At 57.4% G+C, this 57,097-nt stretch carries 53 protein-coding genes and 1 tRNA gene (1 of these 54 cut by a window edge); 26 read left to right on the forward strand and 28 right to left on the reverse strand.

Features of this window, described 5'->3' with window-relative positions:
* Positions 1 to 58: 58 nt before the first annotated feature.
* Entirely contained in the window at positions 59 to 1,468 is a 1,410-nt protein-coding gene (locus WFK85_RS09120; protein ID WP_166994756.1) for an aminotransferase class I/II-fold pyridoxal phosphate-dependent enzyme, read from the reverse strand.
* Positions 1,469 to 1,645: 177 nt separating this feature from the next.
* On the opposite strand from WFK85_RS09120, the gene WFK85_RS09125 reads away from it, so the two are divergent.
* The 3 genes from WFK85_RS09125 (at position 1,646) to WFK85_RS09135 (ending at position 2,770) form a co-directional block, all read left to right on the forward strand.
* On the forward strand, positions 1,646 to 1,819 hold the full coding sequence (locus tag WFK85_RS09125; protein ID WP_008458678.1) for a DUF1127 domain-containing protein: 174 nt from the start codon (positions 1,646 to 1,648) through the stop codon (positions 1,817 to 1,819).
* An 89-nt stretch (positions 1,820 to 1,908) separates the two neighbouring features.
* Positions 1,909 to 2,238 (forward strand): DHCW motif cupin fold protein, encoded by a 330-nt coding sequence (locus WFK85_RS09130; RefSeq protein WP_336706567.1) that lies wholly within the window; start codon positions 1,909 to 1,911, stop codon positions 2,236 to 2,238.
* Between the two features lie 4 nt (positions 2,239 to 2,242).
* Positions 2,243 to 2,770, forward strand: coding sequence for a GNAT family N-acetyltransferase (locus WFK85_RS09135; RefSeq protein ID WP_336706568.1), 528 nt, complete (start codon positions 2,243 to 2,245; stop codon positions 2,768 to 2,770).
* Positions 2,771 to 2,813: 43 nt separating this feature from the next.
* Here the strand turns inward: WFK85_RS09135 and WFK85_RS09140 are convergent, their stop codons facing one another.
* The 6 genes from WFK85_RS09140 to WFK85_RS09165 form a co-directional block, all read right to left on the reverse strand.
* Positions 2,814 to 3,059: a DUF1471 domain-containing protein gene (locus WFK85_RS09140; protein WP_008458685.1), complete on the reverse strand. Its 246-nt coding sequence runs from the start codon at positions 3,057 to 3,059 to the stop codon at positions 2,814 to 2,816.
* Between the two features lie 260 nt (positions 3,060 to 3,319).
* Positions 3,320 to 3,682 (reverse strand): YibL family ribosome-associated protein, encoded by a 363-nt coding sequence (locus WFK85_RS09145; RefSeq protein ID WP_008458687.1) that lies wholly within the window; start codon positions 3,680 to 3,682, stop codon positions 3,320 to 3,322.
* A 71-nt stretch (positions 3,683 to 3,753) separates the two neighbouring features.
* A complete protein-coding gene (gene mtlR / locus WFK85_RS09150; protein WP_008458691.1) occupies positions 3,754 to 4,293 on the reverse strand; it encodes a mannitol operon repressor MtlR in 540 nt (179 codons plus the stop codon).
* 45 nt (positions 4,294 to 4,338) lie between these two features.
* A complete protein-coding gene (gene mtlD / locus WFK85_RS09155) occupies positions 4,339 to 5,487 on the reverse strand; it encodes a mannitol-1-phosphate 5-dehydrogenase (protein ID WP_336706570.1) in 1,149 nt (382 codons plus the stop codon).
* A 144-nt stretch (positions 5,488 to 5,631) separates the two neighbouring features.
* A complete protein-coding gene (locus WFK85_RS09160; RefSeq protein ID WP_008458694.1) occupies positions 5,632 to 7,551 on the reverse strand; it encodes a PTS mannitol transporter subunit IICBA in 1,920 nt (639 codons plus the stop codon).
* Between the two features lie 470 nt (positions 7,552 to 8,021).
* Positions 8,022 to 8,618 carry an NAD(P)H oxidoreductase gene (locus tag WFK85_RS09165; protein ID WP_166994766.1) on the reverse strand — a complete coding sequence of 199 codons (597 nt, stop codon included), beginning with the start codon at positions 8,616 to 8,618 and terminating at the stop codon, positions 8,022 to 8,024.
* A gap of 100 nt (positions 8,619 to 8,718) precedes the next feature.
* On the opposite strand from WFK85_RS09165, the gene WFK85_RS09170 reads away from it, so the two are divergent.
* The 5 genes from WFK85_RS09170 (at position 8,719) to exaC (ending at position 15,247) form a co-directional block, all read left to right on the forward strand.
* Positions 8,719 to 9,609 carry a LysR substrate-binding domain-containing protein gene (locus WFK85_RS09170; protein WP_166994768.1) on the forward strand — a complete coding sequence of 297 codons (891 nt, stop codon included), beginning with the start codon at positions 8,719 to 8,721 and terminating at the stop codon, positions 9,607 to 9,609.
* Positions 9,610 to 9,674: 65 nt separating this feature from the next.
* Positions 9,675 to 10,283 (forward strand): glutathione S-transferase, encoded by a 609-nt coding sequence (locus tag WFK85_RS09175; RefSeq protein ID WP_166994769.1) that lies wholly within the window; start codon positions 9,675 to 9,677, stop codon positions 10,281 to 10,283.
* A 69-nt stretch (positions 10,284 to 10,352) separates the two neighbouring features.
* Positions 10,353 to 11,741, forward strand: coding sequence for an L-seryl-tRNA(Sec) selenium transferase (selA, locus tag WFK85_RS09180; RefSeq protein ID WP_336706574.1), 1,389 nt, complete (start codon positions 10,353 to 10,355; stop codon positions 11,739 to 11,741).
* The gene (gene selB / locus WFK85_RS09185; protein WP_336706577.1) at positions 11,738 to 13,573 is read left to right on the forward strand and encodes a selenocysteine-specific translation elongation factor; all 1,836 of its coding nucleotides are present in this window, start codon (positions 11,738 to 11,740) and stop codon (positions 13,571 to 13,573) included. The genes selA and selB overlap by 4 nt, the downstream gene beginning before the upstream one ends.
* 135 nt (positions 13,574 to 13,708) lie before the next feature.
* On the forward strand, positions 13,709 to 15,247 hold the full coding sequence (gene exaC / locus WFK85_RS09190) for an acetaldehyde dehydrogenase ExaC (protein WP_336706579.1): 1,539 nt from the start codon (positions 13,709 to 13,711) through the stop codon (positions 15,245 to 15,247).
* Between the two features lie 210 nt (positions 15,248 to 15,457).
* On the opposite strand, the gene fdhD is transcribed toward exaC, so the two are convergent.
* Positions 15,458 to 16,249, reverse strand: coding sequence for a formate dehydrogenase accessory sulfurtransferase FdhD (fdhD, locus tag WFK85_RS09195; protein ID WP_442892214.1), 792 nt, complete (start codon positions 16,247 to 16,249; stop codon positions 15,458 to 15,460).
* A 212-nt stretch (positions 16,250 to 16,461) separates the two neighbouring features.
* Here fdhD and fdnG point away from each other — a divergent pair, with 212 nt between their 5' ends.
* Genes fdnG through fdhE form a run of 4 tightly spaced genes read left to right on the forward strand, consistent with a single transcriptional unit; the run spans position 16,462 to position 21,985 of the window.
* Positions 16,462 to 19,512 carry a formate dehydrogenase-N subunit alpha gene (gene fdnG / locus WFK85_RS09200; protein WP_336706584.1) on the forward strand — a complete coding sequence of 1,017 codons (3,051 nt, stop codon included), beginning with the start codon at positions 16,462 to 16,464 and terminating at the stop codon, positions 19,510 to 19,512.
* A gap of 12 nt (positions 19,513 to 19,524) precedes the next feature.
* Positions 19,525 to 20,427 (forward strand): formate dehydrogenase subunit beta, encoded by a 903-nt coding sequence (gene fdxH, locus WFK85_RS09205; RefSeq protein WP_008458719.1) that lies wholly within the window; start codon positions 19,525 to 19,527, stop codon positions 20,425 to 20,427.
* Entirely contained in the window at positions 20,424 to 21,059 is a 636-nt protein-coding gene (fdoI, locus tag WFK85_RS09210; RefSeq protein ID WP_008458721.1) for a formate dehydrogenase cytochrome b556 subunit, read from the forward strand. The genes fdxH and fdoI overlap by 4 nt, the downstream gene beginning before the upstream one ends.
* A complete protein-coding gene (gene fdhE, locus WFK85_RS09215) occupies positions 21,056 to 21,985 on the forward strand; it encodes a formate dehydrogenase accessory protein FdhE (RefSeq protein WP_336706585.1) in 930 nt (309 codons plus the stop codon). The genes fdoI and fdhE overlap by 4 nt, the downstream gene beginning before the upstream one ends.
* Before the next feature lie 51 nt (positions 21,986 to 22,036).
* Here the strand turns inward: fdhE and WFK85_RS09220 are convergent, their stop codons facing one another.
* Positions 22,037 to 22,258 (reverse strand): YgdI/YgdR family lipoprotein, encoded by a 222-nt coding sequence (locus WFK85_RS09220; RefSeq protein ID WP_008458725.1) that lies wholly within the window; start codon positions 22,256 to 22,258, stop codon positions 22,037 to 22,039.
* A 203-nt stretch (positions 22,259 to 22,461) separates the two neighbouring features.
* Between WFK85_RS09220 and WFK85_RS09225 the strand changes: the two genes are divergently transcribed.
* The 3 genes from WFK85_RS09225 (at position 22,462) to WFK85_RS09235 (ending at position 24,018) form a co-directional block, all read left to right on the forward strand.
* Positions 22,462 to 22,797 (forward strand): nuclear transport factor 2 family protein, encoded by a 336-nt coding sequence (locus tag WFK85_RS09225; protein WP_008458728.1) that lies wholly within the window; start codon positions 22,462 to 22,464, stop codon positions 22,795 to 22,797.
* A gap of 83 nt (positions 22,798 to 22,880) precedes the next feature.
* A complete protein-coding gene (locus WFK85_RS09230; RefSeq protein WP_336706587.1) occupies positions 22,881 to 23,795 on the forward strand; it encodes an alpha/beta hydrolase in 915 nt (304 codons plus the stop codon).
* 128 nt (positions 23,796 to 23,923) lie between these two features.
* Positions 23,924 to 24,018: transfer RNA gene (locus WFK85_RS09235), tRNA-Sec, on the forward strand.
* A 421-nt stretch (positions 24,019 to 24,439) separates the two neighbouring features.
* Here WFK85_RS09235 and idnR read toward each other — a convergent pair.
* The 7 genes from idnR to WFK85_RS09270 form a co-directional block, all read right to left on the reverse strand.
* A complete protein-coding gene (gene idnR, locus WFK85_RS09240) occupies positions 24,440 to 25,438 on the reverse strand; it encodes a DNA-binding transcriptional regulator IdnR (protein WP_166878684.1) in 999 nt (332 codons plus the stop codon).
* 65 nt (positions 25,439 to 25,503) lie between these two features.
* Positions 25,504 to 26,823 carry a gluconate:H+ symporter gene (locus WFK85_RS09245; RefSeq protein WP_336706589.1) on the reverse strand — a complete coding sequence of 440 codons (1,320 nt, stop codon included), beginning with the start codon at positions 26,821 to 26,823 and terminating at the stop codon, positions 25,504 to 25,506.
* A gap of 194 nt (positions 26,824 to 27,017) precedes the next feature.
* Entirely contained in the window at positions 27,018 to 27,782 is a 765-nt protein-coding gene (gene idnO, locus WFK85_RS09250) for a gluconate 5-dehydrogenase (protein ID WP_008458735.1), read from the reverse strand.
* 24 nt (positions 27,783 to 27,806) lie between these two features.
* Positions 27,807 to 28,838: an L-idonate 5-dehydrogenase gene (gene idnD, locus WFK85_RS09255; RefSeq protein ID WP_166878693.1), complete on the reverse strand. Its 1,032-nt coding sequence runs from the start codon at positions 28,836 to 28,838 to the stop codon at positions 27,807 to 27,809.
* A gap of 419 nt (positions 28,839 to 29,257) precedes the next feature.
* Positions 29,258 to 29,938 carry an HAD-IA family hydrolase gene (locus WFK85_RS09260; RefSeq protein WP_336706591.1) on the reverse strand — a complete coding sequence of 227 codons (681 nt, stop codon included), beginning with the start codon at positions 29,936 to 29,938 and terminating at the stop codon, positions 29,258 to 29,260.
* A gap of 187 nt (positions 29,939 to 30,125) precedes the next feature.
* Complete coding sequence (locus tag WFK85_RS09265; protein ID WP_336706592.1) at positions 30,126 to 30,737, reverse strand: hypothetical protein; 612 nt, start codon at positions 30,735 to 30,737, stop codon at positions 30,126 to 30,128.
* Positions 30,738 to 30,822: 85 nt separating this feature from the next.
* Positions 30,823 to 31,716 (reverse strand): LysR family transcriptional regulator, encoded by an 894-nt coding sequence (locus WFK85_RS09270; RefSeq protein WP_336706593.1) that lies wholly within the window; start codon positions 31,714 to 31,716, stop codon positions 30,823 to 30,825.
* A 114-nt stretch (positions 31,717 to 31,830) separates the two neighbouring features.
* Between WFK85_RS09270 and WFK85_RS09275 the strand changes: the two genes are divergently transcribed.
* The 3 genes from WFK85_RS09275 (at position 31,831) to WFK85_RS09285 (ending at position 34,531) form a co-directional block, all read left to right on the forward strand.
* A complete protein-coding gene (locus WFK85_RS09275) occupies positions 31,831 to 33,369 on the forward strand; it encodes an MFS transporter (RefSeq protein WP_336706595.1) in 1,539 nt (512 codons plus the stop codon).
* Positions 33,359 to 34,141 (forward strand): metallophosphoesterase family protein, encoded by a 783-nt coding sequence (locus WFK85_RS09280; protein ID WP_336706596.1) that lies wholly within the window; start codon positions 33,359 to 33,361, stop codon positions 34,139 to 34,141. Before WFK85_RS09275 ends, WFK85_RS09280 begins: the two co-directional genes overlap by 11 nt.
* A gap of 111 nt (positions 34,142 to 34,252) precedes the next feature.
* On the forward strand, positions 34,253 to 34,531 hold the full coding sequence (locus WFK85_RS09285; RefSeq protein ID WP_154187416.1) for a hypothetical protein: 279 nt from the start codon (positions 34,253 to 34,255) through the stop codon (positions 34,529 to 34,531).
* Here WFK85_RS09285 and WFK85_RS09290 read toward each other — a convergent pair.
* A complete protein-coding gene (locus tag WFK85_RS09290; protein WP_166994797.1) occupies positions 34,528 to 35,307 on the reverse strand; it encodes an oxidoreductase in 780 nt (259 codons plus the stop codon). The genes WFK85_RS09285 and WFK85_RS09290 overlap by 4 nt on opposite strands.
* A 109-nt stretch (positions 35,308 to 35,416) precedes the next feature.
* On the opposite strand from WFK85_RS09290, the gene WFK85_RS09295 reads away from it, so the two are divergent.
* Positions 35,417 to 36,319, forward strand: a complete 903-nt coding sequence (locus tag WFK85_RS09295; protein ID WP_336706599.1) for a LysR family transcriptional regulator — start codon at positions 35,417 to 35,419, stop codon at positions 36,317 to 36,319.
* A 14-nt stretch (positions 36,320 to 36,333) separates the two neighbouring features.
* Here WFK85_RS09295 and fhuE read toward each other — a convergent pair whose 3' ends face one another.
* The gene (gene fhuE / locus WFK85_RS09300; protein ID WP_166994801.1) at positions 36,334 to 38,499 is read right to left on the reverse strand and encodes a ferric-rhodotorulic acid/ferric-coprogen receptor FhuE; all 2,166 of its coding nucleotides are present in this window, start codon (positions 38,497 to 38,499) and stop codon (positions 36,334 to 36,336) included.
* Positions 38,500 to 38,860: 361 nt separating this feature from the next.
* On the opposite strand from fhuE, the gene emrD reads away from it, so the two are divergent.
* On the forward strand, positions 38,861 to 40,045 hold the full coding sequence (emrD, locus tag WFK85_RS09305) for a multidrug efflux MFS transporter EmrD (RefSeq protein ID WP_166878713.1): 1,185 nt from the start codon (positions 38,861 to 38,863) through the stop codon (positions 40,043 to 40,045).
* Here emrD and dsdC read toward each other — a convergent pair whose 3' ends face one another.
* Positions 40,046 to 40,981 carry a DNA-binding transcriptional regulator DsdC gene (dsdC, locus tag WFK85_RS09310; RefSeq protein WP_336706601.1) on the reverse strand — a complete coding sequence of 312 codons (936 nt, stop codon included), beginning with the start codon at positions 40,979 to 40,981 and terminating at the stop codon, positions 40,046 to 40,048.
* Between the two features lie 224 nt (positions 40,982 to 41,205).
* On the opposite strand from dsdC, the gene dsdX reads away from it, so the two are divergent.
* The 5 genes from dsdX (at position 41,206) to WFK85_RS09335 (ending at position 47,712) form a co-directional block, all read left to right on the forward strand.
* The gene (dsdX, locus tag WFK85_RS09315) at positions 41,206 to 42,543 is read left to right on the forward strand and encodes a D-serine transporter DsdX (protein WP_008458762.1); all 1,338 of its coding nucleotides are present in this window, start codon (positions 41,206 to 41,208) and stop codon (positions 42,541 to 42,543) included.
* Positions 42,544 to 42,560: 17 nt separating this feature from the next.
* Entirely contained in the window at positions 42,561 to 43,889 is a 1,329-nt protein-coding gene (gene dsdA, locus WFK85_RS09320) for a D-serine ammonia-lyase (RefSeq protein ID WP_166994805.1), read from the forward strand.
* Between the two features lie 320 nt (positions 43,890 to 44,209).
* A complete protein-coding gene (locus WFK85_RS09325; RefSeq protein WP_166994807.1) occupies positions 44,210 to 45,604 on the forward strand; it encodes an MFS transporter in 1,395 nt (464 codons plus the stop codon).
* A gap of 91 nt (positions 45,605 to 45,695) precedes the next feature.
* The gene (locus WFK85_RS09330) at positions 45,696 to 46,727 is read left to right on the forward strand and encodes a LacI family DNA-binding transcriptional regulator (protein ID WP_008460682.1); all 1,032 of its coding nucleotides are present in this window, start codon (positions 45,696 to 45,698) and stop codon (positions 46,725 to 46,727) included.
* A 1-nt stretch (position 46,728) separates the two neighbouring features.
* Positions 46,729 to 47,712 (forward strand): nucleoside hydrolase, encoded by a 984-nt coding sequence (locus WFK85_RS09335; protein WP_166994809.1) that lies wholly within the window; start codon positions 46,729 to 46,731, stop codon positions 47,710 to 47,712.
* 187 nt (positions 47,713 to 47,899) lie between these two features.
* On the opposite strand, the gene WFK85_RS09340 is transcribed toward WFK85_RS09335, so the two are convergent.
* The 8 genes from WFK85_RS09340 to WFK85_RS09375 form a co-directional block, all read right to left on the reverse strand.
* Positions 47,900 to 48,622 carry an amino acid ABC transporter ATP-binding protein gene (locus WFK85_RS09340; RefSeq protein ID WP_008460680.1) on the reverse strand — a complete coding sequence of 241 codons (723 nt, stop codon included), beginning with the start codon at positions 48,620 to 48,622 and terminating at the stop codon, positions 47,900 to 47,902.
* Positions 48,609 to 49,373, reverse strand: coding sequence for an amino acid ABC transporter permease (locus WFK85_RS09345; protein ID WP_008460679.1), 765 nt, complete (start codon positions 49,371 to 49,373; stop codon positions 48,609 to 48,611). Before WFK85_RS09345 ends, WFK85_RS09340 begins: the two co-directional genes overlap by 14 nt.
* Positions 49,374 to 49,412: 39 nt before the next feature.
* A complete protein-coding gene (locus WFK85_RS09350; protein ID WP_085938922.1) occupies positions 49,413 to 50,177 on the reverse strand; it encodes a basic amino acid ABC transporter substrate-binding protein in 765 nt (254 codons plus the stop codon).
* A 113-nt stretch (positions 50,178 to 50,290) separates the two neighbouring features.
* Positions 50,291 to 51,259 (reverse strand): cellulase family glycosylhydrolase, encoded by a 969-nt coding sequence (locus WFK85_RS09355; protein ID WP_166994812.1) that lies wholly within the window; start codon positions 51,257 to 51,259, stop codon positions 50,291 to 50,293.
* A gap of 121 nt (positions 51,260 to 51,380) precedes the next feature.
* Positions 51,381 to 52,094 (reverse strand): RES family NAD+ phosphorylase, encoded by a 714-nt coding sequence (locus tag WFK85_RS09360; RefSeq protein ID WP_336706605.1) that lies wholly within the window; start codon positions 52,092 to 52,094, stop codon positions 51,381 to 51,383.
* Positions 52,078 to 52,887 carry a hypothetical protein gene (locus tag WFK85_RS09365; RefSeq protein WP_336706608.1) on the reverse strand — a complete coding sequence of 270 codons (810 nt, stop codon included), beginning with the start codon at positions 52,885 to 52,887 and terminating at the stop codon, positions 52,078 to 52,080. The genes WFK85_RS09360 and WFK85_RS09365 overlap by 17 nt, the downstream gene beginning before the upstream one ends.
* A gap of 162 nt (positions 52,888 to 53,049) precedes the next feature.
* Entirely contained in the window at positions 53,050 to 54,372 is a 1,323-nt protein-coding gene (locus WFK85_RS09370) for a 6-phospho-alpha-glucosidase (RefSeq protein ID WP_008460673.1), read from the reverse strand.
* On the reverse strand, positions 54,369 to 55,991 hold the full coding sequence (locus WFK85_RS09375) for an alpha-glucoside-specific PTS transporter subunit IIBC (protein WP_166994820.1): 1,623 nt from the start codon (positions 55,989 to 55,991) through the stop codon (positions 54,369 to 54,371). Before WFK85_RS09375 ends, WFK85_RS09370 begins: the two co-directional genes overlap by 4 nt.
* A 224-nt stretch (positions 55,992 to 56,215) precedes the next feature.
* Here WFK85_RS09375 and WFK85_RS09380 point away from each other — a divergent pair, with 224 nt between their 5' ends.
* Positions 56,216 to 56,959: a UTRA domain-containing protein gene (locus tag WFK85_RS09380; protein ID WP_166994822.1), complete on the forward strand. Its 744-nt coding sequence runs from the start codon at positions 56,216 to 56,218 to the stop codon at positions 56,957 to 56,959.
* Here the strand turns inward: WFK85_RS09380 and WFK85_RS09385 are convergent.
* Positions 56,954 to 57,097: the final stretch of a putative transporter gene (locus WFK85_RS09385; RefSeq protein WP_008460667.1), read on the reverse strand. It continues 1,515 nt past the right edge of the window; 144 of the gene's 1,659 nt are visible here — the last part of the coding sequence; its start codon lies off the right edge, out of view — the gene reads right to left on this strand; its stop codon occupies positions 56,954 to 56,956. The genes WFK85_RS09380 and WFK85_RS09385 overlap by 6 nt on opposite strands.

The following is a 57,097-nucleotide window of genomic DNA, read 5'->3' on the forward strand; positions in this document are numbered from 1 at the left end:
TGTAAAGCAGCCCGCCGGGAATCAATGGCGATAAAAAGAGCGATTTAGCCGGGCATTTTCAAATCTCACATTCGACGATTTCGCCCAATCTTTTCAGGGCCGCCTCGGTAACGGCGTTGAACGGCAAAGAATAGTTCAACCGCAGGCATTGGCGATATTTTCCAGAGGCTGAAAACAGCGAGCCGCTCGCAATATGGATTTTTGCCTCTTTCAATGCGCTGCCCAGCCGCACCGCATCGACTTCTTCCGGGAGTTCAATCCACATCAAAAAGCCCCCCTGAGGCCGGCTGACGCAAATCCCGCAGGGGAAATATTGCCGCACGCGGCAGGTAAACACCTCCAGATTGCGCTGGTAGTGCTGGCGCATACGCCGGATATGGCGATGGTAATGCCCGTTGCGAATAAAGGCCGCTACCGCCTGCTGGGTGAAGGTCGCGCTGCTGCCGGTGCCGATATACTTGGTGTGCAGCGTGCGGTCGAGGTAACGTCCCGGCACAATCCAGCCCACGCGCAGCCCCGGCGCCAGCGTTTTTGAAAACGAACTGCACAGCAGGACGCGGCCATCCACATCCAGGGATTTGATCGTCATAGGGCGCGGGTATTCATAGGCCAACTCACCGTAGACATCATCCTCGATGATGGCGATATCAAAGCGCCGGGCAAGGTTCATCACCGCTTTTTTACGCGCCTCCGGCATGATGAAGCCAAGAGGATTATTGCAATTGGCTACCAGAATCACGGCTTTGATGGGCCACTGCTCCAGCGCCAGCTCGAGTGCTTCCAGGCTAATACCGGTGACAGAATCAGTAGGAATTTCAACTACTTTGACACCGTAACCGCGCAGCATCTGCATGGTTCCGTGGAATGACGGCGACTCAACCGCCACTATGTCCCCCGGCTCACACACCGCGCGAATCGCAATCGACAGTGCTTCATGGCAGCCGTTGGTCACCACGATCTCATCGGCATTCACCACGCAGTTGCTGTCCAGCATCAGGCGGGCAATTTGCTCGCGCAGGGCTTTCACGCCGAACATACCGTCGTAGCCCAGCAGCTCAGGCTCCTGGTACTGCGCGAGCCGCCCCATTTCTCGCCACAGCGGTTTCATAGTCGACTGGGTGAGATCCGGCGATCCGCTGCCGAAGGCGATCACTTCGCAATCCTGCCGGGAGTTCACCAATTCCAGCACCGCATCCCACTGCGTCACTTCCACCGGGCGCTGTACGGGACGCGTTAAGCGCGGCACAGGCGGCACGGCTTTGCGCGGCGAAACAAAGTAGCCGGAACGTGGCTGAGGGGAAATCAGCTGCTGGTCTTCCAGGACGTGATACGCCTGTTGCACGGTACTGATACTGACGCCGTGTTCACTGCTCAGGCTCCGCACCGAAGGCAAGCGCTCCCCGCTTTGATAAAGCCCCTGCTCAATGCGCTCAGCCAGCAGCGTGGCGAGATGTTGGTAACGCGTCATGCTGTATCCTCACCGGAAGCCATACAGAAGGAAAAACCGATACAGAATGGCGCAAAAAATGCCATTCAGCTCATGTTTTAGCCCTTCTGTATGTTAAAGAAAAGTAATTTTTGAATCTGTCTGCTTTTGCCCGCTGGCCCCATGATTACCCCCAGGCAAACCGCGAGGAGTCACAGCATGGGCTTTGAAGAGAACCACCATCGCAGACCGTTTTATGGCCTGGTAATGCTTTACCAGTATTTTCGCCGCAGCCGCCAGCGCCGCCAGACTTTACGGGCGTTACGCGAACTTAGTCCGGAACAACTCAGGGATATGGGGCTGACGAGGGATGATTTATCCCGCTGGGAATAACGCTTAAGCGGTGCCACACGCTGGCACCGTTTTTTATTTACTGCTATCAAAAGGAGGACCAGACAACAACAACAATACTCAGGAGCCGCATGAACATCACCGACTTGCCTTTTAATACCACCGACTGGGCCACCCTAATCCCCACCGAACACCCCGGCATCACCGGCAAAGCGCTTTGGCGCACGCAGCAGTTTGGGCCCATCCGCGTGCGCATGGTGGAATACACCGCCGGCTATCTGGCCGATCACTGGTGCCAAAAAGGGCACGTTTTGCTGTGCCTGAAGGGCGAGCTGCAAACTGAGCTGGAAGATGGCCGCCAGTTTACGTTAACCCCGGGTATGAGTTACCAGGTGGCCGACGGCGCGGAGCCTCACCGTTCCTCAACGCCATCAGGTGCCGTCCTGTTTATTGTGGATTAACGCCATGCCGACGCTTTTGACGCCACGCCTGGCGCTCAGCCAAATCACCGAAGCCGACTGGTCACTTTTCCGCTACCTGCAGCAGCAGCCGGACGTCATGCGCTACGTGGCCGATAACCGACCGGAGACAGAGATCCGCCAGGCTTTTGACGCCCGTCTTCCCAACTGGCAGCCGGGCAGCCGCCACTGGCTCTGTATGGTGATGCGTCACCGCAAAACCGGCGTGCCGATTGGCGTCACCGGCTTCATTCTGCGTGAGGACGATATCGCGGAAGTCGGCTTTTTACTCGACCCGTCGTTTCACGGCCAGGGCTACGGGTACGAATCGCTGTACGAGGTGTGCGCCTTTGCATTTGCGGAGGTCGGCATCCGCAAGCTTGTGGCCACGGTCACCGCCGGAAATATTCCGTCGAAGAAAGTGCTGGAGAAAGTCGGGTTTCAGCCGGAAGGAACGCTGCGGGAGAACTACTGGCTGAGCGAACGCTGGCAGGATGACTGGATTTTTGGCCTGCTGGCCCGGGAGTTCAGATAAAACACGGGCCGCACAAGGCGGCCCATACTGCGTGATTCAAGACTTAGTTGTAGATTTCAGCCACGCCGTACATTTTGTTATCACCACCGGCGGAAACAATGCGGATAGACTTCGCGCCTGCCTGCTCGGCTTTCTGCTGCAGCTGGTGTTGCAGGCTGTCGAGGTTAGACGCGCCGCTGACCGATACGGTGCCCATTTTCTGGCTGACAGCTGGCTGAGTTTCCGCAGCGAAGCCGGAGAAGGAAGCAGCGAGAGTCATAACTACGGCAAAATATTTGATGCTTTTCATGATGGTTACCTTTGCATTTTGTTTAGTTGGAAGGCTGACTGCCTTCAATGAGATAAGAATAGCGCCGCCGTGCTTTGTTTGTTAGCGGAACAATTCGCTTATCTACTTCAAAAAAACTGAACACAAAATGATCATGAAAAAAGCGACAGAAACTGAGGGTTAAACCCCGCACCCGGCGCTTAACAACAAGGCCGGATGAGGATTTAATCGGAAAACGATGACGGGTTTTATTGGCTTATTTCACCGAAAAGAGAACGCGATCAGAATTCCGTGCGGGAGAAACCGGTCATCTCGGTCAGTTCCATCTCGCGACCCAGAGCGGTCATCGGATGGACAATTACCAGGCCACGCACGCTTTTCTTGAGCTTGCCCATATCGGCCTGCTCTTTTTTGGTAATCGCACGCTTGTACGGCAGCGCTACCAACTTCTGCGCTTCTTTGCTCAGCTTCTGGTTACGCACCGCCTGCAGGCGAGCGATTTCGATTTCCAGCTTCTGCCGCTCTTTTTCCAGCTCGGCATATTTTTCCGCTTCGTTGATCAGGTGCAGGCCTGGCATTTCGTGGCGGATAGCGTCCAGACGGTCGCTGAGGCGTTTAATTTCTGCTTTTTCGATTTCTTTCATTTTGACTTACCGTGAATAAAGATGGCTTGCTGGCAAGGATACACGATCCTGAGGGACAGGGCGAAAAGCGGCTATTTCTGGAAGGCTTTTTTTAAGCTGATCCGGGAGATCAGCTCGGTCAGGGAAAGGACCATCGTGGAACGAACGATTTGCATATATCGCTGACGCTGCATTGCCAACAACTCAGGATCGCTGCCGTCAACGAAAGTCGGCGTCGGCGGTAGTGCCGTCACGCAGTGCAGCTCGCCAAACGGGCCAAGCATTTCGTCATCGGTGAAGCTGTACTCGTTGCCGTCGTGGTTCAGTTCTTCCCGGAGCGCCATGAGCAGCTCGCAGTCTTCGTACTCGGCGCGGTTCAACACGCCCAGCCCGTAGATAAGCTTCAGGCGTACCGACAGGTCGCCCAGCGGGCCGTCGCCGTCCAGCAATGGCTCAACCGCATATTTCACCGCGTAGTCGTCCTTGCGGAACACCTGCAGCACCAGGATATTTACCGCTTCGGTTAACAGCTCGACGGCAGCAATCAGCAGGCTTCTTACGGTTTTGCCGGCATTCAGTCGCTCAAGCACGCGGTTTTCAAAGGCCTGGGTTTCTTCCATTTTTGCCTGCATCACTAAACATGTTTCAGGCGCGGTATCCACCGCGCCTGCATAGGGTTACGCTATGGCGTTATACGCCTTCACCGCCTCAGTCACGGCTTCGCTGTTTACATCCAGACCGGACACTTCCGCCAGCGCCGCCTGCGGGCCTTTATCTGCCAGAAGCTGCTTCAGCTCCTGCGCCTGCGGGTCCTGCTCGCTGTGGTAGTGCATTGCCGCCGCAATCCCTTTGATCAGGTGAGCGTGAGGCAAACCGTACTCAATCGTCCCCAGCAGCGGCTTAACCAGGCGGTCACCCGCGCTGAGTTTACGCAGCGGCTGGCGGCCAACGCGTTCCACGTCATCCTTCAGATACGGGTTTTCGAAACGACCGAGGATTTTCTTGATGTACGCGGCATGTTTGTCGGCTTCAAAGCCGTAGCGCTTAATCAGCACCGCACCGCTCTCTTCCATCGCCCCTTTCACTACGGCGCGCACTTTCTCATCAAGAATGGCATCGCGGATAGTCTGGTGCCCGGCCAGCTGACCGAGGTACGCGGTTATAGCATGCCCGGTATTCAGCGTGAAGAGCTTGCGCTCGACAAACGCCATAAGATTATCAGTAAGTTCCATGCCAGGAATGTTCGGCAGGTCACCTTTAAACTGGGTTTTATCGACAATCCACTCGCTAAAGGTCTCCACGGTCACTTCCAGCGGATCGTGAGTGGCGGATTCAGACGGCGGAACGATGCGGTCAACTGCAGAATCGACAAAGCCAACGTGCTGCTCTACCCACGCCCACGCGTCAGCAGACAGCGCTTTCTTGACGTGCTCTTTCAGCTGGCTGGTGCCACGCACCATGTTTTCACAGGCGATGATGTTCAGCGGCGTTTCGTTGCCGTTCGCACGGCGCAGTTCCAGGCCTTTGGCAAGCGTTGGTGCGATGCGCTCCAGCACAACCGGGCCGACGGCGGTGGTGATCAGATCAACCTGAGCGATAAGGGCCACAACGTCGTCGCCGATGCTGCTGACGGCATTCACGTTGGAGACGGTATCAATCTGCTGCTGCTCGCCGACTACGTGAACCTGGTAGCTGTGACGCGCGTTCAGGGCATCCAGAACCACCTGGTTTACGTCGGCAAAAGTCAGCTGCAGACCGGCGTCCGCCAGCAGTTTACCGATAAAGCCACGACCGATATTACCTGCACCAAAATGTAATGCTTTCATTGCGTTAACCTTCCTGATTATTTCACCCGTGAGGGCTGGGGTAAGGATACTGTATGCGAATCCCCTCACCCTAGCCCTCTCCCAAAAGGGGAGAGGGGGTAATGCTTTGCACCTGCTGCCCCTCAGGGGGTGAGGGGCAGGGTCTTATTTCTTACCGGCCAGCAAATCCAGCACTTCCTGGACGCTGGTGGTGTGCGCCAGGCGCTCAATCACCGACTCATCATCCAGCGCGTTGGTCAGGCTGGTGATGACCTGGATGTGTTCGTTATTGCGGGCTGCAATACCGATCACCAGGCGAGCCACGTCTTCCGGCTCTTCACCGAAGTGAACGCCTTCCGGGTACTGGCAGAACACCACGCCGGTTTTCAGCACGCGGTCTTTTGCTTCCACGGTGCCGTGAGGAACCGCGATACCTTCACCCAGGTAGGTCGGGGTCAGTTTCTCGCGCTCAAACATCGCGTCCACGTATTCCGGCTGCACGTAGCCGCCGTTCACCAGCTGTTCACCAGCGAAGCGAATCGCTTCTTCTTTGTTGCTGGCTTTCAGGCCGAGGAACACGTTACCCGCGCCCAGCTTGAACACCGCGTCTTCGCTGGAAACAAAGCTGTCTTCCAGGCTGTGCATGACTTTTTCTTCTTTCTGACTCAGATTCTGGGAAGCCACCAGACGCTCAACCAGGTTAGCGTACAGGCTGCTGTCGAGGAAGTTGGTCAGGGAGATATGCTGCGCCTGCGGCACCTGGCGCATCGCACGCTCGGTCAGGTCGCGGTGGGTAATCACCAGGTCAACGTCGTCCGGCAGGCTGTTGATCGCGCAGTTGGTCACGGAGATATTTTTCAGGCCAGCGTCGTTCACTTTCTTACGCAGCACGCCTGCGCCCATGGCGCTGGAGCCCATCCCTGCGTCGCAGGCAACGATGATTTTACGCACGTGGCTCAGGTCGTTAGACAGGCCAGCACCTACCGCCAGCGGCGCTGCGCCACCTTTGGATTCGGCTTTCATTTCCTGCATACGGCGAGCCGCAGCTTCGATGTCGTCTTCTTCTTTCACTTTGCTGGTTTTCAGCAAGATGGCGGAGACCACGAAGGAGACAACCATTGCCGCACAGATAGCCGCGATGTTAGCGAAGTACGCGCCTTTCGGCGTCATTGCCAGTACCGCCAGGATAGAACCCGGGGAAGCCGGAGACACCAGGCCGCCGTTCAGCACGGTCAGGGTGAACACGCCGGTCATACCGCCGAGGATAACGGCCAGGATCAGACGTGGGTTCATCAGCACGTACGGGAAGTAAATTTCGTGGATACCGCCCAGGAAGTGGATGATTGCCGCGCCGCCCGCAGACTGCTTAGCGTTACCGCGCCCAAAGAACATGTACGCCAGCAGAACACCCATACCCGGACCCGGGTTCGCTTCAATCAGGAAGAAGATGGATTTGCCCAGCTCGTGGGACTGCTGAATACCCAGCGGCGAGAAGATACCGTGGTTGATGGCGTTGTTCAGGAACAGGATTTTAGCTGGTTCTACAAAGATAGACGCCAGCGGCAGCATGTCGTGCACAACCATGAAGTTAACGCCTGCCGCCAGAACTTTGGACAGGACTTCAACCGCCGGGCCGATGCCGAGGAATGCCAGAATCGCCAGGATCATCCCGATGATACCGGCAGAGAAGTTGTTCACCAGCATTTCAAAGCCGGATTTGATTTTACCGTCGACCCATTTGTCGAAGTGCTTGATTGCCCAGCCGCCCAGAGGACCCGCAATCATTGCGCCGAGGAACATCGGCATATCTGCCCCGACGATAACGCCCATGGTAGTAATCGCACCCACCACGCCGCCGCGGTCACCGCCAATCAGGCGACCACCGGTAAAGCCGATCAGCAGCGGCAGCAGGTAAGTGATCATCGGGCCTACCAGCTTCGCCAGCGTTTCGTTTGGCAACCATCCGGTAGGAATAAATAAGGCCGTGATAATACCCCAGGCGATAAACGCCCCGATATTTGGCATAACCATATTGCTGAGGAAACGACCAAAGCTTTGCACTTTGATCTTGATATCGGATGACATACACATACCCCTTGTTGGTGTTCCGCGCTGAAAAGCAGCCCGAGGTTTATTGTTAACGTAGCGGCAGGGTCGCCGGCCTTATGCAGTAAAGTGACGCGAATCTGGCACTGAATCGTTAATCTGTCCAGCAACCGCCTAATTATGTGATTTAGATCACTAATACTCAGGGATCCACCTTCCACATTGAGTGATTAAGATCACATAATTGCAGTGTAAAAAAAGTACACCGTGGAATTTTTAACCCTGATTGACCTTTTAATGTGACTAAAATCACATTTTGTTATGACGTCTTTGTTATTCATTTGTGATCTACTTCACAAAGTATTTTGGGGCAGATTAATCCTAATGTGATCCAGTTAAAATCTGGGCGTTGACAACAAACGGCGGGCAAGAAAGGGATGAAAGTAAATTACAGCGAAGCGGCTGGCAGAAAGCGCGACGTTGAATGCCGCGCTGGAATGAAAAGTTAGTTACCCTAAGTCCGCGACAATGCCGCGCACCTGAGCAAACAGCTGCTGGTAATGGGCGTCGCTGTCGCCAATCCCCTCTTCCACGCCGATGGTGTTATAGAGGAACTCAATTTTTGCATCTTCCACGCCCAGATACCCCATTGAGCCGTGAATATAATCGGCCATGTTTTTTTCCCAGCCATATTTCACAAACCCGGCCTGCGAGCCGCCGACCAGCGCCACCCAGCGGATTTTCTTATTGCCCAGCGTGCTGCCTGGCCCGTAGCCCAGGCCGAAGTTCCACACGCGATCCAGATAGCCTTTGAGCATGGCCGGGAAGCTGTACCACCACACCGGGAACACGATCACCACGGTGTCTTTATCTTCTAACTCGCCAAACAAGCGATGAACTTCCGGGGAATACTGTTTCTGCGGGTTGTTCCAGTCCGGCTCATCTTCCATGCCCAGCGCCGGGTTAAAGCCGCTGCGGTACAGATCCAGGGAGGAGACGTTAATGCCGCGTTCGGCCGCCTCGCCCTGAATTTCCTGCACCACCTGCGCGGTTAGCGACTCACTGCGCGGGTGCGCCCAAACAATATACATATTCTCTGATTTCATGGAGTTATCTCAGCCAGTGGGGATGTACGTTCACTTTACGACCGCTGGATAATTCTGTAAAACGTAGTATTTGAGATAGGTTAATGAAGGATTTTCACTAATGGCGCTGAATTTTACCGACTTTGCGACCTTTATCGCCGTGGCGCGGCACAAAAGCTTTCGCGCCGCCGGGGACGAGCTGGGGCTGTCTCCTTCGGCGATCAGCCACGGCATCAAACAGCTCGAGCAGCGCCTGAAAATTCGGCTGTTCAACCGCACCACCCGCAGCGTCTCGCTGACCGAGGCTGGCAACAACCTCTACGAGCGCCTGCGCCCGGCCTGCGACGAGATTCATACTATTCTCGATGAGGTGAACTCGTTTCGGGACACGCCGATGGGTACCCTCAAAATCAACAGTTCGCGGCTGGCATCACGCCTTGTGCTGATGCCGCTGGTCGCCGGGTTTACCGCCCGCTATCCCGACATCAAAGTCGAAGTGACCACCGACGACAGGCTGGTGGACATCGTGAAGCAGGAGTACGACGCCGGGATACGGCTGAGCACCACGGTGGAAAAAGACATGATTGCCGTTCCCATCGGCCCAAAAGCGAGGATTTGCGTCGTCGCCACGCCGGAATACCTGGCGCAAAACCCTGCGCCAATGCACCCTCGCGAGCTGGTTAATCACTGCAGCGTCATCTTTCGTTTTCACAGCGGCCGCCCCTATTGCTGGGAGTTTTACGGGCCGGAGGGCAAGCTGGAAGTGACGCCGTGCGGCAACATCATCGTGGACGATCTCGACTCTGAGCTGGCAGCGGTGCTGTGCGGCGCAGGCATCGGCTATCTCTATCAGCAGCAGGTAGAAGAACACCTGGCAAGCGGCAGGTTGGTTTCAATGCTCGAAGACTGGCTGCCTGCGCTGCCGCCGTTCCAGTTCTATTACCCAAATCGGCAATACATGCCCAGCGCGCTGCGTGCCTTCGTTGATTACATAAAAGCGCAGCAGGCGTAGACTTTTTCACCAATGTTGGGTATCTGTTTCATACTTACCTCAAGTTGGCAAAAACGGATAATGTCATGAAACTGATCGGTAATTACACCAGCCCCTACGTGCGAAAGATCTCGGTCATCCTGCTTGAAAAAGGCCTCAGTTTTGAATTTATTAACGTCAACCCGTGGGTTGGCGACAGCCCGGCTCCGCAGTACAACCCGCTAGGCAAAGTCCCTACGCTTATCACCGATGAAGGCGAGCGCTGGTTTGATTCGCCGATCATCGCCCAATACCTTGAGCTGCTAAACATTGCGCCAGAGCTCATTCCGCACGACCCAAAAGCGGCGCTGAAAGTGCGCCAGCTTGAGGCGCTTTCCGACGGCATTCTGGACGCGGCGTTAACGTCGGTGCGTGAGAAACTGCGCCCGGCGGAACAGCAGTCTGAAGAAGTCCTGGTGCGTCAGCGCGAGAAGATTGGCCGCGCCCTCGACCTGCTGGAAGAATACGCCGCCGACGGCACCCTGGCCGCCGAGCCGCTCGATCTGGCCAGTATTTCCGCGGCCTGCGCAGTGGGCTATCTTAATTTCCGCCGCGTTTCACCGGGCTGGTGCGTGAACCGCCCTCACCTGGTCAAGCTGGTAGAACAGCTGTTCCAGCGCGAGAGTTTTGCCCGTACCGAACCGCCCGCGGCATGATCTGCGGCCAGGACAGGGGACGCTGTCCCCTGTAATATCGCCCACAAATTTCTTAATTCAGTCCTTGCCATGACGACAGCTCAAACACTTTTTAGCCATCTTCCGGCGACCGACCGCCTGCTGCGCGATGCCGCCTTTAGCGCCCTGCTTGCCGAGTTCGGCCATACCCGCGTGGTTGCCACGCTGAGAACGCTGCAAAACGAAGCGCGCGAGCACATCCGCTCGGCAAGCAAGCTGCCGGACTGGAGCGAGGACTGGGCGAAGAAAACGCGTAGCGTGCTCGAGGCCAGCCAGCGCAGCGCTCTCCAGCCCGTGTTCAACCTGACCGGTACCGTGCTGCACACCAATCTTGGCCGGGCATTACAGGCTGAAGAAGCTATCGCGGCAGTGACGGAATCCATGCGCTCCGCCGTCACGCTGGAATATTCACTGGACGATGCCGGGCGCGGCCACCGGGATCGCGCCATCGCCGACCTGCTTTGTGAGCTGACCGGGGCGGAAGACGCCTGCATCGTCAATAACAATGCGGCGGCGGTTCTGTTGATGCTGGCGGCCTGCGCAGACGGCGGTGAAGTGGTAGTTTCTCGCGGCGAACTGGTGGAGATTGGCGGCGCGTTTCGCATCCCCGACGTCATGCGTCAGGCGGGCTGCGGGCTGGTTGAAGTCGGCACCACCAACCGCACGCACCTGAAAGATTACCGCGCGGCAGCGGGGGAAAATACCTCGCTGCTGATGAAGGTCCACACCAGCAATTACCACATTGAAGGCTTCACCAAAGTCGTTAGCGAGGCCGAGCTGGTTACGCTGGGCAACGAACTCGACCTGCCAGTCGTCACCGATCTGGGCAGCGGCTCGCTGGTGGATTTAAGCCAGTGGGGCCTGCCGCCAGAGCCGATGCCGCAGCAGCTGATCGCCGATGGCGTGAGCCTGGTGAGCTTCTCCGGCGATAAACTGCTCGGTGGCCCGCAGGCCGGGATTATCGTCGGCAAAAAGGCGCTGATCGAGCGTATTCAGAGCCACCCCCTGAAGCGTGCGCTGCGGGCCGACAAAATGACGCTGGCGGCGCTGGAAGCCACACTGCGGCTGTACCAGCACCCGGAAACGCTGGTTGAACGCCTGCCAACCCTGCGCCTGCTGACCCGCAGCGCCGAAGATATCCACCGGCAGGCCAGCCGCCTGCTGCCCGCATTTGAAGAGCGCTTTGGCGAGCAGTTCGACGTGCGCGTTGAAGCGTGCCTGTCGCAAATCGGCAGCGGCTCTTTACCCGTTGATCGCCTGCCTGGTGCCGCTCTGACCTTCACGCCAAAAGACGGACGTGGCACAACGATCGCCTCGCTGACGCAAACTCTGCGCGAGCTGGAAAGGCCGGTGATTGGCCGCGTGGCCGAGGGCCGCCTGTGGCTGGATTTACGCTGCCTCGAAAACGAAGCGCTGCTGCTGGAGGGACTCGCCCAGTGATTATCGCCACCGCCGGGCACGTCGACCACGGCAAAACCACCCTGCTTCAGGCGCTGACCGGCGTGAACGCAGACCGCCTGCCGGAAGAGAAAAAACGCGGCATGACCATCGACCTCGGCTACGCCTACTGGCCGCAGCCGGATGGCCGGGTTATCGGCTTTATCGACGTGCCCGGGCATGAAAAGTTTCTGGCCAACATGCTGGCTGGCGTCGGCGGCATCGATCATGCCCTGCTGGTCATCGCCTGCGATGATGGCGTGATGGCGCAAACCCGCGAACATCTGGCGATTTTACAGCTGACCGGCAACCCGCAGATCACAGTCGCGCTGACTAAAGCCGACCGCGTGAGCGACAGCCGCATTGCGGAAGTCCGCGATGAAGTTACTGCATTACTGGGTGATACCCAGGCCGCAATCTTTGTGACCGCCGCCACCAGCGGGGAAGGCGTCGAGGCGCTACAGCAGCATCTCAAAGGGCTGGGCGAACGCCCTCATGCCACGGCACATCGCTTCCGCCTCGCCATCGACCGCGCCTTTACGGTCAGGGGCGCAGGGCTGGTTGTGACCGGCACGGCGCTGAGCGGCGAAGTCAATATCGGCGATTCACTCTGGCTGACGGGCGCAGAAAAACCGATGCGCGTGCGCGGCCTCCACGCTCAAAACCAGCCGGCAACCCGCGCGATGGCCGGGCAGCGTATTGCGCTGAACATCAGCGGTGACGCGGAAAAAACCGACATAAGCCGGGGCGACTGGCTGCTGAGCGACAAACCTCTGCAGCCGGTTGAGCGCGTCATCGTCGAGCTGCAAACGCTGCAGCCGCTCCAGCAATGGCAGCCGCTGCATATTCACCATTCTGCCCGCCACGTGACCGGGCGAGTTTCGCTGCTCGAAGGTAATTTGGCCGAGCTGGTGCTGGATGTCCCGCTGTGGCTGGCGGATAACGACCGCCTGGTGCTGCGCGATATCAGCGCGCGCATCACGCTCGCCGGAGCCCGTGCCGTGCTGCTTCATGCGCCACGCCGTGGTAAACGCCAGCCTGCCTTCCTGAGCTGGCTGGGTGAGCTGGCAGAAACCACCGATGACCAGCAAGCGCTGGGATCTCACCTGGCGCGAGGCGCCGTTTTGCTCAACGAATTTAGCTGGGCGCGTCAGTTAACAACGCAAGGGCTTCAGGCCTTACTTACGAAGCCGGGATACTTGCAGGCGGGCAACGCGCTGTTAAGCCCGGACGTGGCCGCTGCCTGGCAGCAAAAACTGCTCGACGCGCTGGCTCGCTACCACCAGCAACACGACGATCAGCCGGGGCCGGGGAGAGAACGCCTGCGCCGCATGGCGTTGCCCGCAGAGGATGAAGGTCTGGTACTGTCGCTCATCGAAAAAATGCGCGGTGAAGGCCTAATAATGAGCCGCCAGGGCTGGCTGCATCTGCCGGGACATGAACCTGGGTTTTCCTCAGCACAGCAGGCCGTGTGGGATAAAGTCGACGCCCTGTTCGGCGACGAGCCGTGGTGGGTCCGTGACCTGGCCAAAGAAACCGGTGAAGAAGAGCAGGTCATGCGCCAGCTGCTAAGATCCGCCGCTCAGCAAGGGCTGGTCACCGCGATTCTGAAAGATCGTTATTACCGGAACGATCGCCTGCAGGCGTTTGCCGATCTGATCCGCGAGCTGGATCAAACCCACGGCGCGACCAACGCCGCCGACTTCCGCGACAGGTTGGGCGTGGGCCGCAAACTGGCGATTCAGATTCTGGAGTATTTCGACAAAATTGGCTTCACCCGGCGGCGCGGCAACGACCATCTGCTGCGCGATAAGGCGCTATTTTTACCGGCGTAATATTCCATTCTGCGGGAAGAGGTCTGCCCTCTTCCCCAGGGAATCCGTGAAGCATGTCGTAAAGCCGACGCGAAATGGCGAAGAAACAGACAGCCCGAACTACCCTTGTGAGTGAACCATCACAAGGAGACGGCCATGACAAATAATCCTCCCGATACCCGTATTATTCCCGGCGAGTATGGTTTCCCGCTCAAACTTAAACCCCGTTACGACAACTACATCGGCGGCCAGTGGGTTGCCCCGGTTGGCGGCCAGTACTATGCAAACCTCACCCCGGTAACCGGCCAGCCGCTGTGCGAAATCGCCAGCTCCGGCAAGGCCGACATCGACCTGGCGCTGGATGCTGCCCACGCGGCTAAAAAGGGCTGGGGACAGATGTCCGTGCAGGAGCGCGCGACTATCCTGCTAAAAATTGCCGACCGCATGGAGCAAAACATTGAGCTGCTGGCGACGGCGGAAACCTGGGACAACGGCAAACCGATTCGCGAAACCAGCGCCGCCGACGTGCCGCTGGCTATTGACCATTTCCGCTATTTCGCCTCCTGTATTCGAGCCCAGGAAGGCGGCATCAGCGAGGTGGATAAAGACACCGTCGCCTATCACTTCCACGAACCGCTGGGCGTGGTGGCGCAGATTATCCCGTGGAACTTCCCACTGCTGATGGCGAGCTGGAAAATGGCCCCGGCGCTGGCGGCGGGCAACTGCATCGTACTGAAGCCTGCGCGACTGACCCCGCTCTCCGTGCTGCTGCTAATGGAGCTGGTTGGCGACCTGCTGCCGCCGGGCATGGTTAACGTGGTCAACGGCGCGGGCGGCGAAATTGGTGAATACCTGGCGACATCCAAACGCATCGCTAAAGTGGCGTTTACCGGCTCCACCGAAGTCGGCCAGCAGATCATGCAGTACGCCACCCAGAACATTATCCCGGTCACGCTGGAGCTGGGCGGCAAATCCCCGAACATCTTCTTCGCCGACGTAATGGAAGAGGAAGACGCCTTCTTCGACAAGGCGCTGGAAGGCTTTGCGCTGTTCGCCTTCAACCAGGGCGAGGTCTGCACCTGCCCGAGCCGAGCGCTGGTGCAGGAGTCCATCTACGAACGTTTCATTGAACGCGCGATCCGCCGCGTAGAAGCCATTCGCTCAGGCAACCCGCTGGACAGCCGCACCCAGATGGGCGCGCAGGTGTCTCAGGGGCAGATGGAAACCATCCTCAACTACATCGACATCGGCAAGAAAGAAGGTGCGGATGTACTTACTGGCGGGCGCAGAAAAGCGCTGACGGGCGACCTGCAGGCGGGCTACTACCTTGAGCCCACCATCTTGTTCGGTAAAAACAACATGCGTGTGTTCCAGGAAGAAATTTTCGGGCCGGTGCTTGCCGTCACTACGTTTAAAACCGTGGAAGAGGCGCTGGAACTGGCGAACGACACCGAATACGGCCTGGGCGCGGGCGTGTGGAGCCGCAACGGCAGCCTGGCGTATAAAATGGGGCGCGGCATTCAGGCCGGGCGCGTGTGGACCAACTGTTATCACGCCTACCCGGCGCACGCGGCGTTCGGGGGCTACAAACAGTCCGGGATTGGGCGCGAAACCCATAAGATGATGCTGGAGCATTATCAGCAGACGAAGTGCCTGCTGGTGAGCTATTCCGATAAGCCGCTGGGCCTGTTCTGAGGATTGACCCTCACCCTAACCCTCTCCCTGGCAGGGAGAGGGGACGAGTTAGCGTTGCCTGTTAGATATTTTCTCCTGGCTCGCCTGGGGAGAGGATTGCTTCACCTTCCACTTCTTTCCTCCCTCGCTCCTATGGAGAGAGGATTGCTCCACCTTTCACTTCTTTCCTCCCTCTCCCCTTTGGGGAGAGGGCCGGGGTGAGGGGAAAACCTAGCGCAGCCGCTCAGGATGCGTATAAACCGTTGCCCGCCCAGGCCGGTTAAAGCCCACCAGCGTGAGATTTGTCCGCTGCGCAACTTCAACCGCTAATGAGGTCGCCGCAGACACCGCGAACAGGATTTCAATGCCGCACATCGCGGCCTTCTGCACCATTTCATAGCTAGCCCGGCTCGACACCAGCGCAGCGCCGTTGTGCCACGGGTTACGGCTGCGAACGCCGAGCATTTTATCCAGCGCTACGTGGCGGCCAATATCTTCCCTTCCGTCGAGGATGTGGCCCTCTAGATCTAGCCAAAGTGCCGCATGGGTACAGCCGGTCAGCTCGCCGACGGGCTGGTAGTCACGCATTTTTTTCAGCGCCGCATCCAGGTTTTCCAGGGCAAAAGTCTGGGTAAACGGCAGCGGCGGAACCGGGCGGCCAATGTCGTTTAACTGCTCGACGCCGCAAACGCCGCAGCCGGTTCGCCCGGCCAGCGCTCGCCGGCGCTCTTTCAGCCCCATAAAGCGGCGGCTGGACAGCTCAATTTGCACTTCAATACCGTTGCAGGACGGCGACACATCCATCCCATAAATCTCCGCAGGGCTTTCAATGATGCCTTCGGACAGCGAAAACCCGAGGGCAAACGCTTCGAGGTCTTTAGGCGATGCCATCATCACAACGTGTGAAATGCCGTTGTAAACCAGCGCCACGGGCACTTCCTCCGCCAGCCAGTCGGTTTCTGCCACGGAGAGATTGCCCCGGTGCCAAAGATCAACGGTGCTGGCACCTGCGATCTGCCCCACGGTTTCTTTTTCAGAGTAGCGAAATTTGTTCACTTAGTTTTAACCATTCGAGAACACCCTCAGGACCATTGTGGTATTCTACTTAATACCCCTTCCGGATGAAGGGAAGAAAGCCATCAAAATCTATACTGGTTCTAATTGTGAACCTTTGCGGGTTACCCCGCAAAATAAATCCTAAGCAATGTGAAATGTCGAAATGTAAGGAGCGATCCATGCAGGTCAGCAGAAGGCAGTTCTTTAAGATCTGCGCTGGCGGTATGGCAGGCACCACGGCAGCAGCACTGGGTTTTGCCCCCGGCGCTGCGCTAGCGGAAACCCGGCAGTACAAGCTGCTGCGCACCCGTGAAACCCGTAACACCTGCACATACTGCTCCGTGGGCTGTGGGCTATTGATGTATAGCCTCGGCGACGGCGCAAAAAACGCAAAAGCCTCAATTTTCCATATCGAAGGTGACCCGGACCACCCGGTAAACCGCGGCGCGCTGTGCCCGAAAGGGGCCGGTCTGGTGGACTTCATCCACTCCGAAAGCCGCCTGAAAACGCCTTCTTACCGCGCGCCAGGCTCCGATAAATGGCAGCCAATCAGCTGGGACGATGCCTTTAACCGCATCGCGAAGCTGATGAAAGAAGACCGCGACGCCAACTTCATCGAAAAGAACGACCAGGGCACCACGGTCAACCGCTGGCTCTCCACGGGGATGCTTTGCGCCTCCGCGTCCAGCAACGAAACCGGCTATTTAACCCAGAAATTTTCCCGCGCCCTCGGCATGCTTGCCGTGGATAACCAGGCGCGTGTCTGACACGGACCAACGGTAGCAAGTCTTGCTCCAACATTTGGTCGCGGTGCGATGACCAACCACTGGGTTGATATCAAAAACGCCAACCTCATCGTGGTAATGGGTGGGAACGCGGCAGAAGCGCATCCGGTGGGATTCCGCTGGGCGATGGAAGCCAAAATTCACAACGGCGCGAAGCTGATTGTGATCGATCCTCGCTTTACGCGAACCGCTTCGGTGGCGGATTTCTACACGCCTATCCGTTCCGGGACCGACATTGCATTCCTGTCGGGCGTCCTGCTGTACCTGATAAACAACAACAAATTCAACCGCGAGTACGTCGAGTCTTACACCAACGCCAACCTGATTGTGCGTGAGGACTTCGGCTTCGACGACGGCCTGTTCACCGGCTACGACGCGGCAAACCGCAAGTATGACAAAACCACCTGGAACTACGAGCTGGATGAAGAAGGCTTCGCCAAACGCGATCTGACGCTTCAGCACCCGCGCTGCGTGTGGAACCTGCTGAAAGAGCATATTTCCCGCTACACGCCGGATGTGGTCACCAGCATCTGCGGTACGCCAAAGGAAGACTTCCTGAAGGTGTGCGAGTACATCGCCGAAACCAGCGTGGCGGACAAAACCGCATCGTTCCTGTACGCCCTGGGCTGGACACAGCACTCCATCGGCGCGCAGAACATCCGCACCATGGCGATGATCCAGCTGCTGCTCGGCAACATGGGGATGGCGGGCGGCGGCGTTAACGCCCTGCGTGGTCACTCCAATATTCAGGGTCTGACCGACCTCGGCCTGCTTTCCACCAGCCTGCCGGGTTACATGAACCTGCCCAGCGAAAAACAGGTGGATATCGACAGCTATCTGGCGGCCAACACGCCGAAACCGCTGCTGAAAGGCCAGGTGAACTACTGGGGCAACTACCCGAAATTCTTCGTCTCGATGATGAAAGCCTTCTTTGGCGACAAAGCGACGAAAGAAAACAGCTGGGGCTACGACTGGTTGCCGAAGTGGGACAAAGGCTACGACGTGCTGCAGTACTTCGAGATGATGAGCCAGGGCAAGGTCAACGGCTATCTGTGCCAGGGCTTTAACCCGGTGGCCTCGTTCCCTAACAAGAACAAGGTCGTGGCCTCGCTTTCGAAGCTGAAGTTCCTGGTCACCATTGACCCGCTGAACACTGAAACCTCCAACTTCTGGCAGAACCACGGCGAGATGAACGACGTTGATCCGTCGCAAATCCAGACCGAGGTGTTCCGCCTGCCATCCACCTGCTTCGCGGAAGAGAACGGCTCCATCGTCAACTCCGGGCGCTGGCTGCAGTGGCACTGGAAGGGGGCAGATGCGCCAGGGGAAGCGCTGAACGACGGCGAAATCCTCTCCGGCATCTTCACCCGCCTGCGCCACATGTACGAGCGCGACGGCGGCAAAGTGCCTGAGCAGGTGCTGAACATGACCTGGCAGTACCTGACCCCGGATAACCCGGCGCCGGAAGAAGTGGCTATGGAAAGCAACGGCAAGGCGCTGGCAGACCTGATTGACCCGGCCACCGGCGCGGTGCTGGTGAAAAAAGGGCAGCAGCTCAGCTCCTTTGCTCAGCTGCGCGACGACGGGACAACGTCCAGCGGCTGCTGGATCTTCGCCGGGAGCTGGACACCGGACGGCAACCAGATGGCCCGCCGCGACAACGCCGACCCGTCAGGCCTGGGCAACACGCTCGGCTGGGCATGGGCGTGGCCGCTTAACCGCCGCATTCTGTATAACCGTGCTTCCGCCGATCCGTCGGGTAAACCGTGGGATGAAAAACGCCGCCTGATCTCCTGGGATGGCGCGAAATGGGGCGGCATCGACGTGCCGGACTACAGCACCGCCGCGCCGGACAGCGGCGTCGGGCCGTTTATCATGCAGCCGGAAGGGCTGGGTCGCCTGTTTGCCCTCGACAAGATGGCAGAAGGGCCGTTCCCGGAACACTACGAGCCGTTTGAAACGCCGCTGGGTACCAACCCGCTGCACCCGAACGTGGTCTCCAACCCGGCGGCACGCGTGTTTAAAGATGACCTGGAGGCGATGGGCACGCACGACAAGTTCCCGTATGTCGGCACCACCTATCGTCTGACGGAGCACTTCCACTACTGGACCAAGCACGCGCTGCTCAACGCCATCGCGCAGCCGGAGCAGTTTGTCGAGATTGGCGAGAAGCTGGCCAACAAGCTCGGCATCGCCCACGGCGACACGGTGAAGGTCTCCTCCAACCGCGGCTACATCAAGGCCAAAGCGGTGGTGACCAAGCGTATCCGCACGCTGGACGTTCATGGTCAGAAGGTAGATACCATCGGGATCCCGATTCACTGGGGTTACGAGGGCGTGGCGAAGAAAGGCTTTATCGCCAACACCCTGACGCCGTTTGTCGGGGATGCCAACACGCAAACGCCAGAGTTCAAGGCGTTCCTGGTCAACGTGGAAAAGGTGTAACGGAGACGAATTATGGCTTATCAATCTCAGGACATTATCCGTCGTTCCGCCACTAACGGCTTCACGCCCGCGCCTCAGGCGCGGGATCACCAGCAAGAGGTCGCCAAGCTTATCGACGTCACCACCTGCATCGGCTGTAAGGCCTGCCAGGTGGCGTGCTCGGAGTGGAACGACATCCGTGATGAAGTGGGGCACAACGTCGGGGTGTACGACAACCCGGCGGACCTGACCGCCAAATCCTGGACGGTGATGCGCTTCTCAGAAGTGGAGCAGAACGACAAACTGGAATGGCTGATCCGCAAAGACGGCTGTATGCACTGCGCGGATCCGGGCTGCCTGAAGGCGTGCCCGTCGGAAGGGGCGATTATTCAGTATGCCAACGGCATCGTCGACTTCCAGTCCGAACAGTGCATCGGCTGCGGCTATTGCATTGCGGGCTGCCCGTTCGACGTGCCGCGCCTGAACCCGGAGGACAACCGCGTCTACAAATGCACCCTGTGCGTAGACCGCGTCACCGTGGGCCAGGAGCCTGCATGCGTGAAAACCTGTCCGACCGGGGCGATTCATTTCGGCTCGAAAGAGGATATGAAGACCCTCGCCGGCGAGCGCGTGGCGGAACTGAAAACCCGTGGTTATGACAACGCAGGTTTGTACGATCCGGCAGGCGTTGGCGGGACGCACGTGATGTACGTGCTGCACCATGCGGACAAGCCGACGCTGTATCACGGCCTGCCGGAGAACCCATCCATCAGCCCAACCGTGAAGTTCTGGAAAGGCGTCTGGAAACCGCTGGCCGCCATCGGCTTTGCGGCAACCTTCGCCGCCAGCGTCTTCCACTACGTTGGGGTCGGCCCGAACCGTGCCGATGAAGAGGACGATAATCTGCACCATGACGACGACGAGGTGCGTAAATGAAAAAGCAACCGACCATTCAGCGCTATAGCGCGCCGGAGCGCATCAACCACTGGATCACCGCCTTCTGCTTCGTGCTGGCGGCGGTGAGCGGACTGGGCTTTTTCTTCCCGTCCTTCAACTGGCTGATGGGCATTCTCGGCACGCCGCAGCTGGCGCGCATCCTCCACCCGTTCGTTGGGGTGGTGATGTTCGCCTCCTTCATCATCATGTTTTTCCGTTACTGGCACCACAACCTAATCAATCGGGATGATATCTTTTGGGCGAAGAATATTCGTAAGATCGTCGTCAACGAAGAAGTGGGAGACACCGGGCGCTATAACTTCGGCCAGAAATGCGTGTTCTGGGCGGCGATTATTTTCCTGGTGCTGTTGCTGGCGAGCGGCGTGATTATCTGGCGTCCTTACTTTGCGCCAGCCTTCCCAATTCCGGTTATTCGATTTGCGTTAATGCTGCATTCATTTGCCGCGGTAGCGTTAATTGTGGTTATCATGGTGCATATTTACGCCGCCCTTTGGGTAAAAGGCACCATCACCGCGATGGTGGAGGGCTGGGTTACCACGACGTGGGCGAAGAAACATCACCCGAAATGGTATCGCGAAGTCCGCCGGAAACAGGAAAAGTCATCTGAATGAGTATTCGCATAATCCCGCAAGATCAGCTGGAGAAGAGCGAGAAACGCACGGCGGAAGTGATTCCGCCGTTATTATTCCCCAGGCTCAAAAATCTCTACAACCGCCGTGCTGAACGCCTGCGCGAGCTGGCTGCCAGCAACCCGCTGGGCGACTATCTGCGCTTTGCCGCGCTGATTGCCCACGCGCAGGAAGTGGTGCTGTACGACCACCCCCTGGAGATGGATTTAACCGCCCTGATTGCCGAAGCAGCTAAAACCGGCAAGCCGCCGCTGGATATTCACGTCCTGCCGCGCGACCCGCACTGGCAGCGCCTGCTGCAGTCGCTGATTGCCGAGCTGAAGCCTGAGATGGACGGTCCGGCGTTAGCGGTGATTGAAAATCTTGAAAAGGCGTCTTCGCAGGAGCTGGAAGAGATGGCCACCTCGCTGTTCAACGCCGACTTTTCGCTCGTCAGCAGCGACAAGGCGCCGTTTATCTGGGCCGCGCTGTCGCTCTACTGGGCGCAAATGGCGACGCTTATCCCCGGCAAAGCCAAAGCCGAATATGGCGAACAGCGCCAGTTCTGCCCGGTTTGCGGCTCGATTCCGGTTTCCAGCATGGTGCACATCGGCACCACTAACGGCCTGCGTTATTTGCATTGCAATCTATGCGAAACCGAATGGCACGTGGTGCGCGTGAAGTGCAGCAACTGCGAGCAGACCCGCGACTTAAACTACTGGTCGCTGGACAGCGAACAGGCGGCGATCAAAGCCGAAAGCTGCGGCGACTGCGGCACCTACCTGAAAATTCTCTATCAGGAAAAGGACCCTAAAGTGGAAGCCGTCGCCGACGACCTGGCCTCGCTGGTGCTTGACGCCCGCATGGAGCAGGAAGGCTTCGCCCGCAGCAGCATCAACCCGTTCTTATTCCCTGGCGAAGGGGAATAAAACTGCCCTACCGGCCAGCTTGCGCTGGCCGGTAGTTTTCTTTTCTAACGATCAGCCGCGCTTAATCAGCTGGGTGATTTGATCGTTTTGGATCTGATGCTCCACGCCCTGCGCGTCATAGTAGCGCGTCAGTCCGGTTTGCTTATCCACCTCTGGTTTACCTTTGGTGACGATCATTTCCCCATTTTTGGTCGCCATTACGTAGCTGCTGGAGCAGGCCACAACCGAGAACGCCACCGCGCCAACCAACATCATCCCGAACAGTTTTTTCATGTTTGCTAACCCTTTGTTGTTTTTAGACGCTGGATTGTAACGGGATGAAATGCAACCGGTTGTTACCGAGTATTGCTAAGGGAGACAGGACTTAACCACGGCACCATTCCTTTCATTAGACATTTTCCATCGGGCAAGAGACGCTGTCCCGGCACACAACCATATTTTGGCAGCCCGCCAGTTTCTCTTATCAGGATACTTTTATGTCAGTCACAGACCCCGTCATACGCCAGTTCGAGGCGTACAATGCCCACGACCTCGACGCCTTTACAGCCTGCTTTAGCGAAGATTTCACCGCCTATCGCCCGCCAGCCGTAACGCCTTCTCTGGCAGGACGCGATGCCCTGTATGCTTTCTACAAAGATCACCGTTTCAATAACCCGGCCCTGCGAGCAGAAATCATTTCCCGCACCGCAATGGGCAACAAGGTGTTCGACCACGAGAAGATCCACGGCCTGAGCGATGAACCGATTGAAAGCATGGCCGTTTTCGAAGTGGAAAATGGGCTGATAAAAACGGCATGGTTCTTTTTTGGCTGAACCCTGCCCGCCATAAATGATGGGTTTACCTGGCCAGTTTGTCGGCATAGGATATGGATATTTATCCAGTAAAAGGACGTATTATGGCCCTCGAACCCGCTATTGCCCGACTGGTGAATGACTTTATTGCCGCCGGTCGCCCCTCTTCCCGCCAGCAAAGTTTTGCCGAACGGCGGGCAGGCTATATCGCCAGTACCGTGCTGGCCGGTGAAACGGAAACCAGAGTCCAGGTGGAAGATATTTCACTGGAGGGAATGCCGTTACGGGTCGTTTCCCCACTCGACGCCAGTGGAACACTGCCGACGGTGATTTATTATCACGGCGGCTGCTTTGTCAGCGGCGGGTTTGCCACTCACGATAATCAGCTCCGCCAGTTAGCTTTTCACGGCGGATGCCGGGTCATTGCCGTGCAGTATCGCCTGGCCCCAGAACACACTTACCCTGCCGCCCATGATGATGCCGAACGTGCTGCCATATTAATCAGGCACCACGCCATGAATTTAGGCGTCGATAGTGAGCGTATCACGCTTGCCGGAGACAGCGCGGGCGGGCATATCGCCCTGGTAACCGCCCTGCGTCTGAAAGCCGCCAAGGAATGGCTCCCGGCTAGCCTGATGCTGATTTATCCGATGCTCGACGCCAGCGCTCAGCAGCCAAGCTACCAGCAGAACGGCGAAGACTACATTATCACCCGCGACACGCTGCTCAGTGGCTTTGAAGCTTATTTCCCTGGAACGGATGTGATGCATCCGGAAGCCAGCCCGCTGTGGCGCGAAGATTTTGCCGGGCTGCCACCAGTGCATATCCTCACCGCCGAATACGATCCCCTGCGCGATGAGGGCGAATTACTTTATTCCCAGCTTATAGAACAAGGTGTTACGGCAAGCTGCCAGCGCTATCTGGGCGTGATCCACGGTTTCTTTCAGCTGGGCGGCATTAGCCAGACAGCGAGAGAGGCCATGAGAGACATAGCCTGGCGAACCGCGTCAACGGAGTGATTCCCAGGTCGTTAGACTGATTTAGCAAATAATTTCACTTTAGGCGCAGGATATATTCTTACTGACCCATTGGGCAGCAGCATGAAACCCGGTATACTGCGCCCGCCTCCATGTAGCAATGCAGGCGCGGAAGGTCGTCGTCTCCGGTGAGGCGGCTGGACTTCAACTCCAGTTGGTGCCGCCAGCGGCGCCGGGCAGGTTCGACTCCTGTGACTTTCCGCCAAGTTTAAAATATCAAAAACATCTAAATAAAATAATTGGTTGAGAATATTAAAATATTTCCACCAAAGCACATTAATGTTTTAGCGTGCCATCTACTTCATGCAACATTCCAAAAATTCGTAATAATCCTTATTAGCTTTCAGCGCGATACAAATCTTATACATCCATAGATGATGCTGGCCACTTTCAGGTACGGAAATATTGCAGCTCTCTGTTAATCCCGATGTTTAATCTTCTGATCGACAGCCTGCAAGAGCCCCGCTTTGTCCGCGCAGATTCAGGTCTGGCAACGATCGATAGCCAGTCCGGAAATAATATTCACTAGCCCCTCACCCGACCCTCTTCCTAAAAGGGAGAGGGGAAAAATACGCGGCGTCATCAACGCCGTGTTCCCTTCCTGGCGCCTGCCTCACAAAACCCGCTCACAGCGTCTGCCCGTGGTAAATCTGGTAGCCCAAATCAATGGTGTTGTGGTTCAGGTCTTCATTGCCGATCTTATCCAGCAGCATTCTGGCTGCCACCCGGCCAATGTCGAAGCGGGGGGTGATCACACTTGCCAGGCTGGGGATCATCTGGCGCCCCATCTCCAGCCCGTGAAAACCGGCGATCGAGATTTGTTCAGGCACGGGCAGGCCGCGCTCCCGGCATAGCAGCAGTGCCCCCATGGCAATATCGTCGTTAGTGCAGAAGACTCCGTCCAGGTCAGGGTAAGCGGCCAGAGCGTCGCGCATCAGCTGCATACCCAGATGGATGGATGAAATGGCTTTCGGGTTGATGCGCTGGGGCTCCAGGCCGCGCAGCGTCATCGCTTCGCAGTAACCCCGGAAGCGCTGCTCGTCGCGCACGTCATCTTTTGAACCGAGGTAGACGATCCTGCGCCGCTGCCGCTTGTCCAGCATGGTGCCAACCATGTCTAACGCGGCCTGGCGGTTATCAAACCCCACCTCCATATCCAGCCGGTCGCCCTGAATATCCATCAGTTCCACAACCGGGATGGCAGCGGACCGCAAAAACTTCACGGTGCGGAAGGTGTGGTACTTCTCGCAGAGAATAATGCCGTCGATGTTGTAGGAGAGCAGGTTAATCACCGACTCCTCTTCCGACTCGCGGTTGTAGTTATAGTTGGCGATCAGGGTCTGGTAATTCTGCCCGGACGTGACGGACTCAATGCCGGCGAGAATGTCGGCGAAGAGCTGGTTTTGAAAAGAAGGAATCAGCACTCCCAGCGTATAGCTGCGGGCATTCAGCAGCATACCGGGGGCACGATTGGGCACGTAATCAATCTCTTCCATGATTCGGGCGATACGCAGCCCGGTTTCTTTTGCAACCTTTTTAGGCGAACGGATGTAGCGGCTGACGGTCATCTTCGTCACGCCAGCCAGCGTGGCGATATCCTGCAAAGAAATGCGGTGGTTTCTCATCGGCCCTCTCAATACCGGGGCGCAGCGCGCGCACCCGGTGGCCTGTCGGCGAGTCATACAACGATTTAATGCAAAACGGCATTTATCGTCAATACGCCCAGCAGCCCCATGACTGAGATCAGCGTTTCCATCACGGTCCAGGTACGCAGCGTTTCCCCCACGCTGAGGTTAAAGTAGCCCTTAAACAGCCAGAATCCCGGATCGTTAACGTGAGAGGCGATCACGCTCCCCGCCCCGGTCGCCAGCACCATCAGGGCCGGGTCGGCGTGGGTCACGCTGATGATAGGCAGCACCACGCCTGCGGTAGTGATCGCCGCGACGGTCGCCGAACCCAGCGCAATACGCAGCAGTGCCGCCACCGTCCAGCACATCAGCAGCGGCGAGAGCGGCGCACCGTTCATCAGGTGCGCGATGTACTGCCCTACGCCGCTGTCGACCAGCACCTGCTTAAAGGCGCCGCCACCGGCGATGATAAACACGATCATCGCGATAGCGCCGATAGAGTCCCCGGCGATGTTCATCACCTGCTCCATGCCTCGCCCTTTGCGCCAGCCGAGGGTAAAGGTGGCGATAGTCAGGGCAATAAACAGCGCGACCGCCGGGTTACCAATAAAGTCGAGGAAAGATCTGAGCCCACTTTTTTCAGGCAGCACCACGTTACAAAGCGCGGCAATGGCCATCAGCAGCACGGGGGTGATGGACACCAGCAGGCTGTTCCAGAACGAAGGCATTTCCGCCTCGCTGAACACCCGCGAGCTGAACAGACCTTCCGGCGGCTGCTTTTCAAACCGGGTTAACAAACGGGAGAACAGCGGTCCGGCAACGATAATCGTCGGCAGGCTGATAATCAGCCCGTATAGCAGGGTGGTACCGAGATTGGCGTTATACATGGTGGCAATCGCGGTCGGCCCCGGGTGCGGCGGCAGGAAGCAGTGCGTGACCGACAGCGCGGCCACCATCGGTACCCCCACATACAGCAGCGGCAGGCCGGACGAGGCGACAACGGTGAACACCAGCGGCAAAAGCAGCACAAAGCCGACCTCAAAGAACATCGCCATCCCAACCACCAGCCCGGCAATCATCAGCGCCCACTGTACGCGCTTCGCGCCGAAGGCCTCGATCAGGGTAGTGGCGATGCGCTGCGCCGCCCCGGTATCCGAAATCAGCTTCCCGAGCATCGCCCCAAAGCCAAGGATCATCGCCAGCCCGCCGAGGGTGCCGCCAATCCCGTTTTGAATGGAGTGCAGAATCGCCTGGGGATCCATTCCCTCCGCAAACCCAACCACCGCCGCCACCAGAACCAGCGCGATAAAGCCGTTCACTTTAAAACCGATCATCAGGACCAGCAGCAGGGCGACGCCTGCGGCAATAATAAGTAATGGCATACGCTTATCTCTTATCAGTGCAAAAAAAGCAGCGCGAAGCGCTGCAGGTTAGTGGTCAGGTCGGGCAGTCAGCGCGTTTAAAAAAGCTGAAAACCAATCGCTTGATTTTCAGCTTTCTGCGGCGAGAGAAGGCCCATGCTCTCCACCTTTTATTCGGTCTACCCGCCTTCACTTTTCGGCAGGCACTCGCGCCGTTAAACGGCGGCCAGCATGCCGCCATCAACAAACAACAGGTGCCCGTTAACGAAATCTGAAGCTTTTGAAGAGAGGAACACCGCGGCGCCAATCAGCTCCTGCGGATCACCCCAGCGTGCGGCGGGCGTCCGTTTGCACAGCCAGCCGCTGAACGCTTCGTCATTCACCAGCGCCTGAGTCATTTCCGTTTTGAAGTAGCCGGGGGCGATGCCGTTGACCTGAATGTTGTGGCGGGCCAGCTCAACGCACATGCCCCGGGTCAGCATCTTCACCGCGCCTTTCGAGGCGGCGTAAGGCGTGATCGTGTCGCGCCCCAGCTCACTCTGCATGGAGCAGATATTGATCACCTTCCCGGCCTGGCGCGCCACCATCCGGCGGGTCACCGCCTGCGAAACCAGGAAAACGCCAGTCTGGTTCACCGCAATCACATCATTCCAGTCCTGCTCGGGGAACTCGGTAAAAGGATGGCGGCGCTGAATTCCGGCGTTGTTCACCAGCACATCAATCGGGCCCACTTCCTGCTCAATGCGCTCCACAGCCGCATCGACATCTTGTTTCTGCGTCACGTCGAACGGGGCGCCCACGGCGCGGATCCCTTCGTCCCGCAGCTTTTGCACCGCAGCCTCGACCTTAGCTGGCGTGCTGGCGTTGACGACAATCTGCGCCCCGTACTGACCCAGCCCGGTAGCCATCAGGTACCCGAGCCCCTGCGCAGAGCCGGTAATCAGGATGTTCTTGCCTTTCAGTGAAAAAAGATCGTTCATTGCCTTAATCCTTATTAACAGGCCTCAGAAAACCAGCTGGACTTTCGCGGCCTGGGTTTTATCCCCGGCAAAGATCAGCGCCTGCTCCAGGTCGGTAAAGGCATACTCTGCGCTCAGCAACGGCAGCGGGTTAATCACCTTGTTAGCCAGCCAGGAAACGGCCGTATTGAACTCCGTGGTGAAGCGGAAAGAGCCTTTCAGCGAAATCTCTTTGGCGATGAGCATCATCATGGGGAATTCCGGCACTGCGCCGCCCATTCCTACCTGCACCATGGTGCCTTTGGCGCGGGTCACTTCCAGGCAGGTGGTTACTGACGAAGGGTGACCGGAGGCTTCAAAGCTGATATCGAAGTAGCCTTTTTCCTCTTTCCAGCCGTCCAGGCTATCGTGCAGCGGGTTCACCAGCGTGTCGGCGCCCATCTGCGCGGCCAGCGAAAGCGAGCGCGGGCTGACATCGGCGCAGACAATTTCTGCCGCTCCCAGCGTTTTTACCGCGCTGGCGATCAGGCAGCCAATCGGCCCTACGCCGGAGATAAACACGCGCTTGCCCTGCAGATCTCCCGCCTCGTGCGCGGCGTGGATGGCCACCGCCAGCGGCTCGGCAAACACCATCACTTTTTCATCCGCTTCAGCGGGATAGGGAACGCACTGCGCGCTGTCGACGGTTTTAAAGCGGGTAAAGCCGCCGTCAACGTGTGGGAAGTACATTGCGCTGCCGAAGAAGCGCATGGTTGTGCATTGATTTTCTTCCTGGCTAAGGCAATATTTACAATGGCCACAAGGTTTGGATGGATTAATAGCGACCGTCTGCCCTTCATGTAATTCAGGAGAATCGGTATGCACTACCGTGCCAATAACTTCATGGCCTAAAATCATTGGGGCTTTTACGGCAAAGTTGCCGACCTTCCCTTCCTGATAATAATGCAAATCGGACCCGCAAATGCCTCCCCGGGAAATCTTCAGCAACGTCCCTTTATTATTCCACTCAATTTCCTGATGGCTAACGGAAACGGTTTGCTTGCCTGAGATCACACAGGATTCAGTGTTAATTTTCATCAATGCCTCAATAGTCAGCGGGTAAAACTCAGCGCTATTTAAAGGCTTTTACCTGCCCATAATTGTGATGAAAATCACACTTAAAGGCTGTTACAGAAGGATGTTACGCATAACGTGACGCACCTTTTAGTTCTTAGCGGTTGGCGCCAGGGATGGGGCGATGTAATGCGGAAAATAAAAAAATAGCTTCTGAGGATTCTGGTAAATAAATAAAAAACATCAAAAACCTTTAAAAGAAAAATACATGAACGTTCTGCAAATCAAATATTAGCCATCATGAAAAGTATGAATTATTTATTTACAAAGTAGAGTAATATTTTTAATTACCCATGAGAATGAAAGAGATAACCCGGCACTCATCGGCCGGGAATCTGTCAATCACCTTGAATAGGCTCTGCCACAAAAGAGAGCCTGAATAATTAGCTTAGCTGCAAGAGAATACCCGAGCCGTCGGCCTCAACTCGCAGGGCATCGTAATTTTCCGCGCCGGTATAACGAGAGAGCTCCCCGGCGTGGTGAGCGTTGGTGCCGGAAATGACAAAGATTTTTGCGCCTGCCGCTTCACCGGCTTGTACACCCGCCAGGGCATCCTCAAACACCAGGCAGTCGGCCGCGTTTACGCCCAATTTTTCCGCCGCCAGCAGGTAGCCCTCCGGGGCGGGTTTACCGAGACGGACGTCTTCCGCCGCAATAATGACTTTGGGTTCAGGCAAACCGGCGGCCTGAATGCGGCGCAGCGCCAACGCTTTTGGGGCGGAAGTAACAATGGCCCAGCGATCCATCGGCAGCGCCTGCAAAAACTCTCGCGCGCCGCCGATGGCTTCCACGCCATTCACATCGGCGATTTCAGCTTCGGTAATCCGCTGTGCTTCGGCTTCGGCATCCACGCCCGGTAGATTCTGGCGGGCAATCGTCTCCACCGCGCGCACGCCGTGAATGGTGGGCAGGAAAGCTACCGGATCGATGCCGTGACGCACGGCCCACTCACCCCAGATGCGTTCTGCCACGCGAATGGAGGTCAGAATGGTGCCGTCCATATCAAAGAAGAAGGCCGAAAAGCGCTGGCCGTTAAAAAGTATATCGCCCGTTTGTGCTGTCAATGACGTGCTCTCCACAGGAGTCTGATGGTCTGCGGAGCATCATACATGGGCGTTATTTATTGTTCACCTGGGCAACCACCTTCTCCCTAAAAGGGAGAAGGGAAATACCGATCAACGATTCAACCTGTAAAGCTTACTGGCAGGTCCTCTGTATAGAGGTCGGCACTGTTCTGATAATCACCACAAATTACATCGGCGGCGTCAGCCCGTTAACCCCGGCGGAAATTCCGCGCGCGACGGCCTGGCCTTTGTCATCTTTGGTGGCAAACAGCACCACTTTCGCGCCCGGCTTCAGCACGGATTTGTCGGCGGGGCTGATCAGCACCACCGGCACGTCGTCCGCCACCTGCACGGTTTTCTGCTGGCCGTGGAATTTCACCGTCATCGTGCGCCCGTGGCTGTTCACGAGGGTGCCGACCGTGCCGTTGGTCATGGTGTTCACCTGGCCGTTGGCGGATTCAAACGGATTAAACCCTTCCCCGGAACCGCGCAGGCTCGGGGCAAAAACGTGTACCTCCAGCGCCTTCAGCGTGCCATCCGCCTGCGGCACGGCGGCGGTGCCGATGAAGCTGTCGGGCTTGATGTCGCTCATCTTCGCTTCGCTCACGCCGTTGATTCGGGTTTTGTCCGTCAGGCCAACGGAAAGCTTTTCCCCCTGACGGGTGGTGATTTGCAGCGAGGAATCATTGACCGCATCAATGGTGCCGCGCACCGGGGTAATGACATTGTCCGCCGCCGCAGCGCCCACGCTCAGCAGCAGGAGGCTTAAGGCCGGGATAAACAAACGAGGCTTGATCATGCTTTCTCCAGGGTTCAGGTCAGGTTAAGAACTGCTCTGGATCAAGCGTAACCGCCAAATGAATCCCGGGGGTGAAAGAGTGTGTTCAAACGTTTCCAGACAGACCCGAAACGTGCTCTTTTGCGAAGCGAATAAGGCGTTTAATCAGCGGCGTGCGCTCCCGCTTGCGGTACAGCATCCAGATAGCCGAAGGGATTTCTGCCCCGGCAATCGGGCGATAGACCACGTCCGGCACGCCGATGGTTTTCGCCATGATCTCCGGGATAACCGCGATGCCGTTGCCCAGCGCTATATGCGCCAGCACTTCGGTCAGCGTGCTGGAGCGGATGGCATCGTTGAGCACAAATCCCCCGCGGCGGGCGACTTCATGCGAGCCGGATGTCTGCTCCGGCAGAATAAAGCTTTCCCCGGCCAGAGCGGCAGGGTCGATAGCTTCCGCGCCGGAAGCCAGACGATGGCAAGCGGGGAGCGCCAGGCAAAAACAGTCGCTTTGCACCAACAGGTGCCCGACTTCTGACGGCAGCGCGACCGGGGCGCGCACAAACCCAACGTCGATTTTGCCCTCCACCAGCGCCGCCGCCATGCTGTCCATCAGCACTTCTCGCGCACCAAGCGAGATATCCGGATATCTCCCCCGAAACGCCCCCATCACCGAGCTAAGCGTCCCCGACCAAAGCGAAGACGCCACGTAGCCGACGCGAATGTAGCCCTGCTCGCCGCGTGCAGCGCTCAGCACCCGCTCACGCGTCAGCTCAGCCTGCCGCAGCGTGGCTTCGGCTTCTTCGCGGAAAATCTCCCCGGCCTGGGTGAGCTGTACGCGCCTTTTAGTACGTAAAAATAGCGGCGTGCCAAACTCCCGCTCAAGCTGACTGATTTGCACCGACAGCGTCGGCGTGGAGATGTTCAGCGTTTCCGCCGCCGCGCCAAAATGGAGCGTTCGGGCAACTTCGAGAAAATAACGCAGATGGCGAAGCTCCATGTTTACTCCTGATTATTAGGTATTAACTAATAATAATGCCGAACGTGAAAATTGAATACCGCGCCCCGGATCGTGAAGCTTAAGGCGTGTTCTTCCCGCGTTTTCGGAGCTTTTATGTCTACTGTGCTGGCCGCGCCCGCGGCCAAAAACGACACCACCGTGCTGCTGGTTGCTTCCATGGGCTGCGCGATGACGGTCATCGACACAAATATCGTTGGCGTCGTCTTGCCGACCATCGCCCGCGGGCTGGACGCCACGTTTGCCGATATGGAGTGGGTGATTGGCGCCTACGTGCTGTGCTTCTCTTCCCTTTTGCTGCCCGCCGGTTCGCTGGCGGACCGCTTCGGCAGACGGCGGATTTTTTTATTCGGTATCGCCCTGTTTGCCCTGGCGTCTCTCGCCTGCGGAGCGGCCACCACCATCCTGATGCTGAATATTGCCCGCGCTCTGCAGGGCGTAGGCTCGGCGTTCTTGCTGGCACCCGCGCTGGCGATCATCGGCCACACCTTCCGCGAACCTCAGGCACGGGGCCGCGCCTGGGCCATCTGGGGCGGTATGATGGGCATCACCATGGTACTCGCGCCTTTGGCCGGCGGCATCATCAGCGCCTATTTCGGCTGGCGCTGGGCGTTCTACATCAACATCCCCATTTGCCTGCTGCTGGCAATGGCGGTGCTGCGCACCATTGAAGAGTCCAGCAATCCTGCCGCCGGTAAGCCGGATGTACATGGCATTTCGCTGTTTATCGCCGCCATGTTTTCTCTCACCTGGGCGCTGATCCTCGCCCCGGAGCACGGCTGGGGCAGCCCCGAAGTGATGGGGCGCTTTATCGCCTCAGCGTGGTTCTTTCTGTTCTTTGCGCTGGTCGAACGTTACAAGACTCAGCCGATGCTCGATCTTCGCCTGTTCCGTTCACTGCCGTTTATTGGTGCGGTGCTGGCGATGTTCACCTACGCGGCGACGGCACAGGTGATGACGTCCCTGCTGCCGTTGATGCTGCAAAACGTCGAGGGTAAAACCGCGCTGGCGTCCGGGGTCGGCATGCTGCCGTTCGCCCTCGCTATGTTGTTCTTCCCGATGGTGGCTCGCTGGATGGCACATCGCATGGCTGCCCGCTGGATCTTAGCCGCTGGATTAGGGCTGGTTGGCGTCGGCAACCTGATAATCGCCGGCGGCGTGCTGGCGCAGTGGCCCTGGCTGGTTATCGCCGGTATGGCCGTGCTGGGCAGCGGTGGCGGCATCCTCAACGGCGAAACGCAGAAGGCGATTATGGGCACCGTGCCTCACGAAAGGGCGGGCATGGCTTCGGGGATCAGCACCACGGCGCGCTTCTCCGGCATTCTGCAAGGTTTTGCGCTGCTGGGGGCCATTCTGGCCGGGCATACGCGTCACGTGCTGACCTCAACGATGCAGGCTAGCAACCTGCCGGTACGCGACGATTTTATTACTCAGGTTGTGGCAGGAGATGTGCAGCGCGCCCTTGCGCTGTGGCCGGAGAAACAGGCTCAGACGCTAAGCTCGCTGATCCGCCACAGCTACGCCAGCGGCTTCTCGCTGATGCTGGTTTGCGCCGCGCTGTTCGCTTTCTTCATTGCTCTGGTTGTCGTTTTCACCGTGCGGGATCGCGCCGGGAGTCAGCCCAATGAACGCTAAAGAGATTGATTTCCAGTTTGCGATTTTCAGCGATATTCACGCCAATTTACCGGCACTTGAGGCCGTTTTGCAGGACATTGACCGCCACCACATCAACCAAATTTGGTGCCTGGGCGATCTGGTGGATTTTGCGCCGTGGCCTAATGAAGTGATAAATCTGATTCGCAGCCGCAACATTCCGGTGGTGATGGGCAACCACGACCGCCGCGTAGCAATCGACGAGCCGGTCACGCCGCTGGCTAAGCACTCCGTCCATGAACAACAAGCCCGTGAACAGGCGATTACCTTGAGCAAACGCACGCTGACGGAGGAGAACCGCCGCTGGCTCAGCGCCCTGCCCCGGTCGAGAGCGTTTCATGCCGGGCCGCTCAGAATTCTGCTGGTTCACGCCAGCCCGGATTCGCTCTCCGAGTATGTGCATCGCCAGTTCTCGTGCAGCCAACTGATGAAGTGGCAAACCGCCCATCAGTTCGATGTGATGATTTCCGGGCATACACACTACGCGGATATTCGCGAGCTGGTCCGCAGCGATGGCCGCAGGTTTACCGTCGCCAACACCGGCGCGGTCGGGCGAATAAAACCCGGCGAGCCGCAGGCCACCTGGCTAATGGGCAGTTACCGTCACGGGAAGCTAAAACTGGCGGTTCAAACGGTAAATTATGATGTCGCCGCCGTGGCTCAGGCGATTAAAGACAGCCCGGTGCCTGACTTTTATGCGGAGGAGCTGTACCAACACGGCATGGCCTGTTCGCGGGCGCTGTCGGCGTTCTGAGCGGCTCACTATTTCGTGATAAGCTGTGCAATATTGGCGACAGATAAAGCCATCACTATGTTGATGCGCGATACTGCCTCACTTTCATTGCTTGACGCTTCAGGAAGAAAAATGGCCTCTAAATATGCACTCGTTCTGCTGGCTCCGCTGCTGCTGGCCGCCTGTTCGTCATCGGACAATTCAGGGATGGACCGCCAGGACAGGCAGCGGCTGGATGACAGCTTTATGCGCTCGCCATGGCCCGATCCCTACTACAACAGCCGCTACCTGACGCCGGAACAGCGCCAGGATATCCGGGACCGCATCCGCGCCGACCAGCTGGAAGCCAGAGGCCGCAGGGATAACAGTACCGACAGCGGCGACGGCTTTGGCCAGCCTGTGCATTTCTAAACGGTCGGCACCGTTCCGCCGTCAATGATGTACTCCGTGCCGGTAATCGCGGCGGCACGGTCTGAGGCCAGGAAGGCTATCAGGTTAGCCACTTCTTCTGGTTTTGCCGGGCGACCCAGCGGGATCCCGCCCAGCGAATCCATAATGATTTGCTTCCCGCCCTCATAATCCGTGCCCGCCTGCAGCGCCAGCCGCTCCGCCAGGCGAACAGACGCCTCAGTTTCAATCCAGCCCGGCGCCACGCGCAGCACCCGCACGCCCAGCGGAGAAACCTCTTTCGACAAGCTTTTGCTATAGGCGGAAAGCGCCGCTTTGGCTGCGGCATAGGCCGTGGTTGCCTCCGGCAGCGGTAAAATCCGTTGAATCGAAGAGACGTGGATAATCACGCCTGAGCCCTGCGCCGTCATGCCCGGCAGCAACGCCCTGTCCAGCCGCACCGCCGGGAAAAGGTTAAGCGCCAGCTCGTGCTGCCACTGCGCTTCGTCCAGCGTCGCATAGCCTCCGGCGGGAGATGATGAGCCGCCGAGCATATGCACGATGATATCCACACCCCCGAGACGCGCCTGCACCGCTTTTACCAGTTGCTCGCAGCCCTCACGCGTGGCGAGATCCGCCGCAAAAAACTCATCGTCATTAACGTTTTCAGGCGCATGGCGAGCCACGGTCATGACCTGCGCGCCCAGCTCGCGGAACAGCGCTACGGTCGCCGCCCCAGCCCCCTTCGTGCCGGATGTCACCAGCGCTCTCTTGCCCTTCAGTGTCAAAAAGTCAGTCATCTTACGTTCTCCAGAAAGTCGATTTACCTGTCGGATCACTACTCTAAGAACGCGGTATAATTTAAACAATTGGGACAAACCGGGATGAAATGATGAAGGAATCGGGACAATGTCGCGCATAGCCCTCGGCGATATCGAAGCCGTACAGGCCATCGCCCGCCGGGGATCTTTCCGCGCGGCGGCTATCGACCTCGGCGTTTCAACCACGGCGCTCAGCCATACGCTGGCAAAGTTTGAGGCCGAACTTGGCGTACGCCTGTTTAACCGCACCACCCGTAGCGTGTCGCTGACGGAGGCCGGGAGGCTGTTTATTGAGAGAGTTAGCCCGTCTCTTCAGGGGCTGAACGACGCTCTTGAAAGCGTGCGGGCGCACCGCGATACGCCGTCCGGCCTGCTGCGCATCAACGCGCCGCCTTTTGCCGCTCGCCAGGTACTTTCGTCGCTGGTGTTTGAGTTTTTACGCCGCTATCCGGAGATGCAGGTCGATATGGTGACCGAAGGAAAGCTGGTTGATATCGTTGCGGAAGGGTTCGATCTTGGGGTGCGCGTAGCCGGGCTGGTACCTGCCGATATGATTGCGCTTTCTCTCGGCCAGCCGCAGCGCTTCGCCGTTGTCGCGTCTCCGGTTTATCTGGCGGAGCACGGCGCGCCGTTAACGCCGGGCGACTTGCTGAATCACGCCTGTATTCGCGTCCGGTTGCCGGATGGCTCGCTCTACCGCTGGCATCTGGAAAAGCAGGGCGAAATCGCGCGAATCGATGTGCAGGGGCCGCTGACGCTGGACGAAGCCTCTCTGGCGCGGGAGGCGGTTCTGGAAGGTATCGGACTGGGCTTTTTCATGGAGCAAAACGTCGCCGATGAAATCCGCGCAGGCAAACTGGTGCGCCTGCTGGAAGCGTGGACCCCGCCCTTCCCGGGGCTTTGCCTTTACTATTCCGGCAGGCGGTATCCTTCTGCCGGGCTTGCCGCTTTCCTGGCGCTGGCGCGGGAAAGTAGTCAGGGAGGCCAATGACCTCCCCGTCACGCTTAGAAGCTGTAGTTTGCCGTCAGCGAGAAGCTGCGCGGGGCGCCATAAACCACATAGTCGGAAAGCCAGGATTCATATTCTTTGTCGAACAGGTTATTGATGTTGCCCTGCACGGCGAAGTTTTTCGTTACCTGGTAACGGGTGAAGAGATCCACCAGCGCGTAGCTGCCCTGTTTGATGCGGGTGTTGCCGTTCGGACCGTAGGCATCCTGCCAGGTTTTACTCTGCCAGTTCACACCGCCGCCCACGGTCACTTCCGGCAGCATCGGCAGCTGGTAGCGGGTGAACAGCTTCATCGTGGTACGCGGCTGGTCAGGGTTTACAGCGTCGCCGTTATTGTCATCTGCCACATAGCGGGAAGCCCCGAAGGTCAGTTGCCAGTTATCGGTCAGCGCGCCGTTCAGCTCAAACTCCACGCCGCGGCTCACGGTGCCGTCCACGGATTTATACGCCGTTTCACCAGGGTTGCCGTTAACCGGCGTGCCGAGCGACTGGGCAACTTTGTCCTGTTCGATGCGGAACACCGCCAGCGAGGTGGTCAGGCGCGTGTTAAACCAGTCCGCTTTCACGCCCGCTTCGTAGCTCTTCCCGGTGGTTGGGTCGAGGTAATCGCCGTTGACGTCGCGCTTGTCGGTCGGCTGAAAGATGGAGGTGTAGCTGGTGTAGGCCGACCAGGTGTCATTGATGTCGTAAACCAGCCCCGCGTACGGCGTGACGTCGTGTTTTTTGCTGCTCAGGCTGGTTTGCGGCGCGGTGGACGGATTGTAGTCCGCGTCCCATTCGGTATAGCGGGCGCCCACAATCAGGTGCAGCGGGTCAGCCAGCGAGAAACGCGCTGCGGTGTAGGCGGCCTGCTGGCGCACCACATCTTTGCTGTACAGCGAGAAGGATGACCAGCTTGGGTCTGCGACGCTGCTGTAGAAGCTGTCCATCGCGATGCCGCCGTAAGGCAAGCCGGTGTTCGGCATGGCGTTGTCGTAGTGGTTACGCTGGCGGCTGTAACTGCCGCCGAACATCAGCTCGTGCTGGCGGCCAAACAGATCAAAGCCGCCGCGCACAAACGCATCCACCGAATCCTGTTTACGCTCGCCCCGGTTCCAGCCGCCATAGGCGCTGGTGCCCGCGCCGGTCACTTTATCCGGGAAGCCGGTGACATACATCAGCTTAGAGTCGAAGTTGGTTTCGGCGTGCAGCGTGTTGATACGCGCTTCCCAGCCGTTATCAAAGCGCTGGACCAGGTTGGCGAACACTTTGGTGGCGTCTTTGTTGGAGTAAGCCCAGTCCGGCGCGGTGGTGGCGCTGCGGCTAAAGTGCGTCCGGCTGCCGTCGGCATACCAGGTGGGCAGGCCGCCCCAGGTCGGGCTGTCGTCATTGCTTTCCTGGTAGTCGTAGCCGACGGAAAGCGTGGTGGAGTCGGTCAAATCGGCATCCACCACGCCGTAGATAAATTTCTTGCGGTAGTGGCTTTTGTCCAGCCAGGTGTCGTTGTCCTGGTAGCCGGTAACCACGCGGCCCCGCACGTTGCCGGACTCGCTCAGCGGCGCGGAAAGATCGGCCACATAGCGCTGCTTGTCCCAGCTACCATAGCTGGCGGACACGTTGCCTTTAAATTCGCGGCTGTCGGCGTGCTTGCGCACCATGTTGATGTACGCCGATGGATTGCCGCTGCCGCTCATCAGCCCCGCCGCGCCGCGCACTACTTCAATATTTTCAAACACGGCGGTATCCGATCCGGTATCACCGAAGTCCCAGACGTCGCTAACCTGCGTGGGCATGTCGTCGTAGGCATAGTTGCTGATAAAGAATCCGCGCGCAAAGTAGGTGGCACGGCTGCTGTCCACCAGCTTGGTGCTGATGCCGGTGGTGTTATCCAGCACCTCACCGATGGTTTGCAGGTTCTGATCCTGAATACGCTGCTGGCTGATGACGCTGACGGATTGCGGGATATCGCGCGGAACCAGCAGCAGCTTGGTGCCGGTGGTGGTGGTTTTGACGCTGTAATCCTGTTCCTGTCCCGCCAGCGGATTGTCCGCCTGAGTATTCACCGTGATGGTGTCTTCTGCCTGCGCAGAAGGCAGCAGCGCCAGCGCTATAGCCGCCGCCAGGAGTGATGGGCCGCCTGCCCGTAACGTGAACCGATCCCTGGAGAAGTTAACAAATGCCATGTTAAACCCTCATTTTTGCAGTGCTGCGGCGTTTTCCGTGGCCGGCACTTTTTTTGATTTTTATAAAGACGCGCACGATTAAATGCGGATGAGAAATATACGCATTTGTATTTAACCTGTAAACAAATGTAATTCTCTGAGGGTGAACGAAGATTGCACCGTTGCGGGGCAAAAATGGGCGTTTGGTGGCAATAAAAATTGCCGCTTTCGCTTTACAAACCGACACGGAATTCTGTTGTTAAAACAGCCTCATCATCTGGCTTATTGCATAGGTTGTGATAGATTCCTCTCGCTTTCAAAACATACACAGCAAAATACGCTGCGAAGCCTCTCTCTTTTTTCAGGTAAACGATCGGACGCCATGAGAAAGTTAGCCAATATCCACCTGCTGATGATGTTGATTCTGCTGGTTGCTGTCGGGCAGATGACACAGACGATTTATATTCCTTCTATTCCCGATATGGCTCATGAAATGGGCGTGCGCAGCGGCGCGATTCAGCGCGTGATGGCGGCCTATTTGTTTACCTACGGCGTGTCTCAGCTGTTTTATGGCCCGCTTTCCGATCGCATTGGCCGCCGCCCGGTGATCCTCGCCGGCATGGTGATTTTTATGCTGGCGACGCTCGGTGCACTGTTTACCACTAATTTGCATATTCTGGTGCTGGCAAGCGCCCTGCAGGGCATGGGCACCGGGGTCGCGGGCGTGATGGCGAGAACCATGCCGCGCGATCTCTACGAAGGCGGTGATTTACGCCAGGCCAACAGCCTGCTGAACATGGGCATTCTGGTGAGTCCGCTGCTGGCACCGGTTATTGGCGGGATGCTGGACAGCGTCTGGGGCTGGCGGGCCTGCTACGGTTTCCTGCTGCTGCTGTGTGCCATTGTCGCGTTTTCTATGTGGCGCTGGCTGCCCGAAACTCGCCCGGCAGACGCCACGCCGCCTCGCCTGATGCGCAGCTACAAAATGCTACTCGGCAATATCTCCTTCAACTGCTATCTGCTGATGCTGGTTGGTGGCCTGGCGGGCGTGGCGGTGTTTGAAGCCTGCTCCGGCGTACTGATGGGCGGCGTACTCGGCCTGAACGGCGTGGTGGTCAGCATTCTGTTTATTCTGCCCATTCCGGCGGCGTTTTTTGGCTCCTGGTACGCGGGCCGCCAGAACGTGCGTTTCTCCAGCCTGATGTGGCAGGCGGTATTGAGCTGCCTGTTCGCCGGTATTCTGATGTGGATCCCTGGCTGGTTCGGCATCATGAATATCTGGACACTGCTGGTACCTGCGGCGCTGTTCTTCTTCGGCGCAGGCATGCTGTTCCCGCTGGCGACCAGCGGCGCGATGGAGCCGTTCCCGTTCCTGGCCGGTACCGCAGGGGCGCTGGTTGGCGGTCTGCAGAACATCGGCTCCGGCGTGATGGCCTGGTTCTCCGCGCTGATGCCGCAAACCGGGCAATACAGCATCGGCATGCTGATGACCGCGATGGGCGTGCTGATCCTGTGCTGCTGGCTGCCGCTGGCGCAGCGGTTCCAGCATCATGGCGAGACAGTTTAGTTATTTAGCCTCTTCGGCAAGGTTTTTCAGCCAGCTAATAAAAGCGTCAATCTTCGGCCATTGTCGGCCAGTTAGGGTCGAAATGTAGTAATGCTGATGACATTTTAACGTTTTCTCCCCAAACGGGGCGATGAGCTCGCCCCGCTCCAGCCGCTTTTGCACCAGCCTTTTTCTCCCCATCGCTACGCCAACGTGGTTCATCGCGGCAATCACCGCCAGGTCAGAGCGATCGAAGCCTATGCCCGTCGAGGCCGGGAGTTCAATACCAAACTGCTGAGCCCAGCTGTACCACTCATCGGTGCCGGAATCATTGCTCCACGCCTGCCGGTCATGCAGCAAAGTACAGTGGCGCAGTTGAGCAGGCCGGGAATGGAGTTCAAAGCGGCGGGCATATTCCGGGCTGCAAACCGGCAGAATCGCCTCATCCATCAGAAAATGGTGGCTCAGTTGCGAGGAAGGAGCATCGTCAAAATAGAGCGCCAGATCGATACCCGCACGCTGTAAATTGAGGTTGTCATTCCCGGTCAGAATAGTTAATGAGATAGCAGGGTAGCGCTGGGTGAAATCCCCCAGCGCGGGCACCAGCCAGCACTGGGCGATCGACGGCCTGGAGTACACGGTCAGCACCCCCGAGAGTTCCTGGTTTTTGATATCCAGAATCTCCTGGTTCAACGTGTCCAGAGACGATTTCAGCGCCCAGAACACCCGCTTGCCTTCGTGCGTCAGTTCCACTTTACGATGCGAGCGAACAAAAAGCTGGATCCCCAGCTCCTCTTCCAGCTGGTTTATCCGATGGCTAACCGCGCTGGGGCTGAGTGACAGTTCATCCGCCGCCAGTGCAAAAGATTGATGGCGCGCCGCCACCTCAAAAGTGTACAGCTTCGACAGCTGCCAGCCGTTTAATAACCGATTTCGCCCCTCGCGTGACGTTTCCATCGTGACCTCTCTCTCAATTCCGGCGGCCAAGTTTAAAAAATCCGCGGCTAACCAGCAGCATTTAGTTGAAGAAAAGCGAACCTGAAACACATTTCATCGCCTGATTTCGACTCAAATCACCCTATTGATTCAATTTACCTCATGTGAAAGGCCAGTTTTATCGTTTGTCAGCCCGGATGGATTTTTATCCAATAGCCCGCAAATGATGCACAGGAGAAGGGCTAATGGGATCGCAAATCTGGGTGGTGGGTACGCTGCTTGCCAGCATAGTGTTAATCGTGTTGACCATCATAAAACTGAAGCTTCATCCTTTCCTCGCGCTGCTGCTGGCGAGCTTTTTCGTCGGCGTGATGATGGGCATGGGCCCGCTGGAGATGGTCAACGCAGTGGAAAGCGGCATCGGCGGCACACTCGGCTTTTTAGCCGCGGTCATCGGGCTGGGGACCATTCTGGGAAAAATGATGGAAGTCTCCGGCGCCGCCGAACGCATTGGCCTGGCGCTGCAGCGCTGCCGCTGGCTTTCCGCCGACGTGATTATGGTACTGGTCGGCCTGATTTGCGGCATTACGTTGTTCGTTGAGGTTGGCGTGGTGCTGCTCATCCCGCTGGCCTTTTCCATCGCCAAAAAGACCCACACTTCGCTGCTGAAACTGGCGATCCCGCTGTGTACCGCGCTGATGGCCGTTCACTGCGTGGTGCCCCCACATCCGGCGGCGCTGTTTGTGACCAATAAACTCGGCGCCGATGTAGGCACCGTGATTGTGTATGGCTTAGCGGTTGGCCTGCTGGCGTCTCTGGTGGGTGGCCCGCTCTTTCTGAAATGCCTGGGCAAGCGTCTGCCGTTTAAATCCGTTCCCGTCGAATTTTCATATCTGCAAACGCGCGATGCGGCTTCTCTGCCGTCCTTGAGCGCCACGCTGTTTACCGTGCTGCTACCCATTGGCCTGATGCTGGCGAAGACGCTCGCTGAGCTGAACATGACCCCGGGCAGCACGGCTTATACCGCGCTGGAGTTTATCGGCAACCCGATTACCGCCATGTTTATCGCCGTTTTCGTGGCCTATTATCTGCTGGGCCTGCGTCAGAACATGGGTATCGCTACGCTGCTGAGCCACACCGAAACTGGCTTTGGCTCCATCGCGAATATCCTGATGATCATCGGGGCAGGCGGCGCGTTTAACGCCATTCTCAAGGCCAGCGGCATGGCAGACAGCCTGGCGCTGAGCCTTTCCAGCCTGCATATGCATCCGATCCTGCTGGCCTGGCTGGTTGCCCTTATCCTTCACGCCGCCGTCGGGTCTGCGACCGTGGCGATGATGGGCGCCACGGCTATCGTTGCTCCGCTGCTGCCGCTCTATCCCAACGTCAGTCCGGAGATTGTGACGCTCGCCATCGGCTCCGGCGCTATCGGCTGCACCATTGTGACGGATTCGCTGTTCTGGCTGGTGAAGCAGTACTGCGGCGCGACGCTCCATGAAACCTTTAAGTACTACACCACGGCGACATTCATCGCTTCTTTAGTTGCACTGGCCGGCACATTCCTGCTTTCCTTTATCATCTGAGCGCCAGGAGGCTCGTTATGAAATCGACAGAATTACACGCGTTAACCGAAAAATTTCCGCTGCTCAGCGAGCTTACCGCCCTGAACGAAACGGCCTGGTTTAATCCGGGAGCCACCTCCCTTGCCGAAGGCTTACCGCATGTTGGCCTGACTGAGCAGGACGTGAAAGAGGCGCACGCCAGGCTGGCTCGTTTTGCGCCTTATCTGGCCAAAGCATTCCCGGAAACCGCCGCAGCCGGTGGGATTATCGAGTCAGAGCTGGCCGCCATTCCGGCGATGCAAAAGCGCCTGGAAAAAGAAAATGGGCAGCGGCTCTTCGGTAAACTGTGGCTGAAAAAAGACAGCCATCTGCCTATTTCTGGCTCGATTAAGGCTCGCGGGGGCATTTATGAAGTCCTGACTCACGCGGAAAAACTGGCTACCGAGGCGGGCCTACTGAGTCCTGAAGATGACTACAGCAAGTTGCTTTCTCCTGAATTACGCGAGTTTTTCAGCCGCTATAGCATCGCCGTTGGCTCTACCGGCAACCTGGGTCTGTCGATTGGGATCATCAGCGCCAGAATTGGCTTCCGCGTCACGGTGCATATGTCCGCCGACGCCCGCGAATGGAAAAAAGCTAAACTGCGCAGCCACGGCGTGGAGGTGGTTGAATACGCCGAAGATTACGGGGTTGCCGTTGAGCAGGGGAGAAAAGCCGCCGAGGCTGACGCCAACTGCTTCTTTATCGATGATGAAAATTCCCGCACGCTGTTCCTTGGCTACGCCGTCGCCGGGCAACGGCTAAAAGATCAATTCTCGCAACAGGCTATTACCGTCGATGAGCAGCACCCTTTGTTTGTCTATCTGCCCTGCGGCGTCGGCGGCGGCCCCGGTGGCGTGGCGTTTGGGCTGAAACTGGCCTTTGGCGACCACGTTCATTGTATTTTTGCCGAGCCAACCCACTCCCCCTGCATGCTGTTGGGGGTTTATACCGGCCTGCATGATGCGCTTTCCGTGCAGGATATCGGGATAGATAACCTAACCGCCGCCGACGGTCTGGCCGTGGGACGGGCTTCCGGCTTTGTCGGCAGAGCAATGCAAAGGCTGCTGGACGGCTTCTATACCGTGGACGATCAAACGCTGTACAACCTGCTAGGCTGGCTGGCTGAAGAGGAAAATATTCGCCTGGAGCCGTCGGCCCTGGCTGGTATGGCCGGGCCGCAGCGCGTGTGCGCGACGACGTCTTACCATGAGCTGCAGGGCTTCAGCGCCCAACAGCTTGATAACGCGACGCACCTGGTCTGGGCCACCGGAGGCGGTATGGTTCCTGAGGCTGAGATGGCGCAGTATTTAGCGAAGGCTCGCTGATCTTTCCCCTCACCCCAGCCCTCTCCCCAAAGGGGAGAGGGAGAAAACCCCGGCATATTTTGCTCCCGATCGGCCCCTCTCCTAATAAGGGCCGGAAGAAACCCGCATCTTTGGCCTGAATGCTGTTCTGTCCCCTCTCCCTTCCAGGGAGAGGGTTAGGGTGAGGGTCACCTTCCCCGTCATATTTTTGTCATTTAGTTACCTTACTCTCACTTCCGGTTTAATTATTTGATCAATCTACGCGCGTAGATACACTGCGAGAAATGATTAAAAATGGCATCTTCGCCAACAGATAACGTTCGATCTCTGTGAGAACTCTAATGACGACAAGCACTTTCTCCCCTCCTCCGGCCTCGGCGCAACACGCGGCAGAAGAGCGTCTGGCCACGCCGGAAGGTAAACGTGATTTTATTCGCGCCACCTTCTCCTGCTGGCTCGGCACCACGATGGAATACGCGGACTTCGCGCTTTATGGCCTGGCGGCCGGGATCATCTTTGGCGATGTGTTCTTCCCGGATGCCACGCCCGTCATGGCGCTGCTCTCCAGCTTTGCCGCTTACTCCGTGGGCTTTGTTGCCCGGCCAATAGGCGCCCTGCTGTTTGGCTGGCTGGGCGACCGCTACGGCAGAAAAATGGTGATGGTCATTACCATTGCGCTGATGGGCTGCTCCACTACGCTTATTGGCCTGATCCCAAGCTACGCGCAAATTGGCGTCTGGGCGCCAACCTGCCTTGTGATTCTGCGTTTTGCCCAGGGGCTTGGCGCGGGTGCGGAGCTGTCCGGCGGTACCGTCATGCTGGGTGAATATGCGCCAGTGAAACGCCGTGGCCTGGTGTCATCCATTATCGGGCTGGGCTCCAACAGCGGCACGCTGCTGGCTTCTCTGACCTGGCTACTGGTGCTGCAGATGGATAAAGAGACGCTGCTTGCCTGGGGCTGGCGTATTCCGTTCCTGTGCAGCATGTTGATTGCCGCTGTTGCCCTGATTATTCGCCAGCATCTGCGTGAAACCCCGGTGTTTGAGCGCCAAAAAGCGCTGCTGGAAGCCGAGCGTAAACAGGTACGGGAAAAGGGGCTGGCCGAGCAGCAGAAAGATCCTCGCAGCTTCTGGCAGCGGACCCGCGCCTTCTGGACCATGGTCGGGCTACGCATTGGTGAAAACGGCCCTTCTTATCTCGCCCAGGGTTTTATCATTGGCTACGTCGCCAAAGTGCTGGCAGTGGATAAATCCGTCCCCACGCTGGCGGTGCTGATCGCCTCGGTGCTGGGCTTCGCCATTATTCCTTTTGCCGGCTGGCTCTCCGACCGCTTTGGCCGCCGGATCGTTTACCGCTGGTTCTGCCTGCTGCTGATTATCTACGCTTTCCCGGCCTTTATGCTGCTGGACTCACGCGAGCCGATGATCGTTATTCCAACCATCGTTGTCGGCATGGGGCTGGCTTCGCTGGGCATTTTCGGTGTGCAGGCCGCCTGGGGCGTGGAGCTTTTCGGCGTGACAAACCGCTATACCAAGATGGCGTTTGCCAAAGAGCTGGGGTCGATGCTTTCCGGCGGAACTGCACCGCTGATTGCCGCCGCGCTGCTCTCCTGGACCGGGCACTGGTGGCCTATCGCGCTCTACTTTGCAGTGATGGCGGGCATTGGGCTGGTGACCACCTTCTTTGCACCTGAGACCCGAGGTCGCGACCTTAATCTGCCGGAAGACGCTATTTGATTTGTCACAGAGTTGACGGCGATTTTTACGGAGCAAAGCTTTATGCTGTGGCTCCGTTTATCGCCCGCCAGCCAAATAAAGCAGGTATTCAGTGACTAAGCCTCAAGTACACCGCGTTACCCGCGCTGAAGTCGCCAAAGAAGCAGGGACTTCCGTCGCGGTCGTCAGCTACGTGATTAACAACGGCCCGCGTCCGGTCGCGCAGGCGACGCGTGAGCGCGTGCTCGCCGCCATCAAGAAAACCGGCTACCGCCCGAACGGCATTGCCAGGGCTTTGGCCAGCGGCACCACGCGCACCTACGGTTTAGTCGTGCCCAATATTGCCAACCCGTTTATCTCGTCCATGGCGCACGCGCTCCAGCAGGAGGCTTTTGCCGATGGCCGGGTGCTCTTGCTGGGGGATTCCGGTGACGATCGCGCCCGCGAGCTGGAGCTTATCAATAACCTGCTACATCGCCAGGTGGACGGGCTGATTTATACCAGCGTCGACAGGCATCCTTACATCGATCTTATCCAGGCCAGCGGTACGCCTTGCGTGATGCTGGACAGGGTTGAGCCGGAGCTGAACGTTTGCTCGATTCAGGTTAACGAGCAGCACGCCGCACGGCGCGCAACCCGCCATCTGATTGAGCACGGCTATCGCGATATCGCCATTATTTGCGGGCCACAGGAGATGCTAAACACTCAGGATCGCATCAGCGGCTGGCGGCTGGCGCTGGAAGAAGCGGGCCTTACCGTGCACCCTGAATGGATTTTTTCAACGGATTACACTCGCCAGGGCGGCTACGATGCCACAAAGCAAATGCTGGCTGGCGAATTGCCTCGGGCGCTGTTTGCCACCAATGAACAACAGGCCTTTGGCTGCCTGAGAGCACTGTCTGAACACGGGCTTTCCGCGCCGAAAGACCTCGCCCTGGTGTGCTTCAACGGCACCCTGGAATCGGCCTTCAACGTTCCCTCTTTGACGACGGTTCGCCAGCCCGTCACGAAAATGGCAAAAAAAGCCATCGAAATGCTGAAAAAGTGGGACGGGCAGCCGCATAAACACGAATTTGATTTTGAGCTGGAGATTGGCGAGTCCTGCGGCTGTCACTCCCTCACCACAGCAGGAAGTTATAAGTAACATGAAGCGTTTAATTATCGATTGCGATCCGGGTAACGGCGTTGCCGGGGCTAACGTAGACGACGGTCTGGCCCTTGCCCTGGCGCTTGCGGCGCCGGAGATTTCTCTGGAGCTTATTACCACCGTGTCCGGCAATACGCCAAGCGAAGTGGGCTACGCCGTCGCCTCTGATTTAGTCGCTCGCCTGGGCATGGCCGTTGAGGTCGCCCGCGGCGCTTCGCGTGCGCTGATCGAGCCTTCAGCACCGTGGCGGGAACATCTGGATCACAAAGTCGATAAAGTGGGTCTGCGCCACCTGTGGAAGGACGTTACTGCCCCGCAAATGCTGGCCGAAGTTGCCCCGCTGGCGGTGCATAAGATGGGCGAACTTATCTGTACAAATCCTGGTGAAATCACGCTGATAGCTATCGGCCCGTTGACCAACGTGGCGCTGGCTTTGCAGCTTTACCCGCAGATGGCGAGCGCGGTAAAAGAGATTGTCATCATGGGCGGCGTGTTTAACGTTGACGGCTACCTGAAGGATACCAACTTCGGCGTTGACCCGGAGGCCGCACACGCCGTGCTGACCAGCGGCGCAAACATCGTTCTGGTGCCGATGGACGTCACCACCCAAACCATGATGACTCACCAGGATTTAGATGCGCTCGCCACCTGCGATAACCGCCTGAGCCGTTTTCTCGTGGACACCATTCGCCCGTGGATGGATTTTTCCATGCAAACTCGCCAACTGCCGGGCTGCTGGATCCACGATGTGCTGACCGTTGCCTGGCTGCTTGAGCCCGAGCTGGTGAGCTGGGCGGAGGATTATGTGGATGTGTCGCTGAGCGGGCTGAGCCGCGGCAGAACCCTGCGGTATGGCCCGGAACATTTGCGGCTGACGGTGAACGTTGACGCGCCGCAGGGCAAGCCGGTGAAGCTGCTGCAAACCGTGGATAACCAGAAGCTGCTGGCGCTTATCGACCGGCATATCCGCCAGTTTGCATAGGCAATAGAAAGGGCGCTTAAGCGACCTTTTTACTGCTAAAAAACGCTGGTGATAGAAGAAAACCAGACGACTCGTTAAAAAACAGGAAAATCAATTTGTTGATTTTCGGCTGATAACCACAAAGAGGAAAAAACCACGCTTTTTCCCTCTTTGTCAGCAACGTTAAAGGGCGCATAAGCGCCCTTTTTTACAGAACCTTGCTAAGGAAGGCCTGAGTTCGCGGGTTTTGCGGGGCGCTAAAGATCTGCGCCGGCACGCCCTGTTCCTGAATCACACCCTGGTCAATGAAGATCACCCGGTCCGCCACTTCGCGGGCAAAGCCCATTTCGTGGGTCACGATAATCATCGTCATCCCTTCCTGCGCCAACTGTTTCATCACCGCCAGCACTTCGCCGACAAGCTCAGGATCCAGCGCTGAAGTTGGCTCGTCGAACAGAATTATCGACGGCTCCATCGCCAGCGCACGGGCAATCGCCACGCGCTGCTGCTGGCCACCGGAGAGGCTCGAAGGCCAGGCATCGATTTTGTCCAGCAGGCCGACCTTTTGCAGCAGCTTTTCGGCGCGGTTTACCGCTTCCGCTTTGGACAGCCCTTTCAGCGACATGGGTGCCATGATCAGGTTTTCCAGCACCGTCATGTGCGGGAACAGGTTAAAACGCTGGAACACCATGCCCACGCCTTCGCGCAGCGTGTTGAGATTAGTTTTTGGGTCGTGTACCGCAAAACCGTTGACTACGACTTCGCCGCCGTCCGGTTTTTCCAGCGCGTTCAGGCAGCGCAGAAACGTACTTTTGCCGGAGCCGGAAGGGCCAATCACGCAAACCACTTCCTGAGGCGCGATATCGCAGGAGATACCGCGCAGCACGTGAGTTTTGCCAAACTGTTTCTGTAAATCCTTAACGTGAATCACTTTTGCCAAACCTCTTTTCCATATGTTGCACCAGCAGCGAAAGCAGGAATGTCAGCACCCAGTACACCACGGAGATGGTCAGGTACGGTTCCCAGTAAGTCGCATAAGCGCCGGAAACGGTACGCGCCGCGTAGGCCAGGTCGGCGAGACCGATGGCGGATGCCAGCGACGAGTCTTTCACAATGGCAATCGCGTTGTTGCCCAGCGGCGGCAGGATGCGGCGGAACGCCTGCGGCAGAATAACCTTACGCATCGTTTTGCCCCAGCCCATACCCAGCGCGCGTGACGCTTCCATCTGCCCTTTGTCGATGGACTGAATACCGGCGCGGAAAATCTCGGACACATAGGCCCCGGCGTTAAGGGTGATCGCCACCACGCAGGAGAGAAACGCGCCGTATTCGGAGCGAAGGTCGCGGGCAAAGTCCACGGACATCATCCCGCTGGTGATCATGATCCCGTCGCGCGGGTTTATAAACAGCGGCACCAGCGCAAAGTGAACCACCATGATCTGCACGAACAGAGGCGTGCCGCGAAACGCGCTGACGTAAACGCGCACTGGCCACTGCACGGCATAACGCAGCACGTGCTTCCACGGGCCGTCATCGGCGTGAGCCATACGCCCCAGCCCCAGCAGCAGCCCCCAGGTCGTGCCTAAAATCACGCAGATAATGGTGCACTTGATGGTCATCAGCGCGCCCTGCATAAACAACGGCGCGTATTCTGAGATTATCTCCCAGCGAAATCCGGTCATACCTGTCCTTTTTGGGGCCGGAACGGCCCCGATTGATAATTACTCTGCCGGGAGGGTTGGAACGTTGTTGTCGAACCAGGTGGCGTAAATTTTAGCGTAGGTGCCGTCGGCGATGATTTTCTTCAGGCCGGCGTCGATTTTGCCTTTCAGCTCGGTATTACCTTTGGCAACCGCGATGCCGAAGTACTGACGCTCAAACTTGCTGTCCGGTACCAGCTTCAGCGGTTTTTCCGGGTGGGATTTGATGTAGTACTTCACCACGCCCACGTCGCCCACGGCGGCGTCGATACCGTCTTCAGTCAGTTCCTGCAGCATCAGCGGCGTGTTGTCAAAGCGCTTGATGTCGGTGCTGTTTTTACCCAGAACGTCGGACACCACAATGTCGCCAGTGCTGGAGTTAACCACGCCCACTTTTTTGCCTTTCAGCGAGGTAACAGAATCTACTTTAGAGTCGGTCGGCACCACGATGGATTGCTCTGCCGGGAAGTACGGCGTGGAGAAATCGACCATCGCTTTACGCTTGTCGGTGATGGTGATACCGGAAATGATGATGTCGCGATCGCCGGAGTTCAGCGTGGCGAAGATACCTTCCCACGGCGTGTTAACCAGCTTGATATCAAACCCTTCGGCTTTAGCGATGGCTTTGATGATGTCGATATCGAAACCTTCCAGCTGTTTCTGGCTGTTTTCGTATTCAAACGGGCGGTAGGTGCCGCCGGAACCCACAACGTAGGTCTGCGCCAGCGCCTGAGCAGAACTGAACAATGCCGCGAGCAAACACCCGCCAGCCACTACTGATTTCATCGCTTTAGTAAACATAGAAGCCCCTGGATATATGATGTTTTTATGCAGTTAATTTGCATAAAAATACATAATTACCCGAAGTGCAGCAACAGATAATTCACGCTGAGTGATAATTACTGACACTGAGGCTTCAGAATAGCGTCCAGCAATGGCGCCATATCAGGCCGCCAGGCGCCCTCTTCCCCATCGTAGAATTTTTCATCGCCGTTGACTGCATACGGAATCTGCGCTTTTTGTAATTCACAGGCGACAAACGTCGCCATCGCAACCTGCTGATCGACCGGTAATTTACTGCCAGGAGACCAGTTCCCGACCCAGGAAAGATGGCCGGTTTTCTGCTGCCAGTGCACGGCGGTTTCGATGCGGGCGTGGATAGCCGCTTTTTCAGCATCCGTCCCCGTCGTCCACTGGTTTTTTCCGTTCCATGTTTTGCCGTTCCAGTTTTTTGGGCCGCCCGGCATCAGGTGCCAGTCAGCCATGACCAGTCCGTGGCGGGATTCAGGAATTTTAAGCGTGGCCAGCGCTTCCGGGGAGGCGTGGTTGCGTGGCGCAACAAAGATATGGCGCTGAGGGCTGATTTTATGAATCGCCTTCACGGTTTTGTCGTAAATCTGGTTGAGCAACTGAGGGTTGGCGCTGAGTTTCTCCTCCGGCTGCCCGATTATATCGAACACCAGCGAGTCGTCATTTTTGGCAAAAAAGCGCGCCACGGTCGTCCACCACTCCACAATATCTTCCGCATTTTCAGCGGTCGGCTTCGCTTTCAGCTCCGCAGCCCGGTAGCTGATCACCGGCACGATATGGTACTGCTCGCAGGCATCCACGATGCGCCGTAAATGCACCAGTTTCTGATGGGTTATCGGCCCGGCAATGCGAATGCGGACGTGGCCAAAGCCTCGCTGCTGAAAGTCACGCACCGTCAGAGGGTCAAATTCGCGGATGCCTCGCTCTGTTAATGCCCAGTCAACGTTCATTCCCACCCCAAGCTGGCTGGTCCAGGTGGGCGGCAAAACATCCTGCTGCTGCGCAAACGAACTGGCACAGAAAGAGAGGGCAACCAGAATAAGAGTTGGCTTTAACATCGGCGGCACGTTACTTAGCGAAGGAAAACTAATATTTAGCATGCTTTTCCCATTTGCGGGGAGTGAGGATTGCAATAAAAAATTAATCGTGATGCCGAGTGTGAAGGATTGCCAAAGCGAACTACTCGTCGCTGAGCACAATGCCGAGCCTGTCCGCCATCTTCACAATCTCTTCAACCACTTCTGGCGTTGAAAATATCCCACAAGCTTCACGTTGCAACGCTAAATCCTCAGGACGGGTTCTGTCGCCATAAAAAAGGAAAGCACTGCTGTCATCATGCTGTCGGGATTTCCAGACTATGCCGTCAATGGCGGGATTTTGATCGTGAATCGCACGCGCCCAGCGCTGCGTTTGCGGGTAAACCAGGCGATCGCTTAACAGAAAAAACTGCTTTGATAACCCCATCCGGTAGAGGTCTGCTGTTTTAAGCGTCACCAGCGTCATCTCTCGCCTGAGCACCAGTTGACTCATTCCCCAGTGCCGCCAAGGCCTGATGGATAAAAAGCCCCGCCGCTCGCCGCCAATCAGGTCGTGAAAAAGCGTTTCGGCCAGCGCCCCTGTGATGCTGTCTGCCGCATACAGGCTTGGCACCAGCCGCCCCTGTATATCTTTAAAAGGGCTGAACCTGGCACCGTAATCGTTGCCGGTCAGTTCACGCCCTGGATTGAAACTGTTTCCAGGCCAGGTAAGGGCATGACAGCGATAAAGGACCTTTCCCGCCGGTAAAGTTTCTTTAAAAATCGGGATCGCGTCTCCCGGCTCAGGAAGTTCAGGGGCAAGCAACACTGGCTCGCCAAAAAGTCCTTTCGTTTTGGCCTCATCCTTCGGCGCCATCCTGTAGCCTCCTGACCTCGTATTCAGCGGCCTGTAGCACGTTAGCCGGATAAGCAGAGACCATTTCGGCAGGCGTTTTTCCCGCCAGCAGGCCGTTAGAGGTCGCAAACCATTCTGCCAGCCCCCAGGCCGTTTTATGCTGAGCGAAGGTTTCCAGAATGACTTTCATCACAGGCAGAGGACGGTAGTTTTCATCCAGACCATAGCGCGGATAGACGTTCCCGACGCCGCGTTTAATGACCGAGAAAATTTTTCCAGCCGCCTTCCAGCGCGTTGGCTGAGCCGAGACATTTTTTGTCGAGTAGCCGCCCAGCATGGCGATTTCATGGGTGGTCAGCCAGCCTTCGTCCGTTAACCTGTCTCGCGCCTGTGCCAGGCGGGCCTGGTTAATCACCTCGCACTGCTGGGCCGGAGGAAGAAAACTGCTTTGTGCCGCGTAACGCTTTGACGAATCTGCAGTGTAGTTGGCTGCGGGTTCATGGGCGACAAGCACGCTCTCACCGATAAGCTTCTCGCCATAGAGTTCCACCAGCTTTTCATAACCGTCATTAAGCTCCAGCGCCTGCTGCTGCGTTTGTAGCTCTTCGGTTGCCTCTAGCAGATGAGTGAGTTGGGTATGCAGCGCTTCCAGCCCGGAAACGCCACCGCGAAGCGCAAGCTGCAGGGTCAGCCCGGCTTCGCGCTTGCTGTTTGGCTCGCGAACGCCTCTTGCAAGCGTGAGCTTCACGCTCTCGCTGTCAAACAGCACCCGGTCTTTTTTCTTCTCAATACGTCCGGTTTGCCTTGATACCATTGCGCCCTCCAAAATAACCCAACTAACCAACCTAACCTTAATAACCCTAACAACTTTATCGCCGGGTACAAAAAATGTCCAGACTGGAGAAGGCAATCTGGGAAGCATCGCCATAAAAAAAGCGCGACGTCTCCGCCGCGCTTCGTAAAAGCCTGAGAAAACTTATTTCAATTCAGGCCAGTAGTCTTTGTTCGCTTCAATCAAATCATCAAGAATCGCTTTGGCAACGGAGGCGCTCGGCACGGTTTTCGACAGGGTGATCGCCTGCCACAGTTTCTGATAAGAGCGGTGCTCCCAGGCATCCACGACCAGTTTTTCAACGGCGACCTGCTGGCTCATCAATCCTTTCTGGAACTGAGGGATGTTCCCCACGACCAGCGGCTCCGGCCCGTCTTTGCCCACCAGACAAGGGATTTCCACCATGGCTTCCGGGTCGAAGTTATTGATTGCCCCGTTATTTGGCACAATCAGCAGCATCCGCTCCTGGGTGTTAAAGGCAATGGCCGTTGCAAGATCGACGATGTAAGAGGCATGTTCGTCAATTTCCAGCTCACCTGCAGAGGATTTCCCGGCGCTAATAATGGCGTTGCAGGAACCAAACACGTGCTTCTCGCGGTGATCCATTACCTCATTCGCCCTGGTGCGCTCCGGGTTGGAGTGCTGCACCACGTAATCCGGATACAAATAGTATTTCAGGTAGGTGTTCGGCAGCGTGTCCGGATCAAGCGCCCAGACATCTTTTGCTTTGGCAAACGTGTCGTTCCAGCTTGCTTCGGTGCCATGCTCATCTTTTGGCGGCACATAGCCATATTTAGCCACATGTTCGCGAATTTTCGGCATCAAGTCATTGCCGTCTTTATCTTCTACGTGGGTCCACCAGCCAAAGTGGTTCAGGCCGTAGTAACGCACCTTCATCTCTTTGCGATCCTTCAGGCCCACAATCTGCGCCATGCGGCTTTCGATGCCGATAGGCATATCGCAGATATTCAGGATTTTTGAGTCTGGACGCAGGCGGCGGGTCGCTTCCGCCACAATGGCTGCCGGATTGGAGTAGTTCAACATCCAGGCGTTCGGCGAATATTTTTCCATATAATCCACCAGTTCCAGCACGCCGCCGATGGAGCGCATGCCGTAGGCTATCCCGCCCGGGCCGCAGGTTTCCTGGCCGAGTACGCCGTGGCGAAGCGGGATTTTCTCGTCTTTTTCACGCATCGGATATTTGCCCACGCGAATGTGCGCCATCACAAAATCCACGTCACTGAACGCTTCCTGCGGGTCGGTGGTATAGCTGAAGTCGATATCCGGGGCCTGCTCTTTCAGGATGATTTTGCAGGCTTCGGCGATAGTTTCCTGGCGTGCGCCGTCGTTATCGTAGAACTTCAGCGCCCGCAGCGGGAAACGGGTCTGGTTAGCCAACAGCATCAGCACGATGCCAGGGGTAAAAGTACTGCCGCCACCTGCTACAACTACCGAGAATTTTTTCATGATACTGCCTCCGTCATGGATGGGTGTTCGTCTGAAGTTTGCTCTTTGATAAGGGTTTCAATCTGGTCGCGAATTTGCGGGACATGCAGCCCGACAATCACCTGAATGCCATTGCCGCTGCGCACCACGCCGTGGGCGCCAAGGGCTTTGAACACTTCGTCGGCTTCGGTCAGAGCCATGTCACCGAGTGTGATACGCAGACGAGTCGCGCAGTTATTCAGGCTGGCGATATTCGCCGCGCCGCCGAGCGCCTGCAGGAAGCCATGCGCCTGCCCGTGTTTTGCATCCTGACTGACTGCCGCACTGGTTTGCTGCCGTGCCGCCTGGTAGTCGGCCTTGCTGTAGAGTTTGATCTCGCTGTCTTCCCGGCCCGGCGTTTTCAGGTTGAAACGCAGAATCAGGGCACGGAAAACCACGAAGTAGACGCCGGTAAAGGCGATGCCGATGCCTATCTGGGTAAAGACCATCGAGGCGTGGTTATGGAACATGGGGATCCAGTTTTGCGGCAGGAACTGGTCCAGCAGGCCGCCGCCCATGTTGCCCACCACGCCCGCCATGTACATCACCGTTGCCATTGAGGCGGCCAGGAAGGCGTGAACAGCGAACAGCAGCGGAGAGATAAACAGGAAGGTAAATTCCAGCGGTTCAGTGATGCCGACCAGCATGGCTGTCAGCGTCGCGGGTATCAGCAGCCCGGCAACCTTCACGCGGTTCTGCGGCGAGGCGGTGTAGTAGAGCGCCAGCGCGATACCCACCGAACCGAAAACCTTCGAGTTGCCGTGCAGGGCGAAGCCGCCTTCCGGGAACAGAGATTTCAGCGAGGCAGTGCTCTGGCTGAACTCCTGCAAATGCTGCGCCCAGTACACCTGAATGCCGCCTTCAACCGCCGCCGGGCCGAAGATGAACGGGCCATAGACGAAGTGGTGCAGCCCGGTAGGGATCAGAATACGTTCAAGGAAGGTGTATACCCAGACCCCCAGCGCCCCGGCACTGCGTAAAAACGCCTGCAGCGATTCGATGCCGAGCTGCACTTTTGGCCAGCCGAGCAGCGTCAGCCAGGCGCAGGGGATCATCACCAGGAAGGCCATAATCACCACAAAAGAGCTGCCCTGGAAAATACCGAGGAACACCGGCAGCGGCTTATCGAAATAACGGTTGTGAATCGCGGTGACGATGCCGGAGATAACAATCGCCCCGATGATGCTGGTGTCGAGCGTTTTAATCCCGGCCATCATCGTCAGGCCGCTGCCTGCCGTAGGGTCGAGGCTAAAGTCGACGCCGAAGTAGTGCCCCCACGTCATCCCCATCGCATTGATGAAGTAGTTCCAGGTTAAGAAGCTCACCAGCACCGCCAGGCAAGCTCGCCCCTGGGCCTGTTTTGCCAGGCCGATGGGCAAACCCACGGCAAAAATCAGCGGCATATTGCGGAACACCGTCCAGCCGCCTTCCTCGATGATATGAACAATTTGTGCAAACAGAGTGTCTGGTGCGGTGAGCGCTTCGCCAACAAACAGCGGGTTGCGCAGCATGATGGCAAGCCCGACCACGATCCCGGCGAAGGGGAACAGCAGAACCGGGGTAAACATTGCACCACCAAAACGTTGTATTTGACTGAGCATTTTTAAATCCTCATGTAACAACTTCGTAGAGTAAGAGGCGGCCTTATTTTTTTAGTTGGCCTGAGGCTGAGGATATGAGCGCGGGCGGTGGCTCGCCGCGTCAGGCGCAGCGATTCGTGATCGTATTCATGGTTTTTATTTGGCCAAAGTTGTCTACTTTTAGAGTTAAAACTAGACAATTAACCGACATATAACGGCGTGATAAAGCCTGGAGATGTCCAGCTATGATCTACAAATCAATTGCCGACAGGCTACGGCTGCGGCTTAATTCTGCCGACTACACCCTAGGCAGCCCCCTGCCTGGGGAAAAGAAGCTGGCTGAAGAATTTGGCGTGTCGCGCATGACGATTCGTAAAGCGGTGGATTTGCTTGTGGGCTGGGGTCTGGTTAATCGCCGCCAGGGCAGCGGCACCTGGGTGACAAAAAAAGACGTTCACCACGAAACCACTAACCTGACGGGTTTTGTGGAAGTGATGCGCAGCCAGGGCAAAGAGGTGCTGAGCGAGGTGCTGGAATTTAACGTGATGCCCGCGCCCCCGGCGATAGCCAGCCTGCTGCGCATTAAGATCGACGAAAAAATCTATTACTCCCGCCGCGTGCGCGCCGTGAGCGGCAAGCCGCTGATGGTGGAAGACAGCTATATGCCGGTCAAACTCTTTCGCAACCTGTCCCTGGCCCACCTTGAGGGGTCAAAATTCAGCTATATCGAAGATGAATGCCAGATAGTCATCAGCGGCAACTATGAAACGCTGACGCCGGTACTCGCCGACGCAAAAACGGCAAAACTGCTGAACATCGCGGAGGCGACACCGATTTTGCGCATCACCTCGCTCTCCTACAGCGATAAAGGCGAGTTTCTTAACTATTCGGTGATGTTCAGAAATGCCAGCGAATATCAGGTGGATTACCACTTACGCCGGGATCATTCGAGGGTGCCGCCCGGCCAGTCGGGCGGCGGAGAGCTATAGTCCCCAGAACAGCAGCGCCAGCAGTTGGGGAGTAATAATGCGCAGGAACATCACCAGCGGGTAAACCGTAGCGTAAGAAAGCGCGGCGGCTCCACTGGTCGCATGCAGCCCGTTGGCAAAGGCCAGCGCAGGTGGGTC

Source organism: Cedecea sp. VD22, assembly GCF_037150195.1.
GTDB lineage: Bacteria > Pseudomonadota > Gammaproteobacteria > Enterobacterales > Enterobacteriaceae > Cedecea.

Coding starts and splice junctions, on each gene's coding strand:
- WFK85_RS09345 (WP_008460679.1), bottom strand. CDS start 49,373: ATGACCGGATTTCGCTGGGAGATAATCTCAGAATACGCGCCGTTGTTT.
- idnR (WP_166878684.1), bottom strand. CDS start 25,438: ATGAGAAACCACCGCATTTCTTTGCAGGATATCGCCACGCTGGCTGGC.
- WFK85_RS09380 (WP_166994822.1), top strand. CDS start 56,216: ATGATCTACAAATCAATTGCCGACAGGCTACGGCTGCGGCTTAATTCT.
- fdhE (WP_336706585.1), top strand. CDS start 21,056: ATGAGTATTCGCATAATCCCGCAAGATCAGCTGGAGAAGAGCGAGAAA.
- WFK85_RS09160 (WP_008458694.1), bottom strand. CDS start 7,551: ATGTCATCCGATATCAAGATCAAAGTGCAAAGCTTTGGTCGTTTCCTC.
- mtlR (WP_008458691.1), bottom strand. CDS start 4,293: ATGCAGGCAAAAATGGAAGAAACCCAGGCCTTTGAAAACCGCGTGCTT.
- fhuE (WP_166994801.1), bottom strand. CDS start 38,499: ATGGCATTTGTTAACTTCTCCAGGGATCGGTTCACGTTACGGGCAGGC.
- WFK85_RS09170 (WP_166994768.1), top strand. CDS start 8,719: ATGGCGCTGAATTTTACCGACTTTGCGACCTTTATCGCCGTGGCGCGG.
- WFK85_RS09275 (WP_336706595.1), top strand. CDS start 31,831: ATGTCTACTGTGCTGGCCGCGCCCGCGGCCAAAAACGACACCACCGTG.
- WFK85_RS09225 (WP_008458728.1), top strand. CDS start 22,462: ATGTCAGTCACAGACCCCGTCATACGCCAGTTCGAGGCGTACAATGCC.
- WFK85_RS09350 (WP_085938922.1), bottom strand. CDS start 50,177: ATGAAATCAGTAGTGGCTGGCGGGTGTTTGCTCGCGGCATTGTTCAGT.
- WFK85_RS09175 (WP_166994769.1), top strand. CDS start 9,675: ATGAAACTGATCGGTAATTACACCAGCCCCTACGTGCGAAAGATCTCG.
- WFK85_RS09125 (WP_008458678.1), top strand. CDS start 1,646: ATGGGCTTTGAAGAGAACCACCATCGCAGACCGTTTTATGGCCTGGTA.
- WFK85_RS09280 (WP_336706596.1), top strand. CDS start 33,359: ATGAACGCTAAAGAGATTGATTTCCAGTTTGCGATTTTCAGCGATATT.
- dsdX (WP_008458762.1), top strand. CDS start 41,206: ATGGGATCGCAAATCTGGGTGGTGGGTACGCTGCTTGCCAGCATAGTG.
- WFK85_RS09375 (WP_166994820.1), bottom strand. CDS start 55,991: ATGCTCAGTCAAATACAACGTTTTGGTGGTGCAATGTTTACCCCGGTT.
- fdoI (WP_008458721.1), top strand. CDS start 20,424: ATGAAAAAGCAACCGACCATTCAGCGCTATAGCGCGCCGGAGCGCATC.
- dsdC (WP_336706601.1), bottom strand. CDS start 40,981: ATGGAAACGTCACGCGAGGGGCGAAATCGGTTATTAAACGGCTGGCAG.
- WFK85_RS09285 (WP_154187416.1), top strand. CDS start 34,253: ATGGCCTCTAAATATGCACTCGTTCTGCTGGCTCCGCTGCTGCTGGCC.
- WFK85_RS09145 (WP_008458687.1), bottom strand. CDS start 3,682: ATGAAAGAAATCGAAAAAGCAGAAATTAAACGCCTCAGCGACCGTCTG.
- WFK85_RS09140 (WP_008458685.1), bottom strand. CDS start 3,059: ATGAAAAGCATCAAATATTTTGCCGTAGTTATGACTCTCGCTGCTTCC.
- WFK85_RS09230 (WP_336706587.1), top strand. CDS start 22,881: ATGGCCCTCGAACCCGCTATTGCCCGACTGGTGAATGACTTTATTGCC.
- WFK85_RS09265 (WP_336706592.1), bottom strand. CDS start 30,737: ATGATCAAGCCTCGTTTGTTTATCCCGGCCTTAAGCCTCCTGCTGCTG.
- WFK85_RS09295 (WP_336706599.1), top strand. CDS start 35,417: ATGTCGCGCATAGCCCTCGGCGATATCGAAGCCGTACAGGCCATCGCC.
- WFK85_RS09290 (WP_166994797.1), bottom strand. CDS start 35,307: ATGACTGACTTTTTGACACTGAAGGGCAAGAGAGCGCTGGTGACATCC.
- WFK85_RS09365 (WP_336706608.1), bottom strand. CDS start 52,887: ATGGTATCAAGGCAAACCGGACGTATTGAGAAGAAAAAAGACCGGGTG.
- WFK85_RS09325 (WP_166994807.1), top strand. CDS start 44,210: ATGACGACAAGCACTTTCTCCCCTCCTCCGGCCTCGGCGCAACACGCG.
- WFK85_RS09130 (WP_336706567.1), top strand. CDS start 1,909: ATGAACATCACCGACTTGCCTTTTAATACCACCGACTGGGCCACCCTA.
- idnO (WP_008458735.1), bottom strand. CDS start 27,782: ATGAACGATCTTTTTTCACTGAAAGGCAAGAACATCCTGATTACCGGC.
- WFK85_RS09220 (WP_008458725.1), bottom strand. CDS start 22,258: ATGAAAAAACTGTTCGGGATGATGTTGGTTGGCGCGGTGGCGTTCTCG.
- WFK85_RS09120 (WP_166994756.1), bottom strand. CDS start 1,468: ATGACGCGTTACCAACATCTCGCCACGCTGCTGGCTGAGCGCATTGAG.
- dsdA (WP_166994805.1), top strand. CDS start 42,561: ATGAAATCGACAGAATTACACGCGTTAACCGAAAAATTTCCGCTGCTC.
- emrD (WP_166878713.1), top strand. CDS start 38,861: ATGAGAAAGTTAGCCAATATCCACCTGCTGATGATGTTGATTCTGCTG.
- WFK85_RS09245 (WP_336706589.1), bottom strand. CDS start 26,823: ATGCCATTACTTATTATTGCCGCAGGCGTCGCCCTGCTGCTGGTCCTG.
- mtlD (WP_336706570.1), bottom strand. CDS start 5,487: ATGAAAGCATTACATTTTGGTGCAGGTAATATCGGTCGTGGCTTTATC.
- WFK85_RS09370 (WP_008460673.1), bottom strand. CDS start 54,372: ATGAAAAAATTCTCGGTAGTTGTAGCAGGTGGCGGCAGTACTTTTACC.
- WFK85_RS09270 (WP_336706593.1), bottom strand. CDS start 31,716: ATGGAGCTTCGCCATCTGCGTTATTTTCTCGAAGTTGCCCGAACGCTC.
- WFK85_RS09135 (WP_336706568.1), top strand. CDS start 2,243: ATGCCGACGCTTTTGACGCCACGCCTGGCGCTCAGCCAAATCACCGAA.
- WFK85_RS09165 (WP_166994766.1), bottom strand. CDS start 8,618: ATGAAATCAGAGAATATGTATATTGTTTGGGCGCACCCGCGCAGTGAG.
- WFK85_RS09360 (WP_336706605.1), bottom strand. CDS start 52,094: ATGGCGCCGAAGGATGAGGCCAAAACGAAAGGACTTTTTGGCGAGCCA.
- fdxH (WP_008458719.1), top strand. CDS start 19,525: ATGGCTTATCAATCTCAGGACATTATCCGTCGTTCCGCCACTAACGGC.
- WFK85_RS09335 (WP_166994809.1), top strand. CDS start 46,729: ATGAAGCGTTTAATTATCGATTGCGATCCGGGTAACGGCGTTGCCGGG.
- selA (WP_336706574.1), top strand. CDS start 10,353: ATGACGACAGCTCAAACACTTTTTAGCCATCTTCCGGCGACCGACCGC.
- idnD (WP_166878693.1), bottom strand. CDS start 28,838: ATGAAAATTAACACTGAATCCTGTGTGATCTCAGGCAAGCAAACCGTT.
- WFK85_RS09355 (WP_166994812.1), bottom strand. CDS start 51,259: ATGTTAAAGCCAACTCTTATTCTGGTTGCCCTCTCTTTCTGTGCCAGT.
- exaC (WP_336706579.1), top strand. CDS start 13,709: ATGACAAATAATCCTCCCGATACCCGTATTATTCCCGGCGAGTATGGT.